This is a genomic window from Streptococcus sp. 27098_8_134, from assembly GCF_041431675.1.
GTDB classification, from domain to species: domain Bacteria; phylum Bacillota; class Bacilli; order Lactobacillales; family Streptococcaceae; genus Streptococcus; species Streptococcus sanguinis_R.
The window spans coordinates 173,015-230,685 of the sequence record NZ_JAPVYD010000004.1; the positions used below are offsets into that span (position 1 = coordinate 173,015).

Below are 57,671 nucleotides of genomic sequence, written 5' to 3' on the forward strand. Positions count from 1 at the left end.
CTGTTTTAAGTTTGCTCTTTATCCTTTCTGCTCAGAAAATACAAGGTCAAAAAGATTCCCTCATAAAGCAAAGCAAAAAGAATAAAGGCGTGCATAAAAAATTCTTCTGGCAGAATCCAAATGACTGGATCCTTGGCCGGGTCAAACATCCAAGTATTGTCTCCGGCAAAGAGAACCTGATGAAAGAGAGTGAAAAAATTGTTAAAACCAATCATAAAAGCCAGTCCAGCAAAGACAAACGGCAAGAGGCTAATCACTAGAAAAGCCCGTCTGTAGAGACCTAAAAATCCCTTTTTGACTACTTTTTTGATAAAGAAAATCAAAGCAGGCAGAGCAACTAGAAAAATAGCTTGCGCCAAGTGAAAAAGATACTTGACTGCCTGAAAATGATGCAGACCTGCTGCTGACGAACGAAAATCCGGCATCGCCAGTTTCTGACTAAAAGGATTGGTCAGGTAATTCATCAAAATATTAAAATTATACTGAATGGTCTCTGCTTTCAAATAAACCTTATCCGGCAAGTTGAAATAAGAAATCTCCATCGGATATAAGAGCCAAGCCAGATAAATGGTTAGCAAGATAGCTGCCGCCAACAAGCACAAGACACTGGCTGAAAATCTCAACTTATCACGCATCGAAGTCCCACTCCGCTAGACTGGACAAGACATGCGTTGGTTGGATAGGCAGATTGGGCACCTCTTCTGGCAGGGTAAAACCTGTCGTCACCAAGAGAGTCGGAATGCCATTGTCAATTCCCGCTCGAATATCTGTCAGATAGTTATCACCCACCATGACCACTTCTTCACGCGCCAGTCCTAGATGCTCTATGGCTTTTTCCATGATGATGGCATTGGGCTTGCCGATAAAGGTGGGCTCAACCCGAGTGGCTGCTTCCAAGAGGGCGTTGATAGCACCCGCTCCCGGCTGCAGACCTCGTTCTGTCGGAATATTAAGATCTGGATTAGTTCCGATAAAGTGAGCACCCTTTTGAATGGCCAGAGTCGCTATTGTCAGCTTCTCATAGTCCACTTCCCAGTCCAGACCCACTACTACATAGTCAGGATTTTCTGTGTCCTCTATATATCCAGCTTCTTCAATGGCATGTTTAAGCCCGACATCACCAATAACGTAAGCTTTCTTGCCTAGATTTTTCTCCTGCATATAGTCAATGGTAGCTAAAGTCGCTGTGTAAATTGTCTCAAGCGGCGTCTCAATATTGAAATTTTCAGCCAGCATGGTTTGCACTGCTTCTGGCGTGCGTGTGGTATTATTAGTCACGAAAAGGTAGGGAATCTTACGCTTCTGCAACTCATGCACAAAAGCTTCACCAGCCGGAATCCGGCTCTTTCCCTTATAAATCGTCCCATCTAAATCAATCAAATATCCTTTATAAGTCATGTCTGCTCTTCCTAATTCTCTTGTTTAAACTCTTGCCAGGTCACCAAAGCCTGGGCATTGACTTCGCCGTCACTAGAAATCTGGTGATTGCTCTGCAAACCTTCTAAGTCATAGTTAGAAGCAATCATGCCGCCCGGACGGACTTCCTTGACATACTTGAGATGGACTTTCTTGGGAATGTGCTGAGTGAGGAAGTCTGCACCCATGACCTCAAAGATCCAGTCCAGATACTTGCTATTGTTGACATGTCCGTTCATATCCAAGTCATAAAAGCGTACATGGTAGTCCTTGCTGACAGGATTTTCCAAGTCTGGATACTTAGGACCGCGCAGTAATTTCTTGGAAAAGTCAGACTGGTATGGCGCTACAATCTCCGGATCAACGGCACGAACCTTGCGGCTATCCCGATCCATAAGGACAAAGGTTGCCATCATCTGAATAATGGCCTGACCTGCTTCATCAAAAATCGTGAAGCGACGGTAGCAAAAGAGCCGATTATAAGTTAAGGCTTCTGTTTCGATAGTAATCTCCTCTGCAAATCGTGGCAAACGTGTCACATCAATATCATAGTCCGTGATAATCCAAACCAGATTATGCTGCTCCAGCATATCCTTATCACTGACACCAAGCTCAATCGACTGCATCCCTGATACCTGCAAGGATAGCAGGATGACATCCGGCAGCTTGATATGGCCATTCATATCTGCCATATCAAAAGGAATTTTCATTTTCATTTGATAAGTTAAGCCCATGATTTACTCCAATATAAATTTCTCAGCAACCGTATCGCCCAAAAAGAGGCCTTGTTTGGTCATGCGTACGATATCTCTGTCTGGCACTAGCAAGCCCTGCTCAGTCAGTTCAGCCACAACAGCTCCGTACTGATCTTCAAAGGAAATACCGAATTTTTCCTCAAAACGCTTTTTAGAAACACCTGACTTCTTCCGCAATCCTAGAAACATCTCTTCTTCCATCTTTTCATTCAGTGTCAGCACTTCTTCCTGCACACGGGCATTGCCCGCTTCCACTGCCTGCAGATAATGACGAATCGGTCCATGGTTTTTATAGCGGACACCATTGACATAGCCAGACGCTCCTGCTCCGATACCATAATACTCCGCATTATCCCAGTACATGAGGTTGTGGCGGCTCTCAAATCCTGGCTTAGAAAAGTTAGAAATCTCATAATGCTCAAAACCCGCCTTTTCCAGCTCAGCTATAATGTAGTCAAACATCTCCGCTTCCAAGTCTTCCTTGGGTAGAGGCAGCTTCCCTCGCCGCATCCGATTCATGAAGACCGTATGATTTTCCAAAATCAAGCTATACAAACTCATGTGGGGAATGCCCAGAGCAATAGCCTTGGCTACATTGATTTTCACATCTTCCATAGTCTGCTTGGGCAGGGCATAAATCAGGTCAATCGAGATATTATCAAAACCTGCTTTTTTGAGATTGGCAATATTCTCGTAGATGTCCTTTTCTGAGTGACTGCGGCCAATCTGCTTGAGCATGCGGTCATTGAAAGTCTGTACGCCCAACGAAACCCGATTGACAGGCGAGTCTTTAAGTACAGCAATCTTCTCCTGATCCAAGTCCCCAGGATTGGCTTCAATAGTCAGCTCTTCTAGATAAGACAAGTCCAGCTTGTCTGTCAGCTTTTCCAGCAAAAAAGCCAACTGACGCGCCGATAGAGCGGTCGGAGTCCCACCACCGATATAGAGGGTACGGAGCTTTTTGATGTCGTAAGAATCATACTCCTCAATCAAATGCTCCAGATAACTATCTACCGGCTGATTTTTGATAAAAACCTTGGAAAAATCGCAGTAATAACAAATCTGAGTACAAAAAGGAATGTGCACATAAGCAGAAGTAGGTTTGGTTTGCATAGTAAGATTATAACATAAATCACAAAGACAAGCGGGATAAATATTGGATTAATAAGGTTAAAATCATAATTGCCAAATCCCTGCTTCAAGCTTTAAACATTTTTATTAAGCAAGTATTATTCAGTAATTTTCGATATGAGAAAATCAATCATTTCTTCTTCTTTGTTGAATTTTTCTTTTTGATACTTGATTAAGCCAGCTTCTTTTAGATTTTCATTCAGATAATACAAATGAATATCTAAAAATCTCTGCAAGGCATAACGAAAACAAACTGTTTTATCGATTGGTCTGGAATAATATTTAAAAAAACGATCTAGCATTTCTTCATATTTTGACCTTTCAACTTTCTGCAGGATTCCCCAAAACAAGGTTCCAATATCCTCTTCAGGCAATGAATATCTGCAATCTCCAAAATCCAATATGACTACTTCCTTTTCGCAAAGCAGCAAATTTTCATTATGTAAGTCGTTATGAATAAAAATATTCCCCCTCTCAGATTTCATTGACTTCAAAATTTCTGTGTTCTCTTGAAATATTTTCCACAATGCCTGATAGCCTGGAATGATTCTTTCAAGCTGAGGATTGTAAGAAAAAGCTCTGAAATGCAAAGAAGAAATCAAGTCGTCATAAAAGGAGACTCTTTCAAATGTCATCAAATATCTCTGAGAAAAATTATGTATATTTGCTAATTTTCGAGCAAGTTTTGTCAAATTATAGGAAGAGAAAGTCATTCGTTCACCTCTTAAATAAGGATATTTCAGAAAAAAGAGAATTCCAGCCTTCACATCCAGCCGATGAATGAACTTCCCATCTGGAAAAGACAGATACCGAAGCGGATTTAACTTGTTCTCGTATAAAGTATTGACAAAATACACTTCTCTTTCTAGATACGGAAAGACTTGCGAAAAAATTGGCGAACTTTTGGCCAAATAAAGCACACGAACCACCAACTGGCCATCAATCAAATAATTTAGATTTTCACTACCTTTTGAGAGCTGAGAAATCTGACAATCATGACCATACCATTTATGAAGATTATTCAAGATAAAATTTTCATCCGCAAATTGTTGAAAGAACATAATTCCCCCTCTGATTTGACTACCAACCTATACAAAATCTACCAGCTTAAAACTGGTAGATTTCTTTATTTCCCCAACTCCTGCGTCCTCTTGTAGGCAGCTTGAACGGCATCCATGACCGTTCCTCGAAAGGCATTTTCTTCCAGACTGGCTACCCCGGCGATGGTCGAACCGGCCGGACTGCAGACCTGGTCTTTGAGCTGAGCCGGATGTTGCCCACTGACCTGACTTAGCTTGGCAGCGCCTAAGAGAGTTTGATTGGCTAGTTCAAGCGATATATCGCGACTGAGTCCTGCTCGGACACCAGCGTCCGCTAAGGCCTCTATAAATAGATAGACGAAAGCTGGTCCACAGCCAGCAAGAGCTGTAGCCGCATCTAACTGTTTTTCCTCTAGTTTTACTAAAAGGCCAGCTGAAGACAGAAGCTCACGCAACAAGTCTTCATCCGCTTGATTCGCCTGCTGAGATAAGCTATAGGTAATAACACCCTCACCTACAGCTACCGGTGTATTAGGCATGATCCGAATCCAACGATGGTGGCTAGGTGTCAATTTTTCTAATAGCTCCAAGCTCAGACCCGCAGCCATCGAAACCAGCAGAAGAGACTCGCGTTTTTCTAGAATTTCCTGATAATCAGCCAGCAAGTCAGCAAATTGAGCTGGTTTGATTCCCAGAAAAATAATTTCTGCCTGAGCAAAAACTTCTGCATTACTAACCGGTTGTCCACCAACTTCCGCAGCAATCTTTTCAGCCTTGTCACGACTGCGATTGGCCAGGAGTAATTCGCTTCTAAATCTTTCATCTTGGGCAATTAGGCGAGCCAAACTGCCACCCATATTTCCCAAACCGATAAATCCAATGTTCATCTTTATTTCCTCACTTGACCAGTCCCTTGGATGACGTATTTATAGCTGGTCAACTCTTTCAGTCCCATAGGACCTCTGGCATGTAGTTTTTGAGTAGAAATCCCCATTTCGCAACCAAGGCCAAACTGACCGCCATCTGTAAAGCGGGTTGAAGCATTGACATAAACGGCCGCACTATCGACCTGCTCTGTGAAATAAGCTGCCGCTGAATCGTTCTCCGTCACAATGGCATCCGAGTGATGGGTGCTGTGAGCCTCAATATGCTCCACCGCTTCTTCCAGCGAAGAAACTAGCTTGACCGCTAAGACATAGTCCAAAAATTCGGTATCAAAATCTTCCGGTCTAGCTTGCGAGCCTGAGATATACTGAGCCGCTTTCTCATCCAAACGTAATTCAATAGTTTTTTCTTGCGCAGCAACACGATCAGTCACCAACATCTTCTGCAAACGTGGTAAAAATCTTTCTGCAATCTCTTCATGAACCAGCAGTACCTCCATGGCATTGCAGACAGAAGGGCGACTGGTCTTGGCATTCTCAATAATCGCCAAAGCCTTGTCTTGATCAGCATCCTTATCTACATAGACATGGACAATTCCAGTACCTGTCTCAATAACCGGCACAGTCGCATTTTCCACGACCGCCTGAATCAGTCCAGCACCTCCGCGAGGAATGAGTAAATCCAGATATCCCTTGGCCTTCATCATGGCCTGGGCGGAAGCCCGACTGGTATCAGAAACCAACTGGATACAATCCGGCGAAATCTTCGTCTGAGCCAAACCTTCTTTCAAAGCTGTGACAATGGCTAGCGCTGTCTGATAGGCATCCTTGCCGCTTCTGAGGACGACTGCACTACCACTCTTTAGAGCCAGAGCTGCTGCGTCAGAGGTGACGTTAGGCCGGCTTTCGTAGATAATCCCAATCACGCCCATAGCCACCCGCTTTTTACTGATGACAAGGCCGTTATCAAGCTCAGTCCTTTCCAAGACTTGCCCTACAGGATCCTCCAAGTCAATCAACTGGCGAATGCCCTCTGCCATGGCAGCAATCCGCTCCTCATCCAGATAGAGGCGGTCCAGCATCACATCTGAAATCCTACCTTTAGCCGTGGTCATATCCAATTCATTGGCTGCTAAAATATCCGCACGAGAAAGCCAGAGCTGCTTTGCCATTTCTTCTAAAGCATGGTTTTTCTCAGCAGTTGTGGCTGTATTAATCGTCTTCTTGACTTTCTGAACCTTTTCAAAAATCGCTTGTGTTGAGGTCATAGCTTCTCCTTTCCTCGTCTTCTAAAATTCTGCAAATAAATCATTTAACTCCGGTGTCAGAGAAATCCAGTCATCCCGATGAATGACAACACCTTTAGGTTTATTTGACTTGAGCATATCTTTAAGAGCAGACTTGCCAAAACGCACGCGCCCTTTACCAAGAATAGCTCCACTGCCTTCTTCATAAACCGTCACCGTATCTTGATAGGCAAAGTTACCCGATACAGATACAAGACCAGACACCAACAAACTTTTTCCCTTATTTCTGAGAGCATCAGCTGCTCCTTGGTCTACATAGATTTCCCCTTGACTTTTAGCATAGAAAGCAAGCCATTGCTTCTGCGTTTTTAGACCCTTTTCCTGGGCTAAAAAGAGACTGCCATCCTTGGTTTCCTCCGCTGCTTCAAGCAGAGCATCAGACTTGAGTGAAGAGCAGATATAGACCGGAACACCAGACATGGTTGCCAGAGTTGCAGCTTTTATCTTTGTCAGCATACCGCCAGTCCCATTGCTCGTTCCTGCACCGCCAGCCATATCAATCAGCTCAGAGCTAATCTTCTCAATCTTTTCCAGTCGACGAGCATCTGGATTGGTAGAGGGATTGGCCGTGTAGAGTCCATCGACATCTGTCAAAAGCACCAAGAGGTCCGCCTGAACCATGGCTGCCACCTGAGCACTCAGTGTATCATTATCCCCAACCTTGAGCTCCTCGATGGCCACCGAGTCATTTTCATTGATGATAGGAATGGCGCCGCGATTCAGCAAGACAGACAAGGCCTGATGGGCATTTTTGTAACGCCGCTTATCTGCAAAATCATCCTGGGTCAAAAGAATCTGAGCAGATATGATTTGTTTCAAAAGAAGATTGGTTGTATATTCCTCCAAAAGCAAACCCTGTCCAACCGCAGCTGAAGCCTGTTTGTCCGCCACCTTGGTCGGTCGCTTTTTAAAGCCCAGAGAAGAAAAACCTGCGGCAATAGCTCCTGATGAGACCAAGATTAACTCATGTCCCGCCTCGTGCAAGAGCGCCAACTGCCGTGTAATTTCCTTTACCTTGGCGCGTGACAGACTGCCATCTGCGTTTGTCAATGACGAAGTCCCCACCTTAAATACGATTCGCTTTGCTTTCATTTCCTTTTCCTTCACTGCTAGATTGTCTTATTATACCACGATTTACGGAAAATAAAAACGACCGCGGTTGAAGCGGCCAAAGGAAAATTTGTATTTTAATGATGAATGGACTTGCGCTATCCTTGTCGCAATTTTTCTAAGGTTTCTTGGAAAATAGCTGGCACTTCAGCTGTAAATTCCAGCACTTCACCAGTTCTAGGGTGAGTAAAGCCCAAAGTTCGCGCGTGCAGAAATTGGCCATGTCCTTTCAGAGTTTTACGAGGTCCGTAGACTTCATCTCCAGCCACAGGATGTCCAATGTAAGCCATATGGACGCGGATCTGATGAGTTCGTCCTGTTTCCAGCTGAAGCTCAACCAAGCTATAGTCACCAAAACGTTCCAAGACTTGGAAACGCGTCAGAGCTGGCTTGCCTTTGGCAGTCACTGCCTGCTTCTTGCGGTCTTTTTCACTACGACCAATCGGTGCTTCAATCACTCCACGGTCATTAGGCAGATTTCCATGAACAATAGCCCAATACTTGCGTAGGGATTTCTTATCCTTGAGCTCATCAGCCAGAGCCACATGAGCTTGGTCATTTTTTGCAATCATAAGAAGCCCTGAAGTGTCCTTGTCAATCCGATGAACAATCCCCGGACGGAGGACACCGTTGATGCCAGAGAGGTCTTGGATGTGGTACATAAGGGCGTTGACTAGCGTACCGCTGGTATGGCCCGCAGAAGGATGAACCACCATTCCCTGAGGTTTATTGATGACTGCCACATCCTCATCTTGATAGACGATTTCTAGCGGAATATCTTCAGCTACATACTCAACCACTTCCGGCTCAGGCAGCTCATAATAGATGATGTCACCTTCTTTGACAGCGTATTTGGCTTTTTTGGCTTGTCCATTGACCAAAATCCGGCCGTCCTTGATCTGCTCATTAGCCAAACTCCGTGATAGGTATGTCAGCTCAGCAACCGCCTTGTCCAATCGCTGACCAGCAACTGATGCCTCAATTCTTACTTCCATCTTTTTCTTCCTTCAAAATCATCAGCAGTAAAATAGCTACACCAAAGGTCAGATACATATCAGCCAAATTGAAAATAGCAAAATTAATAAAATCTAACTGAAACATGTCCACGACAAAACCTTGACGTATCCGGTCAATAAAGTTCCCCAAACCGCCAGCAATCACCAAGGTCAGCCCAGCCAGCATCCACTTTGAGGCATTGAGGTGCTTGATGAGGTAGTAAACAGCTCCGCCGATGACCAAAAATGTCACTAAAGTAAAGAGCCATTGCTGATTTTCCAGCATGGAGAAGGCTGCGCCGGTATTCTGAAGATAGGTCAGACTCACCAGATGCGGAATTAAACTCTTGACCTGCCCCAGCTTAAAACCGCTGACAATATATAACTTAACCAGCTGGTCTACAGCAATAAGAACCAAGACTGCAAAAGGAATAATAATTTTTCTTTTCATACTTTATTTTTTCTGTGCAAAATACTCTTTCATAACCGATACAAAGTCTTCCCCGACCTGAGTCAGCTCCACATCTTCACGCTTGACATAGACCATGTGGTTGTCCAAATTGTCACGAAGCTTGATGACAGTAATACCATTTACACTGTTACTGTCCAAAAAGCCAGATCCGGTCGCATAAGCATCGGTTCGCTCCAAAATCCCATTCAAAGTTGCACGGTCCGTCACATTAAACATCTGTGAGCTGGCACTGGTATCGACAAAATTCTCTGAATAATAGAGATACTCGTCCTTTTCCTGAGTGAAACGAACAGTCGGCAAGGCTGCCAAATCTTCCATGACCAACTCCTTCTTCTGAGTCAGAGGGTGATCTTCCCGCAGGTAAATATGGGTCTGAAAAGGAATCAGCTCAATTACTTCCAAGCCTAGCTTTTCCACCCGCTGCATAATGCCCTTGGTATTCTGATTATTAAGGTAGATAATGCCGATTTCACTATGGCCTTGCGCTACTTCATCCAGAATCTGCACGGTTGTTGACTCAAAAATCCGGAAGTTCTTATACTCTGGATAGGTCTGAGAAAATTGTGTAATCAAAGGCGGCAAAAAATCATAGTGCTGGCTGGCAATAGAGAACTCATCACGCTCCTCCTCAGAATTGGCATATTGGTTTTGAAAGACATCAAAACCTTTGACCAAATCTTGAGCTTTTTCGTAAAACTCCATTCCTCGGCGAGTCAGAAAAGTCCCGCTGCTGGTCCGTCGAAAAATCTTGAAACCCAGCTCTTTTTCCAGATCACGGACAGAGATAGACAGACTAGGCTGGCTGACATACATTTTTTCCGCAGCTTCTCGAAAAGTCCCACTATTAGCAATGGCGACCACATAACGCAATTGTTGAATATTCATAACATTTTCCTTCTTTACATATCGTCTCATTATACCATAAACAAAGGCAGAACAAAAGAAACCAGCTGTAAGAAGCCAGTTTCTCTTTTTAAGTTAATGAGCAATCTGAGACAAATTTGCTATTTTTCTTTTAGATAGACAACCTCTGTCATCTCTTTGAAGCCTAGCTTTTTATAGAGTTTCAAAGCTCGAGTATTCTGCTTTTCTACGACAATCTGAAACTCCTGTCCATTGAGCTCATTCAAATCCTGCATACTTGCAAGCAAGAGATAGCTTCCTAGCCCCTGCCCCTGAAAGTCTTGATCAACCGCCAAGCCAAAGAAATAATTGGTACCAAAATCCGTATCAACCGACACAGAAGCCACAACCCGACCATCTTTCTTCAAGATGTAAAGCAAACTGGAGCCACTGCTAACGGCTTCTCTGGCGTATTTCAAAGCAACATCTAGTGGTGTCTCAAAGACTTGTGACTGAAAGGCTGCAATCTCTTCAGCCAAGTCCAAACTCCCCTGCAAAACCTCAATCCCTTCTCTTTCTTCTAGAGGAAAAGCTTGAGCAGGCTGTGCCAGCCAGATTTCCGCTTCATCCTCTTGGTAATCAAATCTCCTAGCAAAGTCAGGTTGATCGTTCAAAAAAGCTAGCTCCGCTACATACTCAATCTCGGTCAATTCATACTTATCCGCTACTTTTGCAAAAGCAGCCAGAAGCTGATTAGCCACACCCTGACGGCGATACGATGGCAGAACACAGAGAGAAACCTCAGCTTGGCCAGGTTCATCTGCGTAGACTGATAAAAAACCGATGGTTCGACCACCCATCTCAGCCACGAAAAAGGCTGGCATTTCAGGATCTGTATTATAATTATTATCCAGATAGGGCAGCCGATAGCCTCCATCCACCTTATTACACTCTTGAACTAATTCAAACAAAACCTGCTTTTCTTTCTCAGGCAATGCACTATAAATTCTTATTTGCATCCGTCTCACTTCCTTCCAGTATTTCTTTCTATTCTACCACGAATCTACCACGAATAGCCAGACCAAGCCATTCAAAAAGGGGCTGGAAAAATCCAGCCCCAATGTCGCTAAGTTAATCATTTTTTATTTTTCAACGTGGTCAGCAAGTTCTTCCTGGGCTTTTTTATTTGCCGCAGTAGCTTCTTCTTTCCATTTTTTCTTAGCTGCTTCGTATTCTTTGGTCGTTACAACATCCTTCTGAAGTTGGGTCAGCTTGAAGTTGTAACTTGAACCTTTGACACCAACTGGTGAGTAGGCCTTTGTAAATGGCACTGATTTAGTAACAGACGGTGTTGCCCCTTGTGAAACAGTCGGGATAATCAAGCCACTATCTAGCAACCAAGCTTCCGCTTCTGCATACTTTTCGTAACGCAACTGCACATCGTTGGTTTCAGCATTGGCTTCTTCCAGCATCTTGGTATAAGTATCCAAGCCTAGCTCTTTAATCTTATCATTGTCTTGACCTGGTTCAAATCCAAAGTTTTGCAAGCTTCCGCCGTTCTTGATATTGAGAGTATCAAGATAAGTAGATGGATCTTGGTAGTCACCAGTCCAGCCACCAGTAGACATATCATAGTCTTTCTGAGCAGCAGAGTTAGCAAAATAGGTGATATTATTAAGATCGTCTGTGCTCATCTTTTGCAGGTCAATGACGACATTTTCCGCTCCAAGAGCTGATTCGATAGACTGCTTGGTTGAGCTAGCCCATTGAACGCCAATTGTACTAGACTGATCCACTGGCATATCTAAGTGAATCGGGAATTCAACTCCTTTAGCCTGCAAGGCTTGCTTAGCTTCTGCAAATTTCGCCTTAGCTTTTTCAGGATTGTAGTAAGGATCTTGAGCGTCAGAAAGATCAATTCCTTGCCATTGGCTACCATAGTTGACTAATTTTTCCCCAACAACGGTTCCAAAGTCCTTGTCGCCAATTTGAACAAAAGTAGGCGGCACTAAGGTGTTTCTCAAGACCTTAGTCGCTCCGTCTTCACCATTTCCTTGCGCACCATAAGATGTACGGTCAAAGGCAAAGTTAATAGCCTGACGGAAGTCCTTGTTCATGATTGCTTCGTTAGTAGCAGATTTTTGAGCGTCTGTTGTTTTAGAAGTATGATTGTAAGACTGACGGTTGTAGTTGAAATTATAGTAATAAGAAGTAGAATCCTGCGGGCTGTATACGATATTGTCCGCATATTTCTTCTTGACTGAAGCAAAGCCAGAGCTATTCGGATAGAGACGAGCCGTGCTGTAAACGCCATCGCTGAAGTTGCGAATCAGCGCTTCCTGATCATTTCCATCATAGTAGGTCAGTTTGATACTATCCAGAGTAACATTGTCTTTGTCATAGTAGTTTTGGTTCTTGACAAATTCCATCACAGACTTGGAAGTCAGAGACTTAAGCAAGTAAGGACCATTGTAGAGGATGCTAGATGGCTTGACTGAGCCAAAATTGCTTCCTTCTGCTTTCAGAAACTCTTCATTGACTGGAAAAAGAATCGTGCTGGTCGTTTTAGAGTTCCAATATGGCTCAGGGCGAGCCAGAGTGTATTGCAGAGTATGGTCGTCAATAGCCTTGACACCAACATTGTCAAAATTCTTATCTTCACCCTTGATATAAGCATCCAAGCCCTTCACAGAGTCCTGAACGAGATAAATAGCTTCAGAATTTTCATCCGCTGCATACTTCAAGCCAGTCACAAAGTCCTGAGCTTTTACTTCTGCATATTCTTCACCATCGGATGTGTACCATTTAGCATCATCACGCAGCTTATAAGTATAGGTCAGACCGTCCTTAGAAACTGTCCATGACTTCGCGATAGAGGGAACCAGATTTCCGTACTCGTCATTTTCAAAAAGTCCATCGACCAGGTTGGAAATGACATCATTTGTCGTTGCACGGTTTGTAGCAAGATAGTTCAAGCTGTCAGGGTCTGAACTATAAACGTAAGTATAATTATTTGTGCTAGATGAAGACTGGCTACAAGCCGTAAGCAATAGCCCGGCACTCAGTGCAACTCCAGTCGCAATCAGCCATTTAGATGCTTTCATGGATAGAACCTCCTTTGATGTTACATTTTATAACATGAACTATTATACCAAAAAGCGTATAAAAAGTAAATAGTAAACTGATGACAGACGAGTAAAATATTCAAGCCTACGTATTTTTAGAAAACTCGCAAAGCTCTCTGCTGCAGCATTCCTACAAATCTCCAAATAAAAAAGGAAGAATCCGCTTTTACTGCAAAGTTACTTTGGATTCTTCCTTTTTGTTATTTTATCAAGAATAAGTAAAACTGTGAGCTCTTCAACACTGCTCGCTCGTTCTTTTATTGCTTATAGTCTGCGAGAGGACAAGTCATACAGATAGACAGCCCCAAACAAGAACAAGGCACCCAACAAGACTAAGAACAAACTGCTGCTATCTCCTGTTTTAGGAAGCTGGCTAGCCTGTGTAGCCTGCTGACTTAGTTGCTGACGAGAACTTACAGGTTCAACAGAACGCAAACTCAGCTGCGGAGGATTTTGTTGACCTGGAACCATGCTCTGCCTAGCTGCAGTAATCTGAATAAGCTCCTTATAATAACCTTCTCCCATGCTGAATTCTCTATCTTGACTGTCAATCAAGGTCAGAGAAAGTACCGGACTGAACTGACCCTCTACTAAACCTTTCAAGCTGATCTCAACCGGATTGGTATCGTTGGCTTTTTTAGAAATCAGAACAGTATCACCAGAGATGGTATAATCTGGACTTGGCATGATGCTGAAGTGCTGAGTATCCATCTTAAGGGCAAGACGGTAGTCATTTTTTTCTAAACCGTTTAGTCCACTCAGGGTAACAGTAGCTGTAAAAGGCTGATCTAGCTGAGCAGATGCAGGGACATTCACTTTGATATCCTTAACTGGATCGGTATAAAAGAGACCATGCCCAATCGGATAGGCAACCTCTGTCTCAGACATGATACCATCCTTGATACTCGGCACATTTACCGGTAACTTCCCAACATGATTTTGACCATTGAAAATGACTTCCACACCAGCTGGGATATTAGGGCCGAAGGCACTGTCCGGCTTCAGAGACTCGGTTGGATCCATTCCCTTGTTTCCATAAACTGCTACAATAGCCTTGGCATTAGGATAATTCGCTACATCATAAGGTTTAGAAATGCTCATGATAGCTGCTTGTTTTCCAGTTGCGTTTGCATAGTCCACGACTTCTGTCGGAACTCTTGTCAGCCAGAAATCGCTGGCTAGTTGAGATTGACGTCCAATTTCAGAGATTAAGACAAGGTGTGTCGCTTGGTCAATCTTCCCTTTCAAATCTTCTAACTTGGTTGTTTTGCTGTAGTTTAGTGCTTCATATGTGACACCTGCTGGAATCACTCCGTCTGCTATCAGACGCTTGACACCCAGCTCTAGTCCAGGTACTTCATCGTCATAAGCCGCTAGCATCAAAATTCTGTCGCCAGATTTGACCTTAAAGGGCAGAACAGTATCACCGTTTTTAACTACGGTCACTGCACTAGCAGCGATTTTTTGTTCAGTATCTCTGTTTAACTCTGAGCCAACAGTTGCTTCAGCCTTAGCTTGGGTACGCTCAGATAGGTCAAAATCTAAAATACCCCGTTTTTCTTTTAGGTTCAAGATGCGGGTCACAGACTCATCCAATCTGCTGACTGGAATATCACCTCTCTGAACCGCCTGTTCAATATCGTTGATAATCTTATCAATCTTGGCTAAATCACTCTTGCTACGTAAGACGGTTGGCATCAGAACTACATCCACACCTGATTTGATAGCCATGATAGCCGCTTCAGATTCTCCGAAGTTTTTGGCAATCGCATCCATCCCCATAGCATCAGATACCACCACTCCCTTGTAGCCAAATTTCTTGCGAACAATGCCGGTAATAATGTCATCAGACAAGGTGGCAGGGATATAGATGGTTTCCCCAGTTTGTTTAGATATAACCGTGTCTTTTTCAATCTGAGGATATTGAATATGAGCAGTCATCAGCATATCAGCATTTTTGTCAATGGCAGCCTTGAAGGGCAGCAGCTCCAGCGCTTCTAATTCAGCATAGGACTTATCCACCAGAGGCAGGCCAGTGTGAGAATCCACCGCCGTATCACCATGCCCAGGGAAATGCTTAGCCGCTACTGCGACATTGTATTTCTGAATCCCCTCCATCATAGCCGTTCCCAAACGGGCAACCACCTTAGGATCTGAAGAGAAGGAACGCAAACCAATAACGGGATTCTGTGGATTATTATTTGTATCAAAAACAGGAGCAAAGTTGACATTCAAACCTAGAGCTGATAGCTCCCGTCCGATGATTTGACCTGCTTGATTAGCCAATTCCGGATCACGCGTCGCGCCAACTGCCATGTTGCCGGGAAGAGCTGTCCCGCTGCCCAAACGATAGACAATACCACCTTCTTGGTCAATAGCGAGCAAGAGCGGCAACTTACCATTATTAGCTTGGTTACCGATAGCTGCTTGCTGCAGGGCTTGCGTCAAGGCCAAGGTTTGAGCAGTTCCTTTCACATTCTCAGCAAAAAGAATAACTCCGCCAAAGTCGTATTTATCAACCGCTTCTGCAACCTCTTTATTAAGCTCCGTCATATCGGACTGGGCAGCTTGGCCCTCTTGCTGCCATTTTCTGAAGTCTGGCATCAGCATCTGGGTAATTTTCTGATGAAGCGTCATATCTGCCACAAGCTCCTGTACTCTCTTAGAAGCTGGTGGCGCATCAGTCGCCGCTTGACCTTGCGCCTGATTGGCATCTGAGGAAACTTCTGCAGACTGAGCGGTCGCTGGTTTGGCAGAATCTTCTACCAAATTACCAGTATTGGCTTCTTGGGTTGAAGCAGCCGTTTCAGTAGCTGCAACTTCCGAAGCATCAGAGACTGGCAAGGCTTTTGCGGCAATTTGACTATCCTGACTTGTCGTGCCACTAGCCCCTGCAACACTATCAGAAGAGTCCGTTACAACTGCTGCACTTGCTTGTTCAGACTGGTTAGCAGATTCTGGCGGCTGATTAACCGAATCTGCTTTTATGGCTCCCAATGGCCAAAAAACTAGTAATGATAAGGCAAGCGCCAATAGCAATTTATACCTTTTCATCATAGGCATTCTCCTTTCATCCCTATAATAATAGCACAAAAAACGATGTTTGTAAACGTTTACATATTATCTAATGATTGTTTGTTTTTATCACCAATTAGTAATACAATCTCTATAAAAATGAAATAGTATTACAATATTATAGAAATGTTACAGAGGTATAATTTTATAGAAATAACATAACCTAACTGTTAAAAACAAGATTCTTTTATCTTGTGCTAACAGTTGCATAGAAAGGATTTGCTATGAGACAAGAAAAGAACACCAAAGCAATGTTCAACAGCCGCTACTGGCTGGGGCTTTCCCTCGCTTCTGCTGCAACTTTGGCCGCTGCTTTGATTTCCACCGGAACAGTTCGAGCGGAGAACAAGTCAATCCCTGACTGGGCTTCTAGACGTGAAGTTGGTATTTACGATCCTAGTGTACCAGACATTGAGGACGACCCTACTATCTTTGATGATCCAGGACCTATCAAGGTTCCGGAAGCACCTAAGAATGATTATCCTAGCGTTATTGATGAAGAAACTGGTGAAAGGATTAGAAATAGAATCGTTCTTTACAAGGGTAAATACTATGCACTTGATCCTATTAGATCTATATACGAAGTTCGGGATGATCCAGGAGAACAAATTCCGACGAATCTAAAAAACTCCTTCTATACTAGCCCAACAGGTAAAGTCTATTATTTTGACGAAAAAGGACGAAGGGTCATCAATCTTTACAGTGTAGACGGCAAGCAATACTTCTTTGATTCTTACGGAGAAATGGTCAAAAACAGATTTGTTAGTTACTCTGAATATACTTATTACTTTGGAGAAGATGGGACACCTTATAAAAACGGACTTTATAAGATTGGCAAGTACTATTATTACTTTACCGAGTATGGCGATCTTTTGAGGCAAGGTTCTTTCGACTACAAAGGAAAGACCTATTATACTAATTGGCATGGCGTTGTCAATATAAAAGACGAAGAAGTTACACCATAATGAAAAATACCAGAAATGAGGACGTATGTCTTCGTTTCTGGTGTTTGTTTTATTCAAAACCCCTCTAATGGGAAATTCATTTTTTAGCAGATGGTTATTGTTCTTCTGATTTTCTTACACTAATACCTAGCCCCAAGCCAGCCAGAAGCAAACCAAGCCCCACAACACTATAGACTGCCTTTTCGCTACTTCCTGTTTTAGGAAGAGTCTGTTCAGATTTGGCCAAAAGTGTTGGTGCCTGAACATGGTAGACGGTAGATATAGGCATTGTAGTACGACGCTCAAGATAGAATTGATAACTATCTTTTATAATTTTATAGTAACGAGCTTCATTGACACTTTCAACAATCCATGAAGTGGTTCCCTTTGTCAGAGCATCAGCCAAGTTATTTTCGATATCAAGCACTCTGCCTTCTGTTGCAAAATTTTTGTAAATTCCCTCAATCGCTTTTACTGTCGCTACGGTTCTTTCTATACCAGCAGCTTTTAGAGCAGCAAGTGTATCAGCAACCGTTGGAATTGAAGGGTCTTCTTTCATTTCAGCATCTGTCAATAAAACGACGAATTTCTTATTTTTAGATGACTTAGACCAATCATAGGTCGAAATAATCTGGTTCAGGGCAGGAGTTGGTGTTTCTGGAGTATCTCCTCCACTCGCTATACGAATCGCAGCTAACGCTTTTTCGAGCTCAGCCGGATCAGTTGTAAAATAAGATGACCCAAACCGTGTTAGAACCGTATCTTCATCTTTGCTGCCAGAATTACGGCCGTAAACTTCATCACTAAATGTTGCCAAGCCAAAACGTGCTGTAATCCCCTCTTTAGTAATATTTCGCACAAATTCATTAATATTTGCACGAACAATATCAATTGTGCCACCCATGGATCCTGAACGGTCGACAACAAAGACAATATCAGCTGAACCAGCTTTTGTCACAGTTGGTGGCGTTGAGGTGTAGGTGATGGTTGTAGTCTTATCTACTCGCTCATACTGCGTATAGGGATTCCCATTTTCATCTGTGCCAGATAAAGTATTTTCAGTACGTCTAGTTATTGGCTCTGGCGCCTTATCAACCTTTGCCGGAGCCACTTCTGTCTTTGTAACATCAACGGTTGCCGTTTCTACACGGACTGTTTGATTGCCTTCTTGACTTTCTTTGACATCAACAGGCGATACATTTTTTGAGACATCAATCAAATCTCCTGGTTTCGCTGCAGATTCTTCAACAACAGGTTTCGTCGTATCAGCAGCAATTTCAGCACCAGCAGCTTCAATCGGAGAGCTTACTGCTTCAGTTTTTGCTATACCGCTTGAAGATGGTGTCCCAACCTGGTCTGCAAAAACATGCGAAGCTTGTGAAAAGGCAAATAGAAGAGTTGCTGATGCTAATCCAACTTTCAATTTGTACAATGAAAAGCCTGGAAGTTTAAATGATTCTTTTTCCATAATTTCTCCTTATCTTTTTAGATTTAGAAACATGATTGCATCTATTTTATATAGAATAACATAAAAAAATAGGAACTGCAAGCGATTTCAAATATTTATTAGTCTAAAAATTAAAATTTTAGAATATTATCAGAGTTTGTATGCTAAAATTGATGAGCATCATCATGAATCATTAAACAAATGCTTTATCGTGCCGTCTCTAATAAGAAATCCCCATGCTCAATTATCCGAGCATGGGGATTTCTTATTAATTATTTAGCGATTGGGTAAACAGAAACTTGTTTCTTATCGCGTCCTTTGCGTTCAAAGCGTACTACACCTTCAACTTTTGCGAACAAAGTATCGTCTCCGCCACGTCCAACGTTGACACCTGCATGGATGTGAGTGCCGCGTTGACGGTAAAGGATAGAGCCGCCTGTTACGGTTTGACCGTCAGCTGCTTTAGCTCCCAGACGTTTCGCTTGTGAATCACGTCCGTTAGATGTAGAACCTCCACCTTTTTTGTGGGCGAATAGTTGCAAGTTAGCAAGATTCATTTTTAACATAATGTTTTTCCTCCGTGTTAGTTTTCTGTGATAACTCTGGTTTGGACGAACTCAGATGAGTCCTCCGATAAGTTTGCCATTCCTAGGAAAAATGATTCAAAGAAAAGCTGAGTCATTTCTCTTTGGTGCGACGGTATATCCTGAGGAATTTCAACCTTCAGATAACCGCCTTCTATTTCGTTTAATTCTAAGTTTGGTTCGTAGCCTGCGAATTTCTCAACTGAATTGACAAAATTAATGGCGAGCGTCGAAACAGACGCACACACGACATCAAAGCCGTATTCACCACTCGCGGCGTGACCTGTGATTTCTGCACGCCTCAGTTCGCCATCTTCGGCTCTTTCAAAGACTGCTTGTATCATTTAATCTCCTTAAAATTAAGCGTTGATAGCGTTGATGACAACTTTTGTATATGGTTGACGGTGACCTTGTTTACGATGGCTGCCTTTTTTAGGTTTGTACTTGAAAGTAACAACCTTCTTTTGCTTGCCTTGTTTTTCAACAGTTCCGACAACAGAAGCTCCAGCAACAAGCGGAGTTCCTACAACAGTGTTTTCACCACCAACAAGAACAACTTCGTCAAAAGTAACGTCTTGACCAGCTTCAGCGTTCAACTTTTCAACGTAGATTGCTTGACCAACTTCAACTTTAACTTGTTTTCCGCCAGTTTTAATGATTGCGTATGTGCTCATTATGCACCTCCTATGATTTTTTGGGGTTTCCCCGAATTTTGTGAAGACTCGCCTAGCATCGTGGGACGAACCACTTAAGAGAAGAGCTCTAAGTATAACAAAGAATAAACTAGGAATTGAGCCGAAGGCATAACTTGTGTTAGGCAAGGCGACAATGACGAAGTTTAAATTTGTTATACGACGAGCAACGATGTTCGTGCGGTTGCACAGGAATGTGCATAGTCAACTCTATAAGTATAGCACTTCTACAGCTCTTTAGCAAGCTTTTTCATCTTATGAAAACGGATTTTCAAGGATTATCTTCAGATTTTGTCCGCTGATGCACAAAGAATACTTCTGGTATCCGCTAACCGCCTTGTTAAATAATGATTGGATAAAAAATATCTAAATATAACGCCGAACCTTATCTTGATAGTCTTGATAAGACTTTCCGAATTTTTCAAGACACCAGCGCTCCTCAGATAGGATAATCCAGTGGGCCGCAGTCTGAAAAATCACTAAAATCAGAAAGAAAATCATTGACTTAGTCAAAAAAGCTATTCCCAAAAAACAAACAAAGTAAGCTACATACATGGGATTACGGGAATAGCGATAAAGACCCTTTGTATTCATGCCGTTTGCATCTGGTCTAGCGAAATCCCTCATACTGATAGCACACAAAGCCAAACCAAGCAGGTAGATAGCCACTCCAGCATAAAAGAAAACAGAAAAATCAAACTTAATTTCAAGCAAAAAAGGAGTTATGAACAAGGCTAGATTGCTCAATTGATAAATCATATAAGCTATCTTTTCTTTTCCTTGAACTGGTGCAAAATAAGCCGCGCGAGACAAAGCGTTTTTGCCGAAATGACTCAATAAAGGAAAACGAATCAGCAAAAAAGGAATTAAGAGAAAAACAGCAAGCATAAACGTCACCTTCTCTCGCTTTTACAAGAGCCCCTCAATCAGCTCATCAACTTCATCAGCCTCTGCTTGCGGTCTGATTTCTGTAATCATGATGCCTGCAACGGCACGCTCTACCAAGCCTTCAACATCTAAACGAGCTTCGTACTGCTCTGCATTCTTGATTTTTGGATTGGTTTTAGGCCGGTCTGGAGCAAAAATGGTACAGCAGTCTTCAAATGGCTGGATAGAGATTTGGAAAGTATCGATTTTTTCAGCAATGTCAATGATTTCCAGCTTGTCCATGGTCACGACAGGACGTATAATCGGTGTATTGGTTACAGCGTTGATAGCCTGCATACTCTCAATCGTTTGACTTGCCACCTGACCAAGACTTTCTCCGTTGATAATGACTTGAGCGCTCCGCTCCTCTCGAATTCGGTCCGTAATACGCATCATAAAGCGACGAGTCAGTGTCATGAGGTAAGCTTCTGGAGCCTTGGCCTTGATTTCCTCCTGGATCTCTGTAAAAGGCACTTCGATAAACTGGATATTGCCGCCAAACTTGGTTAATTTCCGCGTTAAATCCTGAGCTTTTTTCAACGCACCCGGACTGGTATAAGGCGGACTGGCAAAGTGAACCGCCTCAATATCTACACCGCGCTTGAGAGCCAAATAGCCGGCTACTGGTGAGTCAATCCCGCCAGAAAGCATGAGCATACCCTTGCCTGAAGTTCCGACTGGCAGTCCCCCAGCACCACGAATCGTCTCATACGAGATATAGGCCGCTTCTTCACGAATTTCGACCCGCAGTTCAATATCTGGCGCTTTCATCTTGACCTGAACATTAGGAATGGCCTCAAAAACAGCATCACCAAGTGTCTGGTTAAGCTCGCGGCTATCCAATTCAAAGCTGTGGTCACTGCGCTTGCTGGTAATCTTAAAGGTCATGCCCTCTTGATAGACTTCCTTCATAATAGATTGGACAGCTTCGATTAGGGCTGGCACAGATTTTTCAATTTTGTAGGACGGCGAGAAATTCTGAATCCCAAAAATCTGCTTGAGCGACTCAGCGACCGGCTGATAGTCTGTTCCATGCAGATAGACATGGGTCCGGTCACGGTCAGCCTTGACATGGACCTTCGGATAGACTGACAAGACAGCCTGGATATTGCGTTTAAGTTTGTTGATAAAGCGCATACGGTTCTTCCCTTTGGTTGAGAGCTCGCCGTAGCGCACCATAATTTCTGAATATTGCATTGTTTACCTTACTTTTCTGGTTTTTTCGTAAATAATTTTAAAAGTTGTCAAAAACTGCTCTATCTGGCTCATATCGTTGTCAAGATCCAAACTGATACGGACAGCAGTTTGAGCGAGAGACTTTTCGATACCCATAGCGATTAGGGTTCCTGCTGGCTTTCCAACCTTAGAAGAGCAAGCGCTGGTCGTCGAGATATAAATCTCGTAGTCTTCAAATGCATGAACGACGACTTCACCCCGCACTCCCTTGATACCAAAGGTTAGTATATGGGGGGCGAAATCTTCCATGTCTGAGAAAATCACCACATCTGGATACTTCTGCAGTTCTTCAAGAAGAATCTTCTTCATCTGAGTCGTCCGCTGGGCAAATGCTTCTTGCTTTTCCATGGACAAACGCAGAGCCTTGGCTGTCGCTGCAATGCCAGCTAGATTTTCCGTTGTGGAGCGTTTGTCCGACTCCTGGCCGCCACCAGTCAAGAGAGGACTGATTTTCTTGCCAGACTTGATATAGACAAATCCTACGCCCCGCAGACCGTGAAATTTATGACTGGAAAATGTCGCAAAATCCACGCGATCCGTCAGATAAGCAGCTGTTGGAATCTTCGTAACAGCCTGTACAGCGTCCACATGAAAGGAAATAGTCGGCTTGTCTGCTAGTAGTTCGGATATTTTCTGAATGGGCTGAATACTGCCGATTTCATTATTGACAGCCATGATAGAGATCAGAGTGGTGTCTGGTCGAATCAACTCAGCCAGCTTGTCTACCTCAATAAAACCCGCCTTGTTCACTGGCGCAAAATCTATCTCAAATCCTTGACTCTGCAACCAGAGGGCTGATTCTTTAACCGCGGGATGCTCAATGTTGGATACGATGATGTGTTTGCCAAAGGGAACTTTTTCAAAAGCAACTCCTTTAAGCACCCAGTTGTCCCCTTCTGTTCCTCCAGACGTAAAAAAAATCTCCGATGAAGACTTGCCTAAAAGCTCTGCTATTTGCCTGCGTGAAGCTTCTAAGAGACGGGTTGCCTGACTGCCTAAACTGTGCAGACTGGATGGATTTCCCCAGATTTTAGAAGCTACTTCTGTGTAAGCGGCCAAAGCCTCAGGATAAGGCTTGGTTGTCGCTGAATTATCTAAATAAATCATGTTCTTTCCTCTAAATTTCAATACTCCTATTGTAACACGAAAGAGAAGCTGGAACAAGAAAGAAAAAGCCCTAAATTCTGTAAAAACTTAGGGCTAAATATCACCGGTCATAAAACTCATGCAGCAAGCTAAAGAGTTCCTGTTGTTGAGCTAACAAGCTCTGACCAATGGTAGTAGATTTGATAAGGGTTCGTTCCTCTACATTTTCAATCACCTTTTTCAGGGAGGTTTGAGCAAAAGGCGATTCAACGACTTTTTGAGCATTTTGGAAAGGCTGATGGGTCACCAACTGGAAACCATAGGAATTATTGAGCAGTGAATAGCCGGCCGTTCCAGTTTTCTTCTGATAGGCCTTGCAGAGACCACCATCAATGACAAAGAGCAAACCGCCACCACGGATAGGCGACTCTCCCTTGCCCGTCTTAACCGGAGTATGACCGTTGACCATCCTAGACTCTTGAGAAAAGAGGCCAAATTCTTCCAGAATCAGCTGACAGACTTTCTCAGAATTACGATAAGAAAAATAAGAATTTTCCACTTCCTTGTGGGTGTCCTTATCTTCAATGAAATAGCGCTCCAAGGTAGTCATCTTTTCTTTTCCAAACAAGGGCGACAGCTTACCTTTCCAGCAATACCAAATCAAATCAGTCGACAAATCATCCCCCACTTCCTTGTTCTTGGCCGACTGTCGAATATGATACTCAAAGAAATCCAGCAATTCCTTGCCTGCATAATGGGCTTGATTGAGAATGAAAGGCTGGAATTCTCCTGACGGCTCCAGAGGAATGCAGCCGTGAAAAAGCAAGTGATGGTTGTAAATCTTATACATAGAGCCCTTGTTCATCAGAAGACTCATATGCTCAGCCATCTTAAGAGAACTTTGGAATGAGGCCAGCATACTTTCTACAGCTTGATTTTCTTCTGGCGTCAAAGCTGACGGGTTTTCAGGATTGATAGTTTGGAAGCAGGTGTTAACCATGGGATGCTTGGTATCGTCAATCGTAACACTTTCTTCCCAATAATCAATCTTGTCCAGCATAACATGGTCCTGCATCTGGAATTCAGGCCGTCGTTTGATGAGTTGATTTTCCAGCTTGAACTGGATAATCGCTAAGGCTTGGTGAACCTTTTCCAGCTGCAGAATTTCCTCATCTGAAAACTCCTGCTCTCTAGCACCAAGAATAGGCCTAAACTTAGGATTAGACTGGTAAGTCTTGTCCGCAAAAAGGGTCAAGGAGCGCAGGTTTAAACCATAATCTTTCTCAATATCCCAGAGATAGCCATAGCGAGCTGCTATGCGCAGCACATTGAGTAAGCAAGCCTTAGAGCCAAAAAAGGCTCCCATCCAGATAATGTCGTGATTGCCCCACTGAATATCGAGCGAGTGAAAATGCTGCAGTTCATCCATGACCTGAGCGCTGCCAGCTCCTCGGTCAAAAATATCTCCAACCACATGCAGATGGTCAATCAACAACCGCCGGATACTTCGGGCCAAGCCTAGGATAAAGGGCGCCGCTTCTCTCAGCTCAATCACATAAGTCAGGATATTCTCATAATAGGACTTTTTATCAGCCAAAGCCCTGTCACTATAGAGGAGCTCCTCTATAATATAGGCATACTGGGGCGGCAAGGCCTTTCTAACCTTGGAGCGACTGTATTTGGCACCTGCAAAAGCCAGCAAGTTCAAGAGCTGGGGAATAGTTTCCTGATACCAGTCTTTGCCTTTAGTTTCTTCCCCCAGCACAAGCTCAGGATAGGAAACCAGCGCTGAGAGCCGGTCCTTATGAGCTTCTGACAAGCTGTCCCCAAAACAGTCCTTAATCTTCTCATTGAGGATACCTGCACAGCTTCTCAAAATATAGTCAAATGCAGCAAACTCACCGTGAATGTCACTGATATACAGCTCCGTCCCTTTGGGCAAGTTCAAAATTGCCTCTAGGTTGGTCAGCTCTGTAATGACTTTCTGGCGACTGTCAAATTCTTTCAGTAAAATACGCTTATATTGCTCCATCTTCAGCCCTCACTCTATAACCGCTTTCTCAATCTTCTCTCTTATCTCAATTTCTTTAAATGGTCTTCAATCAAGAAAGCTGTCTCCTCGATTGATTTGTCCGTGATATTGATGACATGTGCCCTATACTTTTTAAAGACTTCTTTTGAGTAGTCTAGTTCTTCGTATATCTTTTCCAGATCTGTGTAGCTGGTCGACTGGGTCAATCCCAGAGAATTCAAGCGATTGCTGCGTATCTTAGACAGTTTTTCTGGTTCGCATAAGAGGCCGATAATCCTCTCTGGATCAACCTTATCCAAGACCTGAGGAAGAGGAACTTCTGGAATCAAAGGCAGGTTGGAAACCTTGTAGCCTTTATTAGCCAGATAAATACTGAGTGGCGTTTTGGATGTACGAGAGACGCCCAAGAGCACCAAATCTGAATCTAAAAAACCTTGTGGCGCCTTGCCATCGTCGTATTTGACCGCAAACTCAATAGCGGAAATTTTATTAAAATACTCAGTGTCCAGCCGGTGCAAGGTACCCGGCACCTCTATAGGACTGGTGCCCGTCTTTTCTCTGATAATCTCAAAAAATGGATGCATCAAATCCAGATAAGCAAGGCCATTGGCCTGACTGAACTCTCTAGCTACAGCTGCTAGCTTGCCATCAACCAGAGTGCTAATAACAAGGGCATCGTCCTTGATGGCATCGCGCAGAATATCCAGCAATTCTTCTTCTTTGTTGATAAATGGAAAACGATAGCTGTTATTAAAAATAATATCTGGGTACTGGGCTGTCACTGCAGACAGCAACTTCTGCGAAGTCCCCCCCAAAGAATCTGAAATGCTGTAAACAATAATTTCTTTCTTCATGTTCATTCCTCTTATCTATTAACCTCAGCGCTTCTAGCCTCTTGAATAATATAATCCAGCAGAGCTGACTTGGTCACAGTTCCTAAAATTTTACGCTCATTATCCTCATCGACTACCGGGAGTGAATCAATCGCAAAATCCTGCAAAACTGCTGCCGCTTCCAAAATATTCATATCCTTGTAGCAAGTTTTAATATGGGGCATTCGGGTCATGCAGACCGCTACGGGTGTGCTGTCAATGTTAGTATTGAGCGAAGCCCGCAGCAAGTCTTTACGCGACAAAATCCCCAAGAGCAGCTTATGCTCATCAATGACATAGAGAACATCCGCATCATACATAAATAATGTAATAATGGCATCTTGAATAAAAGAATCATGAGATACCAAAACAGGCGAAGTCATAATCTCTGCCACTTCCTTTCGAAAGGTATCGAAAAAGAAAAGCGTCTCTAAATCTGAGCCCGAGTATGTGTAGCCAACTTTAGGCGTAGCCTTCAAAATCCCAACCAAGGTCAGAAAAGACAGGTCCGAGCGCAGGGTAGCCCGAGAAATATCTAGTAATTCAGAGATTTTCTCACCGCTGAGTGGCTGGTGTTCTTTTACAATTTCTACAATTTTCTTTTGCCGTTCGCTTAATTTCAAATAGGTCTGACTCCTTATTTCTTTATAATAGATGATTAGCCTGATTTCTCTTAAAAGTTGTTATTATTACTCATATTTCATTTTCAGACGTTTAAATAATCATCATTTTGTAACACATTATAACAAAAAAATAAAAATTGTCAATAAAATAGGATGCTTTTTTCGGTTGACAAATATATGTGATGTATATTACAATGTAGTTGTCCTACAATATGACACATATTTCATAATTTTGGAGGTAAATATGGCGAAATGGATTTACTCCTTCGAGGAAGGATGTGCAGATGACAAAGCTCTGCTTGGCGGAAAAGGAGCCAACCTAGCTGAAATGACCAATTTGGGACTGCCTGTCCCTCCAGGTTTTACTATTACCACAGAAAGCTGTATCGAATATTTAGAAAGTCCTTATTTCTTTGAATCTTCTTTAAAAGAAGATGTTTTGAAAACGGTTACTGAATTAGAAGAAAAAACAGGTAAATATTTCAGTGGCAACGACTCAGCCTTGCTCTTAGTGTCTGTTCGAAGCGGAGCCAAGTTTTCCATGCCGGGCATGATGGACACTATTCTCAATCTAGGTCTAAACGATTTAAGAACCCAGACTCTGGCTGAGCAGACTAATGCTGACTTTGCCTACAACTGCTACCGACGTCTGCTGCAAATGTTTGCTGATGTGGTTTATGGCATTTCCAAAGACGAGTTCGATGACCTCTTGGGCTATTTTGAAAAGAATGCTGGCAAACAGGCCAAGGATTTCACACTGGAAGAACATCAAGCGTTGATTGACCAGTACAAGCAGCTTTATCGTGAGCATCATCAAACCTTCCCGCAAAGCTCAAAAGAACAGCTCTATGCAGCTATCAAGGCCGTCTTCAAGTCTTGGAATAACCCTCGAGCTAAGGTTTACCGCAACTTGAATGATATTCCTCATGACTTGGGAACTGCGGTGAATGTCCAAGCCATGGTTTTCGGAAATAGCGACCAAGCCAGTGGTACAGGAGTTGTCTTTACGAGAAACCCTGCCAGCGGTGAGCATCAGCTATTTGGCGAATTTTTGCTCAATGCTCAAGGAGAGGATGTCGTAGCCGGTATTCGGACACCTGAGCCTATCGCTGCACTTGAGACAGCTCTCCCTCAGGCCTATGCAGCCTTCCAAGACTATGCTAAGATTCTCGAAAATCACTACAAGGACATGCAAGATATTGAATTTACCATTGAAAAGGGTAAACTCTATATTCTCCAAACTAGAAACGGTAAACGAACTGCCAAGGCATCTTTGAAAATCGCCTTAGATCTGGTAGACGAGGGCATTATCAGCAAAAAAGAAGCTCTCCAGCGCGTATCTCCTGCTACGATTAGCCAACTCATCCATCCTGTATTTGAAGAAAAAGCTCTGCAAGATGCTACTTTCTTGGCTCAAGGATTGCCAGCAAGCCCTGGTGCTGCAACTGGTGAGATTGTCTTTACAGCTGAGCGCGCCAAAGACTACCACTCCTTGGGTAAAAAGGTCATTTTAGTCCGTCAGGAAACTTCACCTGAAGACATTGAAGGTATGGTCGTCAGCCAGGCCATCGTAACCAGTCAGGGCGGTATGACCTCTCACGCAGCCGTCGTAGCCCGGGGAATGGGAACCTGCTGTGTGGCTGGCTGTGGAGAGCTGACCATCAGCGAGGAAAGCAAAACTGTTTCCTGCGGAAGTCTTGTTTTGACTGAGGGTGACGTCATTTCAGTAGATGGCAGCTCGGGGCGCATTTATAGCGGTGAGATTCCGACTGTCCTAATCGAAAATGACCAAGAACTCCAACGACTGCTTTCATGGGCAGACGAAGTCGCACAGCTCAAAGTCCGTGCCAACGCTGAGACCGTTCAGGATCTGAAAACAGCTATTAAGTTTGGGGCAAAGGGCATTGGTCTGGCTCGTACCGAACACATGTTCTTTGGTCAGGAACGGATTCTGGAAATGCGGCGCCTGATCCTGGCTGACAATGAATTAGAAACCAGATCCGCCCTCAAAAAACTGCTGGAATTCCAAGAAAATGACTTCTACCAAATGTTCCAAGCGGTTCAGGAAAAACCGATGATTATACGACTTTTGGATCCACCAATGCATGAATTCTTGCCTAAAGATTCTCAGGAAATCAAAGCATTGGCTGACAAACTCCACAAATCGCCAGAAAAACTGACTCGCCGCATTGAGCAACTGCAAGAAAGTAATCCTATGCTGGGTCACCGCGGCTGCCGTCTGGGGATTACGCAACCAGAGATTTACGAGATGCAGGTCGAAGCAGTCTTCAAGAGTGCTATCAAGCTGAGTCAAGAAGGATTGACTGTCAAGCCAGAAATCATGATTCCGCTGATTGCAGACAAGGCCGAGCTAGACTCTGTCAAATCCTTTCTCATCCAACATATCAACAAGCTCTTTAGGCATCAAGGTCTGGAGCCTTTCCCTTATGAAATTGGCACCATGATTGAACTTCCGCGTGCCTGTCTGGTTGCAGATCAGCTGGCTCAGGAAGCAGACTTCTTCAGCTTTGGTACTAACGACTTGACCCAGATGACCTACGGTTTCTCACGAGACGATATTGGAAAATTCATCGGCCATTATAAGGAGAAAGAAATCCTTCCTTTTGATCCTTTCCAAAGTATCGACCAAGCGGGTGTTGGTGAATTGATGCGGATAGCCATCAGTAAGGGTCGTCAAGTCAAGCCTGAACTTCCTATCGGCATCTGTGGCGAGGTCGGTGGTGATCCTACTTCCATCCCCTTCTTCCAAGAAATTTGTATCACCTACGTTTCCTGCTCTCCTTATCGGGTTCCAGCAGCTAGGCTGGCTGTCGCTCAAGCGGCACTCCAAGATGAGAAGGCGTAATTACTTTGCTATTCTAGCTCAAGAAGCTGCTCAATCTAAATTTGGGCAGCCTCTTTTCTTAAGAGCAATCTTCTGTGTGCGTTTTCATAAATAAAAATTTGATTTTTTAAAGACATTTTCAGATAAAAAACGTATAATGAGAGATAAGAAATCATTGAAATTTTAAAAGGAGATTCTTGCAAGCATGGAAAACTATTCTCGTAGTAATAAAAATAAGACAAAATCATCTAAAAAACCTACTAAACAGCATATTAAAACCGGCCTTTCAGCCTTCCAAAAGACTATTGCAACGGTTGCCAGTATCTTGTCTATCATCATTGCCAGCATCACGATCATGAATCTGACAGGCCAAAAGGATGAAAAATCAAAAACTGATACCAGCAGCTCTACTGCAACGACTACTATCATCAAGGAAATTGAAAAAGAAACAAGCAGCCCTGCTTCAACAACTGCAACTGATACCGCTGCTTCTAGCAGCGATACAGCAGCAGTTGAGACTAGTGCATCTAGCTCTGCGGCAGATACAGCAGCAGGCGACACTACCGCTTCTAGCCAGAGCCAAGACACGGCAACCAACACTCAGACAGAAGCTTCAAACTAAGCAAGCAGCAAACGCCCAGCTCATTGAGCCAGGCGTTTTTCTTGTATTCATCAAGCAACCTTGTTTGATGATCACTTACGATACATCTTGACTTGAAGATAGAGGTCGTTGTAGGTTCCCAACCATTTAGGGCCCAACTGCTCATAAACTTCCAGATGTTTCATCGTTTCCTCAGTCGGATAAAAAGCCTCATCTTCCTGAATTTCCTTAGGCAGCATGGCCTTGGCAGGAAGATTTGGTGTCGAATAGCCGACATAAAGGGCATTTTTATAAGCATTCTCCGGTCTCAGCATAAAGTTAATAAACTGATAGGCTGCTTTTTTATTTTTGACTGTTTTAGGAATGACAATATTGTCAAACCAAAGATTGCTGGCTTCTGTTGGCACGACATAGCGCAGGTCTTCATTGGCCTCCAGCATCTGACGGGCCTCACCAGAAAAGGTCACGCCGATAGCTGCATTGTTCTGAATCATGTATCCTTTCATCTCATCGGCCACAATGGCCTTGATGTTTGGCGTCAGGGTGTAGAGCTTATCAACAGCCTCCTGCAACTGATCTGCATCTTTGGAGTTTAGACTATGGCCATCCGAGTTCAGACCAAGTCCCATGACTTCACGAGCCCCATCAATCATCATGATGGAGTTTTTGTATTCAGGACGCCAGAGGTCATTCCAATGCTCTGGAGCTTTATCAACCATTTTTTCATTGTAGACAATACCCAGCGTTCCCCAAAAATAAGGAATCGAGTACTGATTTCCAGGATCAAAAGGCTGGTTTAAAAAATCAGATCCGATATTTTCCAAGCCTTTAATCTGGCTATGATCTAGCTTCTCCACCAAACCTTCCTTCATCATCTTGGCAATCATATATTCACTAGGAATGGCAATGTCATAGGTTGTGCCGCCTTGCTTCACTTTTGTATACATGGCTTCATTGGAGTCAAATGTATCGTACTGGATTTGGACACCAGTTTCCTTCGTAAACTCAGCCAAGAGCTCAGGATCGATATAGTCACCCCAGTTGTAAATAACTAACTTATCGCTTTCCTTACTCTGCGTTCGACTTTCAATCTGGTAACTGACACCCCACAAAACTAAGATAATCAGCAGAATCCCCGCTAAAAATGAATAGAGCTTTCTCATACAGTCTCCTCCTTCTCACGGGTGATAAAGTAATACCCAATTACCAAAGCAATGCTGAAGAGAAAGACCAAGGCTGACAGGGCATTGATTTCCAGAGAAATTCCCTGACGAGCGCGGGAGTATATCTCAACAGACAGAGTCGAGAAGCCATTGCCAGTAACGAAGAAGGTCACAGCAAAATCATCTAGCGAATAGGTAAAAGCCATGAAGTAGCCAGCGATGATGGCTGGAGTCAGATAAGGCAGCATGATTTCTTTCAGCATTTGCAATTGACTGGCGCCTAGGTCATAAGCAGCCTTAATCATATCATCATTCATTTCCTTCAAACGCGGAAGAATCATCAGCACCACAATCGGAATAGAAAAGGCCACATGGCTAGCCAGCACAGACAGGAAGCCCAGCTGGAATTTTGCAGTAGTAAAGAGAATCAGGAAACTGGCCCCAATCATGACATCCGGCGCTACCATAAGGATATTGTTGATAGACAGAAAGGCATCCTGATACTTCTTGCGAGCTTGATAGATATAGATGGCGCCAAAAGTCCCAATCAGCGTCGCTATCAATGAAGACAGGAAAGCCAGAAAGAAAGTCTGAACCAAAATCAGAATCAGCCTTGAATCCTCAAAGAGATTCTGAAAATGACTGAGACTGAAGCCTGTAAAGCGATTCATGTCTTCCCCTGCATTAAAAGCATAAGCAATCAGGTAAAAGATGGGAATGTAGAGCACCAAAAAGACAAAGGCCAGATAGAGATTTGCAATTTTTTTCATCGCCCTCTCCTTTCCTTGGTTGCCCACATGGTAAAGAGCATAGCAACAATCAGCACCACTCCGATAGTAGAGCCCATGCCCCAGTTCTGAGTGGTCAGGAAGTGCTGCTCAATGGCAGTTCCCAGAGTAATTACTCGATTACCACCGATTAAGCGGGTCAGCATGAAAAGGCTGAGACTAGGGATAAAGACTGACTGCACTCCACTTCTGACACCATTCAAGGACAAAGGGAAAACAACCCGACGGAAAGTCTCCCAGCGATTAGCTCCCAAGTCATAGCTGGCATTGATAAGATTTGGATCCAAATCATCCAGAACATTGAAAATGGGCAGAATCATGAAAGGCAGCTCAATGTAGCTGGCTACAAAGATAAATGAAAAGTCTGTAAAGAGAATCTGCTGCGGTCCTACTCCGATAAAAGTCAGAAATTGATTGATTGAGCCATTCTGACCAAAAATACCAATGAAAGCATAAGCTTTGAGCAGGAGATTGATCCAGGTCGGCAGGACAATCAGCATCAGCCAGAGCTGCTTGTGCTTGAGCTGAGTCAAAAAGAATGCAGTCGGATAGGAAATCAGCAGGGTTACAACAGTAATAATCCCTGCATAAAGGACCGAATTCAGACTCATTTTGAGATAGGTCCAGTTCTGCGATGTGAAGTAGGTCTGGTAGTTTTCCAGCGTAAACTGGCCTTCAATGTTAAAGAAGGATTTCCAGATAATCATGACAACAGGTGCCAAGACAAAAAGGAAAATCCAGAGCAGGTAAGGCAAGAGAAAAAGATTAGAGGTTGTTTTCTTCATCGCGTTCCTCCTCAATAGCATTGATCAGACCCGCTTCTTGCTCTTCTACTTCTACATATTCTTCGATACGGGCATCGAATTCTTCTTCTGTTTCATTGAGACGCATGATGTGGATATCCTCAGGCTCAAAATGCAGACCAATTTCTTCACCGACAATGGCCTTGCGAGTCGAGTGAATCATCCATTCATTGCCCAGTTCATCATAAGCAATAATCTCATAGTGAACGCCACGGAAAAGCTGTGTATCAACTTTAACCTGCAGCTTGCCTTCTTCTGGCAGGGTAATCCGCAAGTCCTCCGGCCGAATCACCACTTCAACAGATTCATTTGGACGCATCCCGCCATCCACTGCTTCAAAGCGCTTGCCGTTAAACTCAACCAGATAGTCTTCAATCATCTTACCTGGCAGAATATTGGACTCACCAATGAAGGTTGCAACAAAGTGGTTAATAGGCTCGTCATAAATATCGACAGGCGTTCCCGACTGAACAATTTCACCGTCATTCATAACGAAAATCCAGTCACTCATAGCCAGGGCTTCTTCTTGGTCATGTGTGACAAAGACAAAGGTAATACCCAGACGCTGCTGCAATTCCCGCAGCTCATACTGCATGTCCGTGCGCAGCTTCAAATCCAGAGCAGAGAGCGGCTCATCCAGCAAAACAACCCGCGGCTGATTAATGATTGCCCGCGCGATGGCTACACGCTGGCGCTGACCGCCCGACAATTTACGAATAGAACGGCGCTCAAAACCTTCCAGCTGAACCATTTTCAGCACTTCTGCAACCCGCTCTTGAATTTCTTTTTTATCAACCTTGCGCAGACGCAGCGGAAAGGCTACATTTTCAAAAACATTCATATGCGGAAACAGTGCATAGGACTGAAAAACCGTGTGGACGTCTCGTTTATTAGTGGGAATATCATTGATGCGGACGCCATCAAGAAAAATATCCCCGTCTGTCGCGTCCAAAAGACCGGCAATAATGTTCAGAATCGTTGATTTTCCAGAGCCGGAAGAGCCCAGCAAAGTATAGAATTTCCCTTCTTCCAGCTCGAAATTAATATCTTTCAGAACGATAGTATTATTATCTTCAAAAACTTTTGAAACGTTTTTAAACTCGATGATTGGTTTTTTCAATTGTCATAAATTCCTTCTTTCTCGTATTAACAGATTAAGGGTTCTGTCAGACCGCTGCTACCTCGTGAGGGCTGTAAAGGCCCTTTATAAATTCCGTGTCGATAGGCTTTCACCCCCTTACTAAGTTGCAGCCAGCTGCAGTTCCTTATCCAGCATACTTCTACTGGAAACCAATCTGTCTTACAGAGATTCACCAATGATGCGAACTTCGCGCTCCAGAGTAATACCTGAATTTTCTCGCACCCTTTCAATCACATGAGCGATAAGATTTTCATAATCTTGAGCCGTCCCTTTATCGACGTTAATCATAAAGCCGGCATGTTTCTCAGATACCTCTACACCACCGATACGGTGCCCCTTGAGGCCTGCTTCACTAATGAGCTGACCAGCAAAGTGACCCAAAGGACGCTTGAAAACAGAGCCGCAGGACGGATATTCCAAAGGCTGCTTGAGCTCCCGCAGATGGGTTAAACGTTCCATTTCCTGACGAATCGTTCTGTGAACACCAGGAGAAAGAGCAAACTTAGCAGAAATAACAATATCGCCCGTTTCCTGTACCAGTGAGTGACGATAGCCAAACTTCATATCCCGAACATCCAGCGTTTTGACTTGGCCCTGAGGAGTCAGTACCTTGCAAGACACCAAGACATGAGCAATCTCGCCGCCATAAGCCCCAGCGTTCATAAAGACAGCTCCGCCGACACTGCCCGGAATACCACAGGCAAACTCAAAGCCAGTCAGACTGTTCTGCATGGCGATATGGGTTGTCTGAATCAGATTAGCTCCAGCCTCTGCCTCAATCATATAGCCATCTACTGCTACATTGTTGAGCTTGTCAAACATAATCACGAAACCTCGGATACCGCCATCTCGCACAATGATATTACTGGCATTTCCCAGCACCATCCAAGGAATGTCTTCTTGATTAGCAAAATTGACAATACGAGCCAGCTCATAACGATTGCGGGGAAAAACTAAGAAATCGGCTGCACCCCCGACCTTTGTGTAGGTGTATTGACTCAAAGGCTCGTTGAAGCGAATGTCGATTCCCTCTAATTCAGATTTTAATTTCTCTAGTTTTTGCATGATTTTCTCTCTTTTATGTAAACAAAATACACTCTATTATATCAAAAATCTATGGCATTTACGATAGATTACAAAGAAAAAGCTGAGAAAGGTCAGCTTTTTAATGATTATAATTGCCTAGTAGTAAAACGCTGTGTTTGACTAGAAAGAGCATTCCTGATGGCGCCGAAAGCTCCTGCTCCAGTGAAAACATAGAGCAAAATCAAGTTGAACCAATAGTTATCTGGGATGATTCCATTAAAAATTGATTCGTTGACAGCTGAAAAGGCATCAAATACATTCGCGTCTGGATATTCTCGAACAAGTAACAAAGCATAGTCAAACTGATTGACTAAGAAAGTCACCAAGACCATAAACACGATACTAATAGCAATACCTGCTTTAGATAGCTTTTTACCCAGCAACTCATACCCTTTAATAGTACAGTAACCCATAGCCAATCCTCCAGCAACAGCCACATAATTCATCTGCGCAATCAATAAGATTACCGCTCCACCAATGAGACTGCCGACAAAAGCACCGACAATACCACCAACGATACTTTCTTTCTGATTGTCATAGATCTGGTTTTCCAGCGAAAGACCTGAACTCAGACTTTCAAAGCTTTGTCGTGACAAAATCAGGATATTTCCTCCCAATTGATAGACATCAATCTGCCCAGGCTCACCACTCTGCTCACAAACATTTACAAATCCTCTTTCCTTGAAAAAGACAAGTGCTTCTTGAACAGCTTGTGCAAGAGCTTCATTGGTTTTAGCTTTAGCATAAAGTACTAGCTTGTAGTGATTCAGTTGGCTACTGGTTAGAACCTCTGAGTTTTTAATCAAATCATCAAAGGAATTTGGCGCAGTAAAAGCATCGCCAGCCTTAACAGAAAAACAAATCCTATATTGCTTTCTTTGCTCTGTGGGCTCAATATAGAGTGTGTAACCTTCTATCTGTCCGAAGACAAGAGACAAAAATTCATCAAACTGTAAGCCTAGCTCAGTCGCTAAAGCCTGTAATTCTAAATGATCCATAAAGTGAATTATCCTCCTTTAAGCTAGACCCATTATAGCACAGTTAGGTATAAAAAGATAGGGATATCAACTCCATAGCTTAGAAAAGAAAAAAGAGGCTCATAGAAAACCTCTTGATGATTTATTTTTCTACCCGGACGCCCTCTGTGTCTACCTGAAGTCGGAAGATTTGCCCCTCGAAATTCTGTTTTTGCAAAAGCTGGTAAATCTTCTCTGTCTTGTTCTTAGGTGATAAGACCATAACAGTAGGTCCCGCTCCTGAGATGTAGGTCGCATAGGAGCCATTTTTTCTAGCCAAGAACTTAATATCTGAAAATTCCTTGATCAAAGGCTGACGGTATTTTTCGTGGAACAAATCTGACTCGATAGCCCGACCAGCGATTTTCATATCACCTTTTAAAAGAGCAGCAATCGCAACATTGGCAATGGAGCTGGCCGCCACAGCTTCTTTGTAAGAAAGGCGATTTGGCAAGACCCTACGACTCTCGACCGTCCGAAGCTCATAGTCTGGGATATAGGCGATGAAGTCGGCTTCTGGAAAATCCGCCACCACAGCCGATACCTGATTTCTAGACGAGCTAGATACGACCAAATTACCATAAATAGCCGGCGCAACATTGTCAGGATGGCCTTCAATCTTTGTAGCGATTTTTAGCTTCTGATAATCCGACAAATTAAGGTGAGCCAGCTGGTTGGCCAATTCAATCCCAGCCACAATGACCGAGCTAGAAGACCCCAGTCCGCGAGCCAATGGAATATCACTGGTCATTTTCAAACGATGTGGCTGGATATCTGGAGCCAACTGCAGGGCAATCTTAACCAATAGATTGCGCCGGTCCTTAGGAATTCTCGGATTAAGGTCATGCTCAATCACCCACTCCTGACTTTCTTCCAAGACATCAATTTCCAGATATTTTGACAGGGCTACTCCAACAGAGTCAAAGCCAGGACCGATATTGGCACTGGTCGCTGGTACAATAATTTTCATCTTAATCTCCTAATACTTTGAAGGTATTGAGCAAATCAAACTCAGCAACTTCTTTGAGCTTAGCAGTGACATTTTCCAGCTGTGTCTTGCTGACAGCATGGGTAATAATCACCACGCGAGCCTTCTCACCATCTGTACCTTCCTGCAGAATCTGCTTAAAGGAAATATCCTCAGCATTGAAAATCTCAGCCAAATGCAGAACTTGACCTTTAGAGTCAGGTGCCAAGATAGAGAAATAATAGCTGCTCTTCACATCTTCTGGCTTAGCCAGCACTAGCTCACGGCTGAATTCATTAAAGGCCTTGCCAACTGTTCCTTCATTCAAACGGCGGCTAATACGGACAATATCTGCCACAACACTAGTTGCAGTTGGTTTTTGACCTGCTCCTGGTCCGTAGTACATGGATTCTCCGATGCCGATGGATTCGACAAAGACGGCGTTCATTACCCCATTGACACTAGCCAAAGGATGCGCTTTAGGCAGAAATGTTGGAGCTACTTCTGCTGCAATACCTGATGCTGTTTCTTCGATAGAACCAACCAGCTTGACTACATAGCCCAGATCTTGAGCAACAGCCACATCTTCTGGTGTGATATGACGAATTCCCTGATGACCCACATCTTCAAACTTAACATTCATACCAAAAGCGAACTGACTAAGAATGACCATCTTGTAAGCCGCATCAATGCCATCTACGTCATTGGTTGGGTCGCTTTCAGCAAAGCCAAGGCGTTGTGCTTCAGCAAGAGCGTCTTCATAAGACCAACCCTCTTCCACCATCTTGGTCATCATAAAGTTAGAGGTTCCATTGACAACACCCAAGATACGGGTGATTTTGTCAGAAGCCAGTGAATTAACCAAGGTACGGAGGATTGGAATTCCACCGGCAACAGCTGCTTCATAGTAGAGAGCTACATTTTGCTTTTGAGCAATTTCTAGCAACTCTGCTCCATGAACAGCCAGCAAATCCTTATTGGCCGTTACCACATGTTTGCCAGCTTCAAGAGCACGAGTGATGAACGTTTTCGCTGGCTCAATCCGTCCCATCAATTCTACAACGATGCTAATCTCAGAATCGTTCAGGATTTCTTCAACATTTGTGACAAAATTAAAGTCATTTCCAGCTGCTAAAAGACGCTCTTTTTCAGCATCATCTTTGACCAATACTTTAGCAACCTCAATCTCTGAATGAGCTGCTTGAACGATTTTTTCTCCATTTTCTTTCAGCAAAAAAGGCACACCACTGGCCACTGTTCCAAAACCAAGTAAAGCTATTTTAATAGACATGAAGCACTCCTTGAAAATTTCTTGTATAAAAAATATTATAACAAAATTATATAAAAATGCCTACAAAACTACTTCTTTATTTGTTATAATAGATGTAAATTTCCGCAAGGAATTGTAATTTTTTTAAAAAAGGAGATATTATGACAGGAAAACACCGAGGAAATCGCATGCAGCAACGCAAAGCTAGAAAAAGAGCTATTTTGCTTTCTTTAACGAGTTTATTACTTTTTCTTGTCTTGATTGTAGGTGGCTTTTCTTTACTAGCCAAGCTGCAAAACTCGCACAACCAAAAAGAAGCTAATAACGTGTCAACGAACCAAGTCATTACTTCATCTAAAACTTCGTCAGCACCGACTCGGGAAAAAAAGACTACTTCGGATGACAGAAGTAAGGACAAGATTAAATGGGTCAAGCAAGACCAGCCAGTTCAAGTTCCTATTTTGATGTATCATGCCATTCACGTCATGGATCCATCAGAAGCAGCTAACGCCGGTTTGATTGTAGATCCAGACACATTTGAAAGTCATCTAAAAGCTTTAAAAAACGCAGGCTACTACCCACTGACACCAGCTGAAGCGTACAAGGTCCTAACGGAGAACGTCTTGCCAGAAAACAAAAAAGTCGTCTGGCTGACCTTCGATGATAGTCTAAAGGACTTCTATACTAATGCCTTTCCACTTCTTCAGAAATATGACATGAAAGCAACCAATAATGTCATTACTGGATTTGTTCAAGCGGGTCGTGAAGATATGCTGACGCTAGATGAGATAAAGGAAATGAAGGACAAAGGCATGTCTTTTGAAGACCATACCGTCAACCATCCTGACCTCTCAGCGACTGCAGAAGACCAACAAAAAATTGAGTTAAAAGACTCCAAGTCTTACTTGGACAAAGAACTGTCTCAAACCACAACAACCGTTGCCTATCCATCTGGACGATACAGTGATGCAACCTTGCAGATTGCTGAAAGCCTTGGCTACAAGATGGGACTGACAACCAATAACGGACTAGCTTCTCTATCCAATGGCTTACTCTCACTCAACCGCGTTCGCGTAAACCCAACCACCACTGCAGAAGACCTGCTAAATGAAATTGCAACCAACTAATCTTAAAAAGCCCGCTTCACTTGAAGTAGGCTTTTTCTATTCCTATGATTATAGCTTCTTTCAAATACCAAAAAACATCAGCTCCAAAGAACTGATGTAAAGGTTTATTTAGACTTGATATAGTTGATACCATCCGCTTTCGGAGCAACAGCTTTACCAAAGAATGCCGCAAGGACTACAATCGTCAAGACGTATGGCGCAATCTGCAGATAAACCGTTGGAACGCTTGAAAGCAATGGCAACTGGTTCCCGATAACCGCCAAACTTTGGGAAGCTCCAAAGAAGAGACTCGCCAACATGGCACCAATAGGACTCCATTTACCAAAAATCATAGCTGCCAAGGCGATAAATCCTGGACCTACGATAGTTGTCACAGCAAAGTTAACAGAGATTGACTGAGCATAAATAGCTCCACCAATACCACCAAGCAGACCAGAGATCATGACACCGCAATAACGCATGAGGTAAACATTAATCCCCAAGGTATCTGCTGCCTGCGGATGCTCTCCGACTGAGCGAAGACGGAGCCCGAATTTAGTCTTAAACATGACAAACCAAGCAAGGAAAGAGAAAGCAATGGCAAGATAACCAACCAAGCTTGTATGCTTGAAGAAAATATCTCCCAAGACTGGAATATCAGACAGGACAGGGAAATTAAACTTCCCGAACGAACGCTGAATATTATCTGTTTGTCCCTTGTTATAAATAGCTTTAACAAGGAAAATCGCCAAGGCTGGCGCAAGCAAGTTCAGCACTGTACCACTCACAACGTGATCCGCACGGAAGGTAATGGTTGCCACAGCATGGATAAGAGAGAAGACAACACCGACTAAACCAGCAGCAACCAAAGAAAGCCACGGAGTCGCGCTACCCAAGCTCTTCTCGAAAGTCAGGTTAAAGAGAACACCTGTAAAAGCCCCCATAACCATGATTCCTTCCAAGCCGACATTAACCACACCAGCGTGTTCAGAGTAAGCCCCGCCAATACTTGTGAAAATCAAGGGAGCCGCATAAATCAGCATAGATGATACTAATAAACTTAATACCGTTACAATATTCATCCTAGTTTCCCTCCTTCACTTTTTTAGCTTCTTGACGACGATTTTTAAGAAAATCAAAGATAGTCATACCTGTCATACGCTCAATCAAATAATGGGCGCTGACAAAGAAAATAATAGAAGCTGTTACGATGTTTACAAGTTCTGTTGGAATCTGAGCGACGTTCATACCTGGAGCACCCACACTCAGGACCGCAAATAGGAAGGCTGCAAAGAGGATTCCAATTGGAGAATTGGCTGCCAAGAGACTTACCGCCATACCATTGAAACCAACACTCAGGGAACTTCCTTGAACAAAGACATTCTGATAAGTCCCAAGTCCTTCTACTACTCCTCCAAGTCCTGCAAGAGCACCTGAAATAATCATAGATATGATAATAGTACGCTTAGATGACATCCCTGCATATTCAGATGCATTTGGATTAAGCCCTACAGCACGAATTTCAAAACCAAGCGTTGTTTTCTTAAGCAAATACCAAATAACCACTACTGCAATCAAGGCAAAGAAGATACCGATATTCATCCGAGAGTTAGACGTAAGACTTCTCAACCACTCTGTTTGATAAATCGCATTGGCACTGACACGCTTACTAGAGTCAACACTCTGCATCACAGATTCTGGGAAACTATGAATAAGGGCATTTCCAACAAAAAGAACAATATAGTTCATCATAATGGTTACGATGACTTCACTCGTTCCCAGATAAGCACGCAGAATTCCTGGAATAGATCCGATAATACCACCAGCTACTGCTGCAATGACTACAGTCGCCAATAACATCAGTGGACGAGGTAAATTGGGGAAGGAAAGTGCAAACCAGCCAGCCATAATCCAGCCGGCCAAAGCCTGTCCTGGAAGCCCAACATTAAAGAATCCAGCACGGCTAGCTACAGCAAAGCCCAAACCAATGAGAATCAGAGGTCCCATCGCACGAGAAATCTCACCCAAACTTCTCAAAGAACCAAAAGCTGTTTTAAAGAGGGATTCATACCCCCAGATAGCATCATAACCAAAGATGGCCATGACAACCGCTCCCAATAAAATCCCTAGAAGAACTGAGATTAAAGGAACTGCAATCTGTTGTGTTTTTTTAGACATTTGAAGCTCCCTTCTGAATCTTACCACCAGCCATGAGAATACCAAGCTCTTGCTTATTAGTTTCCTCTGGAGTTACAATTCCCTGAATCTTACCATCGTGGATAACGGCGATTCTATCAGAAACATTGAGGATTTCGTCTAGCTCAAAGCTAACAACTAGGACAGCCTTGCCTTGAGTCCGTGCTTCAATCAAGCGTTTATGAATGTATTCAATCGCCCCCACATCAAGTCCGCGAGTTGGCTGACTGACAATCAGAAGGTCTGGATCGCGATCCATTTCCCGAGCAATGATAGCTTTCTGCTGGTTTCCTCCTGAAAGAGCTGAAGCAGGTACATATTCACTAGCCGCCCGAACATCAAATTCATCCATCAACTTGCGTGCGTAAGAATAAATGTTACCATAGTTCAGGATTCCATTTTTACTGAGCGGTTCTTTATAGTAAGTCTGCAGAGCAATATTTTCAGAAATGGACATTGCCAGGACCAAACCATCACGGTGACGGTCTTCAGGAACGTGGCTGACTTTCATTTCAGTTATCTGCCGCGGCTGCTTACCAATAATAGACTGGTTCTTAATTGTAATCTCGCCAGAGCTAGCTTTTCTAAGTCCTGTAATAGCCTGAATCAGCTCGGTTTGACCATTGCCATCAATCCCAGCAATACCAACAATCTCACCAGCTCGGACATCAAGAGAAAGTCCCTTAACAGCTGGAACACCACGGTTTTCTTCAACAACAAGATTTTTTATTGACAAGACAGTTTCTTGAGGATTAGCAGGCTCTTTCGCAGTCTTGAAGGAAACAGCCCGGCCCACCATCATTTCAGCCAAATCTTGGTTAGTTGCACCAGCAATTTCGACTGTTTCAATGGATTTTCCGCGACGAATAACCGTTACTCGGTCAGAAACTGCCCGAATCTCATCCAACTTGTGAGTGATAAGAATAATAGATTTTCCTTCTTTGACGAGATTCTTCATGATTTTCATCAATTCATCGATCTCAGCTGGCGTCAGAACGGCTGTCGGCTCGTCAAAGATGAGAATGTCCGCCCCACGATAAAGAGTTTTCAGAATTTCAACCCGCTGCTGGGCACCGACAGAAATATCTTCAATCTTAGCAGATGGATCAACTGCCAAGCCGTATTTCTCAGAAAGTTCCTTAATTTCTTTAGTGGCACCTTTCAAGTCCAACACACCATTTTTTGTGATTTCACTTCCAAGGATGATATTTTCAGCGACAGTAAAAGCTTCAACAAGCATAAAGTGCTGGTGCACCATCCCGATACCAAGTGAGGCCGCCTTTGATGGAGAGTCCAGTTTAACTGACTTTCCATTCACTACAATCTCACCGCTGGTCGGCTCAAGCAGGCCAGCCAGCATATTCATCAAGGTTGACTTGCCGGCACCATTTTCTCCCAAAAGAGCGTGAATTTCACCTTTTCTGAGTTCCAAATTGATTTTATCATTGGCTACAAATTCACCAAAAATCTTGGTAATTTCTCGCATTTCAATGACATTTTCATGTGTCATGGCTCTTTCCTTTCCAGAATTTCATTTTATTTCAATAAAATTTACTAGCACAGCCAGTGCTAATAAATTCTATTGACACAAAGGCGTCTCAATTTCAAAAAGAAGCGACCCTACACGGTCGGATCGCTCTTAAATTGTTTTATTTGTCAGGAACAGTGATGCTGCCGTCAAGGATTTTTGCTTTCGCTTCTTCAACGGCTTTTTTCGCATCTTCTGACAGGTTTGTAGTTGTCAAGTCAACTCCACCGTCTTTCAGACCGAAGGTTGTAGTTTTACCGCCTGGGAATTTACCTTTAGCAGTTTGGTTAGCAATGTCTTGGACAGTCTTACCAACTTGTTTCAAGCTTGATGCTAAAACAAAGTTAGACTCTTTACCATCCTTAGACTTGTATTTACCTTCTTCAGTTTGGTCACGGTCAACACCGAGTACCCAAACTTTTTCATCTTCATTTCTTGTTTCGTTGATTGACTTAGCTTCGTTAAATACTCCAGCACCAGTTCCACCAGCAACTTGGTAAACCACGTCTGCACCTGCAGCATATTGAGCAGCAGCAATTGTTTTACCTTTAGCAGCATCACCAAATGAGCCAGCATAGTCTACTTGAATCTTGATAGACGGGTCAACTGATTTCACGCCAGCTTCGAAACCTTTTTCAAAACGTGTGATAACTGCGCCTTCTATACCACCTATGAAACCAACTTGTTTTGTCTTAGTAGTTTTTGCAGCAGCAACACCAGCAAGGTAAGCAGCTTCATTGTCAGCAAAAATAGCTGAAGCAACATTCTCTTTTCCTTCGATAACATCATCAACAATAACATAATTGATGTCTGTGTTATCTTGGGCAGCAGATTCAACCGCATCACGAAGGGCAAATCCGATACCATATACTAAATTATAACCATCCGTAGCAGCTTGGTTTAGGTTATTCGCATATTGAGACTCATCATTAGACTGATAGTAAGTAAAACCATTATCTTTAGAAAGACCGTTTTCTTTACCCCAAGCTTGCAAGCCTTCCCATGCAGACTGGTTAAATGACTTATCATCAACACCGCCAGTATCAGTTACGATAGCAGCCTTCAAATCAGTTTTCGCGTTTGAAGAATCTGAGCGAGAAGCACGGTTTCCACATGCAGCAAGTCCGAATGCTGCGACAGTTACTAGACCAAGACCTAGCCATTGTTTTTTGTTCATTTCTGAACCTCCTAAATAAGATGTGCAACACAGTTGCAAGTTTGAGTTTGGTCAGATGACCGATAACAGACTTATGTTAAATCTGTAAAAGAATATGGAAGTAATTCCTTGACCGTCATCACGACCGTCGATTTATCTTTAGCGACCAAGGTCACTTTTAGATCCTCAGAAAAAAATTCTGCCATTACTTGGCGGCAGGCACCACAAGGTGATATAGGTTTTTCCGTCTCACCATAGACAATCAGCTCCTCGAAGTCTAAAGCTCCTTCTGAAACCGCCTTAAATATAGCTGTCCGCTCTCCGCAGTTGGTCAGACCAAAACTGGCATTTTCAACATTAACGCCGGTAAATACCCGTCCGTCTTTAGCGACTAAAACCGCTCCGATAGGGAAATGAGAATAGGGAACATAAGCATTTTTGCTTGCTTGGACAGCCAAGTCAATCCACTCAGTAGTCGCCACTAGATTCTTCTCCCTTCATAATCGCCACTCCGGCCGAAGTTCCGATACGAGTCGCACCTGCTTCAATAAAGGCCAGCGCGTCTTCATAAGAACGAGCACCGCCAGAAGCCTTGACGCCCATGTCAGGACCAACTGTTTTTCTCATGAGGGCAACATCTTCGACTGTCGCACCGCCAGTTGAGAATCCTGTAGAGGTCTTAACAAAATCAGCTCCAGCTTTCTGAGCTAATTGGCAGGCCTTAACCTTTTCCTCATCTGTCAGCAGGCAAGTTTCCAGAATTACCTTGACCAAGGTACCGTTAGCAGCTTCTACAACCGCACGGATGTCTCGCTCTACCAAATCATAATTTTTAGACTTCAGAGCACCGACATTGATGACCATATCCACTTCGCCAGCACCCTTTTGGATTGCGTCCTTCGTTTCAAAAGCTTTCACATCGGAAGTGTTGGCTCCTAAAGGAAAACCAATTGGCACACAAACCTTGACATCTGAGCCTTTCAGCTGCTCCGCAGCAAACTCTATCCAGGTTGGATTGACACAGATACTGGCAAAATCATAAACTTTTGCTTCTTCAATTAACTTCAGAATCTGCTCTTCTGACGCTTCTGGTTTTAAAAGCGTATGGTCTATGTATTTGTTTAATTTCATGTTGGCTTCTCCTAGAATTAAGCAATAACCTCGATAATCTCGCTTACTGCAACGCTTTCATCACCTATTTTAACATTTTTTTGAAAATCTGTAACTAGTTCTTGAGAAATTTTTTCATTTGAATAAATTTTTGCGAAAACTTCTCCAATTTCGACCTTGTCTCCGACTTTCTTTCCAAAAACAATTCCTGTTTCATAATCCAAGTCGTCAGATTTAACTGCCCGTCCTGCTCCCAGTCTCATGGCAAAGAGTCCAAATTCCATGGCAGGCAGTTCAGTGATATAACCTGCCTGTTCAGCCCTAACTTCTAAAACATGAGCTGCTCTGGATGGACGATAGAGGTCTTCCAAGTCACCACCCTGGGCTGCAACCATAGCTTCAAATTTCTTCAAAGCAGCACCATTGGTCAGCTGTTCTCTCACTTCTTCCACCGTTTTCTCAACATCTGCCAGTCCGAGCATAATCTGAGCTAACTCACAAATAAAAGTTGTGATATCCTCACGACCCTTGCCCTGCAAGATATCCAAGGCCTCCAAAATTTCCAGACGATTACCGATGCTAGTTCCCAGAGGCTGACTCATATCAGTCAGAACGGCTACTGTTTTTCTGCCGACAGCCTTGCCCAAATCCACCATAGTGCGTGCTAACACACGAGCATCATCTATATTTTTCATAAAGGCGCCTTCACCAACAGTTACATCCAGAAGGATGCTATCAGCACCAGCAGCAATCTTCTTACTCATAACAGAGCTCGCTATCAGCGGGATCGTATCAACAGTTGCTGTTACATCTCGCAAGGCATAGAGTAGCTTATCCGCCAACACCAACTGATCTGACTGCCCGATTACAGACAAGCCGATTTCCTGCACCTGCTTGATAAAGTCTTCCTGACTGCGCTCTACCTGAAATCCCTTAATGGATTCCAATTTATCAATGGTTCCTCCAGTATGGCCCAGCCCACGGCCGCTCATTTTAGCAACGGGCACACCGAAGCTAGCTACCAAAGGTACCAAGACCAAGGTCACCTTGTCACCGACACCGCCGGTGGAATGTTTGTCTACTTTTATACCTGCGATTTCTGACAGGGCAAACTGCTCACCAGTCCCAACCATGGTCATGGTTAAGTCCGAAATTTCCCTAGTTGTCATGCCCTTAAAATAGACAGCCATTGCAAAGGCTGCCATCTGATAATCAGGCACTGTCCCGTCCACATAACCCTCAATCAGCCATTGAATTTCCTGACTGGTCAGCTCTAAACCGTCTCTCTTCTTTTGGATAATATCAACTGCACGCATCTTATTTTTCACTCCTTAATATATAGTAGCCTTTTTCCTTTTTGACAATCTCACAATTTCCAAAAACATCTTCCATTTTTGACTTGGCGCTGGGTGCTCCCTGCTTTTTCTGAATCACAAGGGTCAAATCACCGCCTTCTGTCAAATGCTCATAGCTTCCGCTGATGACTTCGTGCACGACTTGCTTACCAGCACGGATTGGCGGATTACTGATAATATGGTCGAAAATGCCACTGACCTTTTCATAAACATTTGACTGGAAGATATGAGCAGATACCTGATTTCTCTCAGCATTCTGCTGAGCCAAGCCCAAGGCCCGCTGGTTGATATCTACCATGGTCGCAGCCACTCCGTACGCTTTGGCTAAGCTCAAACCTAGAGGGCCATAGCCGCAGCCAACATCCAAGACCCGTTCTCCAGCTTCAAAGTCCAAGACAGACAAAAGGACCCGACTGCCATAATCAATCATCCTTTTACTGAAGACACCAGCATCTGTCAAAAAAGTCAGCCGCTGTCCTAACAGTTCCACATTTAATTCATGAATATCGTGTTTGGCATCAGGATTTTCTGCAAAATACATTTTAGTCATACAACCATTTTATCATAATTTTCCTAGATTTGTAAATCGTTTTCATTTCTCCAAAAAGTATGTTATACTAAAGTCCATCATACAGGAGTAACTTATGACTAACGAATTTCTTCACTTTGAAAAAATCAGCCGCCATACTTGGCAAAACCTGCACCGTAAAACAACTCCGCCTCTGACTCAGGCGGAACTTAACTCCATCAAGAGTTTCAATGACAAGATTAGCCTGCAGGATGTGACGGACATTTATTTACCCTTGACTAACCTCATTCAAATTTATAAACGTTCTAAGGAAGACTTGGCTTTTTACAAGGGGATTTTTCTACAAAAGGAAAGCCGAAAACAACCTTTTATTATCGGAGTTTCTGGTAGTGTGGCCGTTGGGAAATCCACCACCAGCCGTTTGCTGCAGATTCTGCTTTCTCGGACTTTTTCAAATGCAACTGTCGAGCTAGTTACCACAGATGGTTTTTTATTTCCGAATAAAACCTTGGAAGATCATGGCATTTTAAACCGCAAGGGTTTCCCAGAAAGCTATAATATGGAGCTGCTTCTTTCCTTTCTGGACAGCATAAAAAACGGTCAGGATTTCCAAATTCCAGTCTACTCGCATGAAACTTATGATATCGTCCCTCAGGAAATGCAAGAGGTAAAGGCTGCTGATTTTGTTATTGTCGAAGGCATCAATGTTTTCCAGAATCCTCAGAACGAGCGCCTATATATGACAGACTTTTTTGACTTTTCTATCTATGTTGATGCTGAAGTCGAAAATATTGAAAATTGGTATCTAGATCGCTTTAAAAAAATACTGACACTGGCTGAAAACGACCCCAAAAACTACTACCACCGCTTCACCACTCAAACAGAAGAGGAAGTGGTAGCTTTCGCCCATAATGTCTGGAAAAGCATTAACCTTGTCAACCTGCTAGACTACATTGAGCCAACCCGCAATCGGGCAGAAATTATCTTGCACAAAGCCGAAAATCATGAAATTGATGAAATTTACTTAAAAAAATAAAAAAGCTTGTCAAATCCTAACTTTTCATATATAATTAGATAGTTAGTATTTTCAATGGAGGTGAAACAACTTGGCAAACATTAAATCAGCTATCAAACGCGCTGAATTGAACGTGAAACATAACGAAAAAAACTCAGCTCAAAAGTCAGCTATGCGTACTGCAATCAAAGCATTTGAAGCAAACCCATCTGAAGAACTTTTCCGTGCTGCTAGCTCAGCTATCGATAAAGCAGAAACAAAAGGTTTGATCCACAAAAACAAAGCAAGCCGCGATAAAGCACGCCTTTCAGCTAAACTTGCTAAATAATGCATACAAAGGGAGCTCTCAGGAGCTTTTTTTGTTTCTCACACAAAGGAGAAAGGGATGAAAATAGCAATTATCGGTTATTCCGGTTCTGGCAAATCTACTCTAGCAGCACAACTGTCCAACCACTACTCCATTCCCAAACTTCACATGGATGGATTGCAGTTCCAACCTGGCTGGAAAGATAGTGATCGTGATTGGATGCGAAAACAAATGGACAATTTTTTGTCAAAAAATACCGACTGGGTCATTGATGGCAACTACTCTTGGTGTTTTTATGAACGGCGGATGGCAGAAGCCGACCAAATCATCTTTCTGAACTTCTCTCGCTGGAACTGCCTCTATCGAGCTTTCAAACGCTATCTAAAATACCGCAACCAGACCAGAGAAAGCATGGCTCCAGGCTGCCCGGAAAAGTTTGACTGGGAGTTTATCTGCTGGGTTCTTTGGAAGGGACGACGTCAGACAGCACTGGCAAGATATAAGAGAATCCGACAAACCTTTCCTCAGAAATTCTACGAATTAAGGAACCAAAAAGAACTGAACAGCTTCTTACAGAACCTAAAAACAAGCGAGCCCTAATGACTCACTTGTTTTTATTTGATTTCTTTTTCTGTGGGAAAAGAGGTAGGCCTAAAGAAGCTATTTTTTCAGCTGGAACCTTCATGCCATCCTTAATCCACTTGGAAAGAACGGAAACAACTGCCGAACTCCAGAAGGAATTCATGTAAGAATTAGTCGTTTTCTTAGCATTGCGATTGCGCTTTTCCAAAAAGTCAAACACGGCCTGAGTCAGCAGCTTTTCAAAATTATAGTCAATGGCTAGACTGATAACCCGAGCTTCTTTCTTGGCTTCCTTAAAAAGAAAAAGCCAAATTTGGTACATTTCAGTTTTAAAGTTAAACTCTTCCAATTTATCCGTAATACCTTGAACAGTGTTTTTAAAAATCTCTTCCAGAATCTGCTCCTTAGAGCTGTAATTGCGGTAAAACGCTGCGCGGGAAACTCCAGCTCGCTCAACCAGCTCTGAAATCGTGATCTTTTTGAGTTCTTTCTTCTCCAGTAACTGCATGAGAGAAATTTCCAGAGACTCTCTCGTGATTTGATTGGATTCCTGATTGTATTTCTTTAAATTCGCGAGTGATTTTTCTGATATTTTCTTTTCCGACATAACAATTTCTTCCCTCTTGTCTCAGCTGACAGTTTCCGCTTTCTAGTAAGCATTCTTCATGTTATAATTTTAAAAAAAGACAGGTTTTTTGTCAATTTTTTTATTGTACATACTTGACAAAAAAGGAGAAAAATATGACTTGGAAAATTATAGCTGACTCTGGCTGTGACTTTCGTGAAATGGCAAACTTGGCCAAAGACACCCAATTTGAAAGTGTTCCCTTGACCATCCAAGTGGAAAATGAAATCTTTGTAGATGATAAGCAGCTCGATATTGACCTGATGATGGAGAAGATGTATGCTTCTTCTGCTGCTTCAAAGTCTGCCTGCCCTAGTCCAGATGACTATCTCAAAAGCTTTGAGGGAGCTGACAAGATCTTTGTGGTGACTATCACTGGAACTCTATCTGGCAGCAATAATAGTGCACAGGTTGCTAAAAAAATCTTTTTGGAAGAACATCCTGACGCACAGATTCATGTCATTGATAGTCTTTCTGCTGGCGGCGAGGTGGACTTACTTGTGACTAAACTCAATGAACTCATCCAGCAAGATCTCAGCTTTGATGAAGTCGTTGAAGTCATTAATCGCTATCAAGAGAAAACTAAGCTTCTCTTCGTTCTGGCAAAGGTAGATAACTTGGTCAAAAACGGCCGACTAAGCAAACTTCTGGGAACCGTGGTCGGCTTGCTCAATATCCGTATGGTCGGTGAAGCTAGCCAGACTGGCACGCTAGAGCTTCTGCAAAAGGCACGAGGTCCCAAAAAAGCCCTTGCTTCTGCAATCGAAGAGCTACTCAAAGCTGGTTACAAGGGTGGCCGACTCATCATCGCTCACCGCAATAACGAGAAGTTCTGCCAGCAATTTAGTCAACTGGTGCAAGAAAAGTATCCCCAAGCTCAAATCGAAACGGTGCCAACTTCAGGACTCTGCAGCTTCTACGCTGAGGAAGGCGGAATCTTAATGGGCTACGAAATTTAATACAAGTATCTAAAAAAGTAAAGGATTAGGCTCAAATAATTGACCTAACCCTTTACTTTTTCGATTTAATTCGCTATAATAAAACCAAGTAAAGGAGTTGATATTATGGCCAGAGGACGAGGCGCAGCAAGCCCCCAAGACAAGGAAGCAAGTCTTCTCATTTCGAAAAAACTTAAAGAACTTCTCAAGGAAACAGGTAAAAAACAAGTCGAACTATCTCGTGAAACAGGCATTCCTGCTAGTACACTAACTGGCTATATCAAAGGGACATCTCTGCCTATTGCAGCAAATCTAGAAAAGATTGCAAGATTTTTTGAGGTAGAGGTTGAAGAAATTGACCCTCGTTACCGACTAATAGCTGACATCCCTCAACAGTTCCCCGAATTAAATCGTATTTATCAACAACTTAACCAAGACAGACAGGAACAAGGATTAAAGTTGCTGGAAGCTAGCCTGACTGAACAAGAAACACATGCCAGCTTAAAGGACGACTACTTCCCCTACTTGGTCTATGAAAACTACTACCTCTCTCAGCATAAACCAGAACAGGCTGATTTGGTCTGGCTGGACAGAGAAATCGACTACGATATTGCCCTTTGGGTACGAACTGACTCGTTAGAGCCCAAGTATCCGAGAGATTCCGTAGCGCTAATCAAGCAGACTCATTTCGAGCTTGCTGGCGCTATCTATGCTATTGACTATGACGGCCAAACCATTATAAAAAGGGTCTTCAACGATCCATCCGGTATTCGTCTGATTTCCCTTAATAAAAAATACAGCGATAAGTTTATCCCGCATGAGGAAGAACCTAAACTCATCGGCCGAGTCATGGCAACTTTCATGCCACTGGATGTAGAAAAAATAAAGAAAAACAAATAACAGCTCTGCAAATGTACAGAGCTGTTATTTTTACAGTCAAAAAATCAGAAAGTCTTTCGACTTCCTGATGCTTATTTAATAAAATACTGCTAACTCTTCATTCAGCTTTTTCATGTAGTGTTTGTGGACTATGTAAGACAACACAGCTAAGCCTACTAGAACTAGAGCTACTATCATATAAATTACCAGAGGCGCAAGAATATTGGATATAAAGAAGAGAAGAGTAATGACAATCACCATTCCTAAAATCAGGGCGATAGCCAGGAGAGTTTTCACCATATTGTTATCTCGACTCATTAATTCTGTGACATTGGACCAATTAGTCACGAGATGCTTGTAGTCTCGGTAGTAACCCCAAGAACTCCACATTAGACTAATCAAGGCCCAAACAATCACCATGCCCAAGAAAGTCACTGGATGCATACCAGAAACAAGACTGGTTATCAAAAGCAAGGTCAAAGGCAGGATAGACTGGACGGCAAAGAGCTGCCAAAACTTCAGACGAATATATTGCTTCAAATCAAAGGGGAGAACCTTGAGATAATCAAAATTTTCCCTTTCCAGAGAAATCCCAATAGCCGTAAGGTTGCTGCCACCTGAGTTTAGTGTTGCAATCAAAACAGCCAGGGCCATCATTGGCAAGAGAAAGCGCGGTCCCAGATAAGAAGTCAAAGACAGGCCGCCTTGTATCATACCCATTCCCATACTGAAAATGACAATGTAAGGGATAAAGGCCGACATAAAGATGGCCTGCATAATGACAGAACCCTCGCTCAAGAGCCTGATATTGTAGCGCCAGACAAACTTTTTGAGATTTTTTGCTTCCGCAATATTGATGTCATGCACGCGCTCCCGCTTACCTACTGAGGAGCCAGTCATGAGAGCTGCCTCATAAAATTCTGGAATCACCTTGGTCTTTACGATGAAAAATAGAAGAGCCGCAACTGCCACCCATCCCAAAAATCCCAGCAAGGAAGCTGTATGAAAAGGATGAAGGATAAAATCATAAAAGGCTTGAACTGGCGGAAAGAAAGCTTTGACCTCTGTACGATTTACAACGCTTCTGCTGTTCATTTGATTAATCATAAAATAGAGGAAGAAGGATCCGACGGAAACAAGAGCCAAAATGACATTGGACAGGATGGTCTTGTACTTTCTGAAAAATGCTGTCTTGGTAATAAAGTGGACGGCAATCAAAATCAGAAAGGTGATGACCGAACTTAAAATCAGAATAGCAAGCAGAGCCAAGGGCAGGCCCAAGAAAGGATTACCACCTTGAAAAGCCAAAACCAAGAAATAACTGAACATAGGCAGAATGGCAATCAGCAAGGTCAGGATAACCGAAATGCTTTTGCCGACAATGATTTCTGCTTCGCTAAAAGCATAGGGACGGTAAGACTGCAAGTCCTTGCTTTCATAAAAGACATTGTAAAAAACCAGAAAGCCTTGAGACATAGAAAAGAGAGCAAAAGCGGAAACCAAATTGGCAAAGAGGCCCGGATTGCCAACCAGTTGGTTCAGGGAGCCCATCAAACCGAAAAGAAAGAGATAGACCAGTCCTAAAATCATATACATGCGGATGGCCTTCAGCGATACATTGACCTTGCGCTCAGGATTCTTAGCTTGCATCTTGCGGTACTGCTGCAGCTGAGACGGCTGAATAGCGTAGAGGATGTTGATATCAACAAGTTTTTTTATAGCTTTAATGCGCATCAGGACTCACCTCTTCTCTACGGCCAGCTAGACCAAGATAAATTGTTTCAAGAGACTGTTCTGGATGTTGGCCTTTTAGTTCTTCAATCGTTCCGTAGAAAATCAATTTCCCTTTTTTGAGAATGGCCACCTTATCACAGAGCTGCTCTGCAACTTCCAAGACGTGGGTTGAAAAGAGAACTGTATTTCCTTTATCTGCATGCTCCCGCATCATCTGCTTGAGGTCAAAAGCTGCCTGCGGATCAAGACCTGTCAGCGGCTCATCCAGAACCCAAATATCCGGATCAGACAAAAGTGCCGCTATGACGAAGACTTTTTGCCTCATCCCATGAGAAAATGAATCAATGACCTCATACCGATGAGAGCCAAAGTCGAAAATATGGAGCAGATTTCCCAACCGCTCTTCGACTTCTGCATTTGTCATATCGTAAGAAGTCGCTACCAGTTCCCAGAACTCATTGGCAGTCAGGCGCAAAAATAGATCTGGTGAGTCAGCTACATAGCCGATTTTTTTCTTGATTTCCAAGCGATTAGCGGACAATTCTTTCCCATCCACAAAAATCTGTCCACTGCTAGGATTAATAACGCTGACCAATGACTTAATGGTAGTAGATTTTCCGGCGCCATTGTGACCAATCAGACCGACGATTTCTCCGCTCTGCAAGGTCAGATTCAGCTGATTGAGAGCTACCGTTCCTTCATAAACTTTAGTGACATCTTTAAATTCAATCATAAGAGAGCTCCTTTACCGATTTCTATACAGATTAGTATACTCTTTTTACGGCTTTTTGTCTCGGCTAAAAATGTTTCATGTTCAATTTTAAAAAGATTTTTCAAATTATAAAAGAGCTAAGTGTTTATGATAGTGAAAAACACAAACGATTGCGCCTTTCTGCTTCTTTTGGTACAATGAAGCCAATCAGTGAGAATGAAGAGGAAAATTTATATGGAAAACCAAACTTTAATGCAGTATTTTGAATGGTATCTGCCAGATGACGGTCAGCATTGGAATCGCTTGACGGAAGATGCACCAAACTTAGCAGCGAAAGGAATTCGCAAAGTCTGGATGCCGCCAGCTTTCAAAGGAACGGGCTCTAATGATGTCGGCTATGGTGTATACGACCTTTTTGATTTGGGAGAATTCGACCAAAAAGGGACCGTCCGCACAAAGTATGGATTGAAAGAAGAATATCTCCGAGCGATTGAAGCACTTAGCCAGAACGGTATCGAAGCTATTGCTGATGTTGTTCTCAATCACAAGGCCGCAGCAGATTACAAAGAGCGTTTTACTGTTGTTGAAGTTGATCCTAACGACCGCACAAAGGTCTTATCAGAACCTTTCGAAATTAAAGGCTGGACTAAGTTTGTCTTCCCAGGCCGCAAAAAAGCCTATAATGACTTTGAATGGCACTGGTACCACTTCACTGGCACTGACTACGATGCCAAAAACAACAAGTCAGGCATTTTTCTCATCCAAGGGGACAATAAAGGTTGGGCAGATGATGAGCTAGTGGACAACGAGAATGGTAACTACGACTATCTCATGTATGCGGATATTGATTTCAAGCACCCTGAAGTCATCCGAAATCTCTACGACTGGGCTCATTGGTTCATTGAAAGCACTGGTGTACATGGATTTCGCTTAGATGCTGTCAAGCACATCGATTCTTTCTTTATGAAGAATTTCATCCGCGATATTACTGAAAAATACGGTGAAGATTTCTATGTCTTTGGGGAATTTTGGAATAGCGATGAGAAGGCCAATAACGATTATCTAGAAAATATTGACTACCGCTTTGATCTAGTCGATGTTAAACTTCATCATAATTTATTTGATGCCAGCAAATCTGGAGCAGACTATGACCTACGAACTATTTTTGACCAAACACTTGCAAAAAATCACCCCGAATCAGCTGTGACCTTTGTAGACAATCACGATACTCAGAGAGGTCAGGCTTTAGAGTCTACAGTTGAAGAATGGTTCAAACCAGCTGCCTATGCTCTTATACTTTTGCGAGAGGCTGGATTGCCCTGCGTCTTTTACGGAGACTACTATGGCATTAGCGGAGAATTTGCTCAAGAAAGTTTTCAGGATGTGCTAGATAAGCTCCTAGACATCCGCCTCAATCTTGCCTATGGCGAGCAGAACGACTACTTCGACGATGCCAACTGTATCGGCTGGACCCGCCAAGGTAAGGACGATGGTCAGCCAATCGCTGTCCTTATCAGTAATGACCAAGCAGCCAGCAAATCCATGCTTGTCGGTTCAGAATGGGCTGGCAGAGAATTCAGCGACTATCTAGGCAACAGCTCCCAAATCGTAACCATTGACGACCAAGGCTGGGGAGAATTTCCTGTGGAGGAAAAATCAGTTAGTGCCTGGAGTGTCAGGTAATCAATACATTCAAAAGCGAGAAGGAAAAATATTTCCCTCTCGTTTTTGGATTACTTTGATTTTTTATGTATCATTATTTTCTTTTTTTACTTCTCTTTGTCGAAAAAGAATTTGTATTTTCTGAAGTAGTCTTTAAAACGTTTTTTATTTGATTTAGATTCTTGTAGTTCCCTATACTCTTCAATATAGATCGTAGAAATTTTACCTATCTCACTATCACCAAAAATTATAGATTTTAAAAAAGTAAGTGTAATCATAAAAAAGAGTATAATTACAAATACAATTATCGCACTAGATAAGTTATTCCACAGATAATATGTAGTAAAAGCATCTACTAAGGCAAACACCATAGTATAGACTATTATAAAGATTTCAAATTTGCTATCATCACTTTCATTAATAATTAATTCTGGAATTAGAAATATTAAAAAAATCATTAGACTTAACCACAATGCAAATGCTAAATGAATAGAAGACTCATTTATCTCAGAGGACTTAAATCCAATAGTATATAAAGAGAATAGCAAAAACAATTGAAATACCAATGTTAGATACTGTAAAAAATAAAACCATATCTTTGGTGGGCTAATCGGTGAGACAGCTTGTTCCAATCTTACATCTAATATTCGCTTTGAAATTTGGATACGATAAGCTAGTTCTTTTAAATCATCAATTGTTATTTCTTGAGAATTAATTTTCCCCTCTATTTGATTTAATTGGTTCCATATATGCCCGTCATCTTTTATCCACTGATATTTCCCAAACGTTTTAATTTCACGCCCGTACGGATTTATTCTCTGAGAGATTTTAAATAGTATTGTTTTTAACTCTGGATTAGCTTCCCCACCTTCTATAAGCTCATTTGAAAAATTTTCTAACTTTTGAAAATCATTTTGTTTATTTTCGTAAACATACTTTTGATATTCTTCTTTTTTCTTTTGAAAATATCTATATAATCCTGATACTATAGCTGTTATTATAGTTGGGGTAATTAGCTGTTCCAATAAATCATTCATATCTTTCTCCTATTTTACCAAGCCACTCCTTAGATAAGCATCCACCATACGCTCTGTCGCAACGACTGAATCGATATGAGTTCGCTCATAAGAGTGGCTGGATTCGATGCCAGCTCCTAGCAGGGCATGCTTGACTTCTGCTCCTGCACTCATGGCTGCAGAGGCGTCTGATCCGTAAAATGGATAGATGTCCAGTTTATAAGGAATGTCCTGCTCCTTAGCCAAATTTACCAAATGCTGGCGGAAGCCATAGTGATAAGGTCCTGATGCATCCTTGACACAGATGGAAACCGTATACTCATCCGTCTGCTGATCGTCACCCATTGCCCCCATATCAACCGCCAAATACTCTACCGCTTGCGCCGGCAGACTAGAATTAGCCCCATGACCAACCTCTTCAAAGACACTGAAAGCAAAATGCATCGTCACTGGTAGCTGAATATTTTCCTCTTTATAAACGCGCAAAAGATTGAGCAAAATAGCTGCGCTGACCTTGTCATCCAGAAAACGAGACTTGATAAAGCCTGACTCGGTAACTGTGGTACGAGGATCAAAAGAAATAAAATCCCCAACTTCAATTCCTAAATCACGTGTTTCTTTCTCACTCGTCACCTTTTCATCCAAACGAACCTCCATATTGTCCTGACTACGTTCAACCGTCCCAGCATCCTTATAAACATGGCAAGACGTCTGGTGAACTAATATAGTCCCACTGATAGTCTTGCCACTGCTGGCCACATGAACTAGACAGTTTTCTCCTTCAATCATGTTCCAAGGGAAACCACCAATCCGATCCAGCTTGAGACGACCGTCAGACTTAATAGCCCGAACAATAGCCCCCAGTGTATCCACATGGGCAGTCACTACCCGATGCTGGGCATCATTTTCACCCTTAACCACAACATAGACGCCGCCTTTATTAGT

55 protein-coding genes and 1 other annotated feature (1 of these 56 cut by a window edge) are annotated in these 57,671 nt (G+C 42.9%); of the genes, 10 read left to right on the top strand and 45 right to left on the bottom strand.

What is annotated here, in order from left to right:
• Positions 1-5: 5 nt before the first annotated feature.
• From O3620_RS10200 to O3620_RS10265, 14 genes are all read right to left on the bottom strand, one after another.
• Entirely contained in the window at positions 6-635 is a 630-nt protein-coding gene (locus tag O3620_RS10200) for a TIGR01906 family membrane protein (RefSeq protein ID WP_002919083.1), read from the bottom strand.
• The gene (locus tag O3620_RS10205) at positions 628-1,398 is read right to left on the bottom strand and encodes a TIGR01457 family HAD-type hydrolase (protein ID WP_002919085.1); all 771 of its coding nucleotides are present in this window, start codon (positions 1,396-1,398) and stop codon (positions 628-630) included. The genes O3620_RS10200 and O3620_RS10205 overlap by 8 nt, the downstream gene beginning before the upstream one ends.
• Before the next feature lie 11 nt (positions 1,399-1,409).
• Positions 1,410-2,150, bottom strand: a complete 741-nt coding sequence (locus tag O3620_RS10210) for an acyl-ACP thioesterase domain-containing protein (RefSeq protein WP_371601699.1) — start codon at positions 2,148-2,150, stop codon at positions 1,410-1,412.
• Between the two features lie 3 nt (positions 2,151-2,153).
• On the bottom strand, positions 2,154-3,284 hold the full coding sequence (gene hemW / locus O3620_RS10215; protein ID WP_002900447.1) for a radical SAM family heme chaperone HemW: 1,131 nt from the start codon (positions 3,282-3,284) through the stop codon (positions 2,154-2,156).
• A gap of 116 nt (positions 3,285-3,400) precedes the next feature.
• Positions 3,401-4,363 carry an aminoglycoside phosphotransferase family protein gene (locus O3620_RS10220; RefSeq protein WP_371601700.1) on the bottom strand — a complete coding sequence of 321 codons (963 nt, stop codon included), beginning with the start codon at positions 4,361-4,363 and terminating at the stop codon, positions 3,401-3,403.
• Positions 4,364-4,428: 65 nt separating this feature from the next.
• Positions 4,429-5,229, bottom strand: a complete 801-nt coding sequence (proC, locus tag O3620_RS10225) for a pyrroline-5-carboxylate reductase (RefSeq protein WP_371601701.1) — start codon at positions 5,227-5,229, stop codon at positions 4,429-4,431.
• 2 nt (positions 5,230-5,231) lie between these two features.
• Positions 5,232-6,494 carry a glutamate-5-semialdehyde dehydrogenase gene (locus O3620_RS10230; RefSeq protein WP_002900450.1) on the bottom strand — a complete coding sequence of 421 codons (1,263 nt, stop codon included), beginning with the start codon at positions 6,492-6,494 and terminating at the stop codon, positions 5,232-5,234.
• A gap of 21 nt (positions 6,495-6,515) precedes the next feature.
• Positions 6,516-7,625, bottom strand: coding sequence for a glutamate 5-kinase (gene proB, locus O3620_RS10235; RefSeq protein ID WP_032910434.1), 1,110 nt, complete (start codon positions 7,623-7,625; stop codon positions 6,516-6,518).
• A 116-nt stretch (positions 7,626-7,741) separates the two neighbouring features.
• Positions 7,742-8,638, bottom strand: coding sequence for an RluA family pseudouridine synthase (locus O3620_RS10240; protein WP_223336802.1), 897 nt, complete (start codon positions 8,636-8,638; stop codon positions 7,742-7,744).
• A complete protein-coding gene (gene lspA, locus O3620_RS10245) occupies positions 8,622-9,089 on the bottom strand; it encodes a signal peptidase II (protein WP_125353116.1) in 468 nt (155 codons plus the stop codon). The genes O3620_RS10240 and lspA overlap by 17 nt, the downstream gene beginning before the upstream one ends.
• Positions 9,090-9,092: 3 nt before the next feature.
• Entirely contained in the window at positions 9,093-9,995 is a 903-nt protein-coding gene (locus O3620_RS10250; protein WP_032912924.1) for a LysR family transcriptional regulator, read from the bottom strand.
• Between the two features lie 119 nt (positions 9,996-10,114).
• On the bottom strand, positions 10,115-10,972 hold the full coding sequence (locus O3620_RS10255; protein ID WP_371601702.1) for a GNAT family N-acetyltransferase: 858 nt from the start codon (positions 10,970-10,972) through the stop codon (positions 10,115-10,117).
• Positions 10,973-11,095: 123 nt separating this feature from the next.
• Positions 11,096-13,057: a peptide ABC transporter substrate-binding protein gene (locus O3620_RS10260; RefSeq protein ID WP_371601703.1), complete on the bottom strand. Its 1,962-nt coding sequence runs from the start codon at positions 13,055-13,057 to the stop codon at positions 11,096-11,098.
• Positions 13,058-13,342: 285 nt separating this feature from the next.
• A complete protein-coding gene (locus tag O3620_RS10265; protein WP_371601704.1) occupies positions 13,343-16,141 on the bottom strand; it encodes a glycoside hydrolase family 3 N-terminal domain-containing protein in 2,799 nt (932 codons plus the stop codon).
• Positions 16,142-16,377: 236 nt separating this feature from the next.
• Between O3620_RS10265 and O3620_RS10270 the strand changes: the two genes are divergently transcribed.
• A complete protein-coding gene (locus O3620_RS10270) occupies positions 16,378-17,118 on the top strand; it encodes a hypothetical protein (protein WP_314449634.1) in 741 nt (246 codons plus the stop codon).
• A gap of 94 nt (positions 17,119-17,212) precedes the next feature.
• On the opposite strand, the gene O3620_RS10275 is transcribed toward O3620_RS10270, so the two are convergent.
• The 10 genes from O3620_RS10275 to O3620_RS10320 form a co-directional block, all read right to left on the bottom strand.
• Positions 17,213-18,565 carry a vWA domain-containing protein gene (locus tag O3620_RS10275; protein WP_002912339.1) on the bottom strand — a complete coding sequence of 451 codons (1,353 nt, stop codon included), beginning with the start codon at positions 18,563-18,565 and terminating at the stop codon, positions 17,213-17,215.
• Positions 18,566-18,816: 251 nt separating this feature from the next.
• Entirely contained in the window at positions 18,817-19,110 is a 294-nt protein-coding gene (gene rpmA, locus O3620_RS10280; RefSeq protein WP_002895619.1) for a 50S ribosomal protein L27, read from the bottom strand.
• 17 nt (positions 19,111-19,127) lie between these two features.
• A complete protein-coding gene (locus O3620_RS10285; protein WP_002900460.1) occupies positions 19,128-19,472 on the bottom strand; it encodes a ribosomal-processing cysteine protease Prp in 345 nt (114 codons plus the stop codon).
• Between the two features lie 15 nt (positions 19,473-19,487).
• On the bottom strand, positions 19,488-19,802 hold the full coding sequence (gene rplU, locus O3620_RS10290) for a 50S ribosomal protein L21 (RefSeq protein WP_002912338.1): 315 nt from the start codon (positions 19,800-19,802) through the stop codon (positions 19,488-19,490).
• 34 nt (positions 19,803-19,836) lie between these two features.
• Positions 19,837-20,016 (bottom strand) — a sequence feature (ribosomal protein L21 leader region).
• Between the two features lie 170 nt (positions 20,017-20,186).
• Positions 20,187-20,708: an isoprenylcysteine carboxylmethyltransferase family protein gene (locus tag O3620_RS10295; RefSeq protein WP_049539803.1), complete on the bottom strand. Its 522-nt coding sequence runs from the start codon at positions 20,706-20,708 to the stop codon at positions 20,187-20,189.
• Positions 20,709-20,729: 21 nt separating this feature from the next.
• The gene (gene thiI, locus O3620_RS10300; RefSeq protein ID WP_371601705.1) at positions 20,730-21,944 is read right to left on the bottom strand and encodes a tRNA uracil 4-sulfurtransferase ThiI; all 1,215 of its coding nucleotides are present in this window, start codon (positions 21,942-21,944) and stop codon (positions 20,730-20,732) included.
• A 3-nt stretch (positions 21,945-21,947) separates the two neighbouring features.
• On the bottom strand, positions 21,948-23,090 hold the full coding sequence (locus tag O3620_RS10305) for a cysteine desulfurase family protein (RefSeq protein ID WP_371601706.1): 1,143 nt from the start codon (positions 23,088-23,090) through the stop codon (positions 21,948-21,950).
• Positions 23,091-23,190: 100 nt separating this feature from the next.
• Positions 23,191-25,101 (bottom strand): fructose-1,6-bisphosphatase, encoded by a 1,911-nt coding sequence (locus tag O3620_RS10310; protein WP_371601707.1) that lies wholly within the window; start codon positions 25,099-25,101, stop codon positions 23,191-23,193.
• 41 nt (positions 25,102-25,142) lie between these two features.
• Complete coding sequence (locus O3620_RS10315; RefSeq protein WP_004187109.1) at positions 25,143-25,961, bottom strand: pyruvate, water dikinase regulatory protein; 819 nt, start codon at positions 25,959-25,961, stop codon at positions 25,143-25,145.
• A gap of 5 nt (positions 25,962-25,966) precedes the next feature.
• Positions 25,967-26,596: a CBS domain-containing protein gene (locus tag O3620_RS10320; RefSeq protein ID WP_002915339.1), complete on the bottom strand. Its 630-nt coding sequence runs from the start codon at positions 26,594-26,596 to the stop codon at positions 25,967-25,969.
• A 244-nt stretch (positions 26,597-26,840) separates the two neighbouring features.
• On the opposite strand from O3620_RS10320, the gene ppdK reads away from it, so the two are divergent.
• Positions 26,841-29,462: a pyruvate, phosphate dikinase gene (ppdK, locus tag O3620_RS10325; protein WP_371601708.1), complete on the top strand. Its 2,622-nt coding sequence runs from the start codon at positions 26,841-26,843 to the stop codon at positions 29,460-29,462.
• 184 nt (positions 29,463-29,646) lie between these two features.
• Positions 29,647-30,063 carry a DUF6556 family protein gene (locus O3620_RS10330; protein ID WP_002919114.1) on the top strand — a complete coding sequence of 139 codons (417 nt, stop codon included), beginning with the start codon at positions 29,647-29,649 and terminating at the stop codon, positions 30,061-30,063.
• A gap of 71 nt (positions 30,064-30,134) precedes the next feature.
• Here O3620_RS10330 and O3620_RS10335 read toward each other — a convergent pair whose 3' ends face one another.
• The 8 genes from O3620_RS10335 to O3620_RS10370 all read right to left on the bottom strand — a co-directional run bounded on the left by O3620_RS10335 (position 30,135) and on the right by O3620_RS10370 (position 38,297).
• A complete protein-coding gene (locus O3620_RS10335) occupies positions 30,135-31,205 on the bottom strand; it encodes an ABC transporter substrate-binding protein (protein WP_002919116.1) in 1,071 nt (356 codons plus the stop codon).
• On the bottom strand, positions 31,202-31,975 hold the full coding sequence (locus tag O3620_RS10340) for an ABC transporter permease (RefSeq protein ID WP_002900472.1): 774 nt from the start codon (positions 31,973-31,975) through the stop codon (positions 31,202-31,204). Before O3620_RS10340 ends, O3620_RS10335 begins: the two co-directional genes overlap by 4 nt.
• On the bottom strand, positions 31,972-32,778 hold the full coding sequence (locus O3620_RS10345) for an ABC transporter permease (protein ID WP_002895634.1): 807 nt from the start codon (positions 32,776-32,778) through the stop codon (positions 31,972-31,974). The genes O3620_RS10340 and O3620_RS10345 overlap by 4 nt, the downstream gene beginning before the upstream one ends.
• Entirely contained in the window at positions 32,759-33,916 is a 1,158-nt protein-coding gene (locus O3620_RS10350) for an ABC transporter ATP-binding protein (RefSeq protein ID WP_002919117.1), read from the bottom strand. The genes O3620_RS10345 and O3620_RS10350 overlap by 20 nt, the downstream gene beginning before the upstream one ends.
• A gap of 180 nt (positions 33,917-34,096) precedes the next feature.
• Positions 34,097-35,002: a UDP-N-acetylmuramate dehydrogenase gene (gene murB, locus O3620_RS10355; RefSeq protein WP_002919118.1), complete on the bottom strand. Its 906-nt coding sequence runs from the start codon at positions 35,000-35,002 to the stop codon at positions 34,097-34,099.
• Between the two features lie 107 nt (positions 35,003-35,109).
• A complete protein-coding gene (locus O3620_RS10360) occupies positions 35,110-36,021 on the bottom strand; it encodes a hypothetical protein (protein WP_002919119.1) in 912 nt (303 codons plus the stop codon).
• A gap of 121 nt (positions 36,022-36,142) precedes the next feature.
• A complete protein-coding gene (gene thrB, locus O3620_RS10365; RefSeq protein WP_002919120.1) occupies positions 36,143-37,009 on the bottom strand; it encodes a homoserine kinase in 867 nt (288 codons plus the stop codon).
• A gap of 1 nt (position 37,010) precedes the next feature.
• The gene (locus O3620_RS10370) at positions 37,011-38,297 is read right to left on the bottom strand and encodes a homoserine dehydrogenase (protein ID WP_002919121.1); all 1,287 of its coding nucleotides are present in this window, start codon (positions 38,295-38,297) and stop codon (positions 37,011-37,013) included.
• A 140-nt stretch (positions 38,298-38,437) separates the two neighbouring features.
• Here O3620_RS10370 and O3620_RS10375 point away from each other — a divergent pair, with 140 nt between their 5' ends.
• The gene (locus O3620_RS10375; protein WP_002917357.1) at positions 38,438-39,403 is read left to right on the top strand and encodes a polysaccharide deacetylase family protein; all 966 of its coding nucleotides are present in this window, start codon (positions 38,438-38,440) and stop codon (positions 39,401-39,403) included.
• A 104-nt stretch (positions 39,404-39,507) separates the two neighbouring features.
• Here O3620_RS10375 and O3620_RS10380 read toward each other — a convergent pair whose 3' ends face one another.
• From O3620_RS10380 to O3620_RS10415, 8 genes are all read right to left on the bottom strand, one after another.
• Positions 39,508-40,464 carry an ABC transporter permease gene (locus O3620_RS10380; protein WP_002919124.1) on the bottom strand — a complete coding sequence of 319 codons (957 nt, stop codon included), beginning with the start codon at positions 40,462-40,464 and terminating at the stop codon, positions 39,508-39,510.
• 1 nt (position 40,465) lies between these two features.
• The gene (locus O3620_RS10385; RefSeq protein ID WP_002917360.1) at positions 40,466-41,560 is read right to left on the bottom strand and encodes an ABC transporter permease; all 1,095 of its coding nucleotides are present in this window, start codon (positions 41,558-41,560) and stop codon (positions 40,466-40,468) included.
• The gene (locus O3620_RS10390; RefSeq protein WP_002917361.1) at positions 41,553-43,088 is read right to left on the bottom strand and encodes an ABC transporter ATP-binding protein; all 1,536 of its coding nucleotides are present in this window, start codon (positions 43,086-43,088) and stop codon (positions 41,553-41,555) included. The genes O3620_RS10385 and O3620_RS10390 overlap by 8 nt, the downstream gene beginning before the upstream one ends.
• A 139-nt stretch (positions 43,089-43,227) precedes the next feature.
• Entirely contained in the window at positions 43,228-44,283 is a 1,056-nt protein-coding gene (locus tag O3620_RS10395) for a BMP family protein (protein WP_002897688.1), read from the bottom strand.
• A 71-nt stretch (positions 44,284-44,354) separates the two neighbouring features.
• On the bottom strand, positions 44,355-44,744 hold the full coding sequence (locus O3620_RS10400; protein WP_002917362.1) for a cytidine deaminase: 390 nt from the start codon (positions 44,742-44,744) through the stop codon (positions 44,355-44,357).
• A complete protein-coding gene (deoC, locus tag O3620_RS10405; RefSeq protein WP_002917363.1) occupies positions 44,731-45,393 on the bottom strand; it encodes a deoxyribose-phosphate aldolase in 663 nt (220 codons plus the stop codon). Before deoC ends, O3620_RS10400 begins: the two co-directional genes overlap by 14 nt.
• Positions 45,394-45,410: 17 nt before the next feature.
• The gene (locus tag O3620_RS10410) at positions 45,411-46,688 is read right to left on the bottom strand and encodes a pyrimidine-nucleoside phosphorylase (RefSeq protein WP_002919127.1); all 1,278 of its coding nucleotides are present in this window, start codon (positions 46,686-46,688) and stop codon (positions 45,411-45,413) included.
• A gap of 1 nt (position 46,689) precedes the next feature.
• A complete protein-coding gene (locus O3620_RS10415) occupies positions 46,690-47,277 on the bottom strand; it encodes a class I SAM-dependent methyltransferase (protein ID WP_002919129.1) in 588 nt (195 codons plus the stop codon).
• A gap of 94 nt (positions 47,278-47,371) precedes the next feature.
• On the opposite strand from O3620_RS10415, the gene coaA reads away from it, so the two are divergent.
• The 3 genes from coaA (at position 47,372) to O3620_RS10430 (ending at position 49,178) form a co-directional block, all read left to right on the top strand.
• Positions 47,372-48,292 (top strand): type I pantothenate kinase, encoded by a 921-nt coding sequence (gene coaA / locus O3620_RS10420; RefSeq protein ID WP_371601709.1) that lies wholly within the window; start codon positions 47,372-47,374, stop codon positions 48,290-48,292.
• A 70-nt stretch (positions 48,293-48,362) separates the two neighbouring features.
• Positions 48,363-48,599, top strand: a complete 237-nt coding sequence (gene rpsT / locus O3620_RS10425; RefSeq protein WP_002895661.1) for a 30S ribosomal protein S20 — start codon at positions 48,363-48,365, stop codon at positions 48,597-48,599.
• A gap of 57 nt (positions 48,600-48,656) precedes the next feature.
• Positions 48,657-49,178, top strand: a complete 522-nt coding sequence (locus O3620_RS10430) for a DNA topology modulation protein (protein ID WP_371601710.1) — start codon at positions 48,657-48,659, stop codon at positions 49,176-49,178.
• A gap of 4 nt (positions 49,179-49,182) precedes the next feature.
• Here the strand turns inward: O3620_RS10430 and O3620_RS10435 are convergent, their stop codons facing one another.
• Positions 49,183-49,767 carry a TetR/AcrR family transcriptional regulator gene (locus O3620_RS10435; RefSeq protein ID WP_002906696.1) on the bottom strand — a complete coding sequence of 195 codons (585 nt, stop codon included), beginning with the start codon at positions 49,765-49,767 and terminating at the stop codon, positions 49,183-49,185.
• Between the two features lie 134 nt (positions 49,768-49,901).
• On the opposite strand from O3620_RS10435, the gene O3620_RS10440 reads away from it, so the two are divergent.
• Both O3620_RS10440 and O3620_RS10445 read left to right on the top strand, forming a co-directional pair.
• Positions 49,902-50,744: a DegV family protein gene (locus O3620_RS10440; protein ID WP_002919135.1), complete on the top strand. Its 843-nt coding sequence runs from the start codon at positions 49,902-49,904 to the stop codon at positions 50,742-50,744.
• Positions 50,745-50,849: 105 nt separating this feature from the next.
• A complete protein-coding gene (locus tag O3620_RS10445) occupies positions 50,850-51,623 on the top strand; it encodes an XRE family transcriptional regulator (RefSeq protein WP_002919136.1) in 774 nt (257 codons plus the stop codon).
• Positions 51,624-51,698: 75 nt separating this feature from the next.
• On the opposite strand, the gene O3620_RS10450 is transcribed toward O3620_RS10445, so the two are convergent.
• On the bottom strand, positions 51,699-53,336 hold the full coding sequence (locus O3620_RS10450) for a hypothetical protein (protein ID WP_371601711.1): 1,638 nt from the start codon (positions 53,334-53,336) through the stop codon (positions 51,699-51,701).
• Positions 53,326-54,069 (bottom strand): ABC transporter ATP-binding protein, encoded by a 744-nt coding sequence (locus tag O3620_RS10455; RefSeq protein ID WP_002915365.1) that lies wholly within the window; start codon positions 54,067-54,069, stop codon positions 53,326-53,328. Before O3620_RS10455 ends, O3620_RS10450 begins: the two co-directional genes overlap by 11 nt.
• Before the next feature lie 195 nt (positions 54,070-54,264).
• On the opposite strand from O3620_RS10455, the gene O3620_RS10460 reads away from it, so the two are divergent.
• Positions 54,265-55,731, top strand: coding sequence for an alpha-amylase (locus O3620_RS10460; protein WP_080559183.1), 1,467 nt, complete (start codon positions 54,265-54,267; stop codon positions 55,729-55,731).
• Between the two features lie 86 nt (positions 55,732-55,817).
• Here the strand turns inward: O3620_RS10460 and O3620_RS10465 are convergent, their stop codons facing one another.
• A complete protein-coding gene (locus O3620_RS10465; RefSeq protein ID WP_371601712.1) occupies positions 55,818-56,747 on the bottom strand; it encodes a hypothetical protein in 930 nt (309 codons plus the stop codon).
• Between the two features lie 9 nt (positions 56,748-56,756).
• Positions 56,757-57,671 carry the 3' portion of a M42 family metallopeptidase gene (locus O3620_RS10470; protein ID WP_371601713.1) on the bottom strand. The gene runs 123 nt beyond the window's last position, so the window shows 915 of its 1,038 coding nt (coding positions 124-1,038); the start codon falls outside the window, past its right edge; the stop codon is at positions 56,757-56,759.

Bases quoted from the DNA above. Each gene is read 5' to 3' on its own strand.
- O3620_RS10415 (WP_002919129.1), bottom strand. From the start codon at position 47,277: ATGACTAAAATGTATTTTGCAGAAAATCCTGATGCCAAACACGATATT.
- O3620_RS10460 (WP_080559183.1), top strand. From the start codon at position 54,265: ATGAAGAGGAAAATTTATATGGAAAACCAAACTTTAATGCAGTATTTT.
- proB (WP_032910434.1), bottom strand. From the start codon at position 7,625: ATGAAAGCAAAGCGAATCGTATTTAAGGTGGGGACTTCGTCATTGACA.
- O3620_RS10275 (WP_002912339.1), bottom strand. From the start codon at position 18,565: ATGGAAAAAGAATCATTTAAACTTCCAGGCTTTTCATTGTACAAATTG.
- O3620_RS10385 (WP_002917360.1), bottom strand. From the start codon at position 41,560: ATGTCTAAAAAAACACAACAGATTGCAGTTCCTTTAATCTCAGTTCTT.
- O3620_RS10265 (WP_371601704.1), bottom strand. From the start codon at position 16,141: ATGCCTATGATGAAAAGGTATAAATTGCTATTGGCGCTTGCCTTATCA.
- O3620_RS10240 (WP_223336802.1), bottom strand. From the start codon at position 8,638: ATGGAAGTAAGAATTGAGGCATCAGTTGCTGGTCAGCGATTGGACAAG.
- O3620_RS10465 (WP_371601712.1), bottom strand. From the start codon at position 56,747: ATGAATGATTTATTGGAACAGCTAATTACCCCAACTATAATAACAGCT.
- O3620_RS10285 (WP_002900460.1), bottom strand. From the start codon at position 19,472: ATGATACAAGCAGTCTTTGAAAGAGCCGAAGATGGCGAACTGAGGCGT.
- O3620_RS10200 (WP_002919083.1), bottom strand. From the start codon at position 635: ATGCGTGATAAGTTGAGATTTTCAGCCAGTGTCTTGTGCTTGTTGGCG.
- thrB (WP_002919120.1), bottom strand. From the start codon at position 37,009: ATGAAAATTATTGTACCAGCGACCAGTGCCAATATCGGTCCTGGCTTT.
- O3620_RS10435 (WP_002906696.1), bottom strand. From the start codon at position 49,767: ATGTCGGAAAAGAAAATATCAGAAAAATCACTCGCGAATTTAAAGAAA.
- O3620_RS10430 (WP_371601710.1), top strand. From the start codon at position 48,657: ATGAAAATAGCAATTATCGGTTATTCCGGTTCTGGCAAATCTACTCTA.
- O3620_RS10380 (WP_002919124.1), bottom strand. From the start codon at position 40,464: ATGAATATTGTAACGGTATTAAGTTTATTAGTATCATCTATGCTGATT.
- O3620_RS10335 (WP_002919116.1), bottom strand. From the start codon at position 31,205: ATGAGAAAGCTCTATTCATTTTTAGCGGGGATTCTGCTGATTATCTTA.
- O3620_RS10440 (WP_002919135.1), top strand. From the start codon at position 49,902: ATGACTTGGAAAATTATAGCTGACTCTGGCTGTGACTTTCGTGAAATG.
- ppdK (WP_371601708.1), top strand. From the start codon at position 26,841: ATGGCGAAATGGATTTACTCCTTCGAGGAAGGATGTGCAGATGACAAA.
- O3620_RS10315 (WP_004187109.1), bottom strand. From the start codon at position 25,961: ATGAACATGAAGAAAGAAATTATTGTTTACAGCATTTCAGATTCTTTG.
- O3620_RS10260 (WP_371601703.1), bottom strand. From the start codon at position 13,057: ATGAAAGCATCTAAATGGCTGATTGCGACTGGAGTTGCACTGAGTGCC.
- O3620_RS10360 (WP_002919119.1), bottom strand. From the start codon at position 36,021: ATGGATCATTTAGAATTACAGGCTTTAGCGACTGAGCTAGGCTTACAG.
- O3620_RS10410 (WP_002919127.1), bottom strand. From the start codon at position 46,688: ATGCGTGCAGTTGATATTATCCAAAAGAAGAGAGACGGTTTAGAGCTG.
- rpmA (WP_002895619.1), bottom strand. From the start codon at position 19,110: ATGTTAAAAATGAATCTTGCTAACTTGCAACTATTCGCCCACAAAAAA.
- lspA (WP_125353116.1), bottom strand. From the start codon at position 9,089: ATGAAAAGAAAAATTATTATTCCTTTTGCAGTCTTGGTTCTTATTGCT.
- O3620_RS10250 (WP_032912924.1), bottom strand. From the start codon at position 9,995: ATGAATATTCAACAATTGCGTTATGTGGTCGCCATTGCTAATAGTGGG.
- rplU (WP_002912338.1), bottom strand. From the start codon at position 19,802: ATGAGCACATACGCAATCATTAAAACTGGCGGAAAACAAGTTAAAGTT.
- O3620_RS10390 (WP_002917361.1), bottom strand. From the start codon at position 43,088: ATGACACATGAAAATGTCATTGAAATGCGAGAAATTACCAAGATTTTT.
- O3620_RS10340 (WP_002900472.1), bottom strand. From the start codon at position 31,975: ATGAAAAAAATTGCAAATCTCTATCTGGCCTTTGTCTTTTTGGTGCTC.
- O3620_RS10375 (WP_002917357.1), top strand. From the start codon at position 38,438: ATGACAGGAAAACACCGAGGAAATCGCATGCAGCAACGCAAAGCTAGA.
- O3620_RS10395 (WP_002897688.1), bottom strand. From the start codon at position 44,283: ATGAACAAAAAACAATGGCTAGGTCTTGGTCTAGTAACTGTCGCAGCA.
- O3620_RS10270 (WP_314449634.1), top strand. From the start codon at position 16,378: ATGAGACAAGAAAAGAACACCAAAGCAATGTTCAACAGCCGCTACTGG.
- O3620_RS10445 (WP_002919136.1), top strand. From the start codon at position 50,850: ATGGCCAGAGGACGAGGCGCAGCAAGCCCCCAAGACAAGGAAGCAAGT.
- O3620_RS10210 (WP_371601699.1), bottom strand. From the start codon at position 2,150: ATGGGCTTAACTTATCAAATGAAAATGAAAATTCCTTTTGATATGGCA.
- O3620_RS10330 (WP_002919114.1), top strand. From the start codon at position 29,647: ATGGAAAACTATTCTCGTAGTAATAAAAATAAGACAAAATCATCTAAA.
- O3620_RS10295 (WP_049539803.1), bottom strand. From the start codon at position 20,708: ATGCTTGCTGTTTTTCTCTTAATTCCTTTTTTGCTGATTCGTTTTCCT.
- murB (WP_002919118.1), bottom strand. From the start codon at position 35,002: ATGCAAAAACTAGAGAAATTAAAATCTGAATTAGAGGGAATCGACATT.
- O3620_RS10370 (WP_002919121.1), bottom strand. From the start codon at position 38,297: ATGTCTATTAAAATAGCTTTACTTGGTTTTGGAACAGTGGCCAGTGGT.
- O3620_RS10230 (WP_002900450.1), bottom strand. From the start codon at position 6,494: ATGACCTCAACACAAGCGATTTTTGAAAAGGTTCAGAAAGTCAAGAAG.
- thiI (WP_371601705.1), bottom strand. From the start codon at position 21,944: ATGCAATATTCAGAAATTATGGTGCGCTACGGCGAGCTCTCAACCAAA.
- O3620_RS10310 (WP_371601707.1), bottom strand. From the start codon at position 25,101: ATGGAGCAATATAAGCGTATTTTACTGAAAGAATTTGACAGTCGCCAG.
- O3620_RS10205 (WP_002919085.1), bottom strand. From the start codon at position 1,398: ATGACTTATAAAGGATATTTGATTGATTTAGATGGGACGATTTATAAG.
- deoC (WP_002917363.1), bottom strand. From the start codon at position 45,393: ATGAAATTAAACAAATACATAGACCATACGCTTTTAAAACCAGAAGCG.
- O3620_RS10220 (WP_371601700.1), bottom strand. From the start codon at position 4,363: ATGTTCTTTCAACAATTTGCGGATGAAAATTTTATCTTGAATAATCTT.
- O3620_RS10345 (WP_002895634.1), bottom strand. From the start codon at position 32,778: ATGAAGAAAACAACCTCTAATCTTTTTCTCTTGCCTTACCTGCTCTGG.
- O3620_RS10305 (WP_371601706.1), bottom strand. From the start codon at position 23,090: ATGATTTATTTAGATAATTCAGCGACAACCAAGCCTTATCCTGAGGCT.
- coaA (WP_371601709.1), top strand. From the start codon at position 47,372: ATGACTAACGAATTTCTTCACTTTGAAAAAATCAGCCGCCATACTTGG.
- hemW (WP_002900447.1), bottom strand. From the start codon at position 3,284: ATGCAAACCAAACCTACTTCTGCTTATGTGCACATTCCTTTTTGTACT.
- O3620_RS10450 (WP_371601711.1), bottom strand. From the start codon at position 53,336: ATGCGCATTAAAGCTATAAAAAAACTTGTTGATATCAACATCCTCTAC.
- O3620_RS10255 (WP_371601702.1), bottom strand. From the start codon at position 10,972: ATGCAAATAAGAATTTATAGTGCATTGCCTGAGAAAGAAAAGCAGGTT.
- O3620_RS10455 (WP_002915365.1), bottom strand. From the start codon at position 54,069: ATGATTGAATTTAAAGATGTCACTAAAGTTTATGAAGGAACGGTAGCT.
- proC (WP_371601701.1), bottom strand. From the start codon at position 5,229: ATGAACATTGGATTTATCGGTTTGGGAAATATGGGTGGCAGTTTGGCT.